Origin of the sequence: Yersinia aldovae ATCC 35236 (genome assembly GCF_000173735.1) — a bacterium.
In the GTDB taxonomy this organism is placed as follows: Bacteria; Pseudomonadota; Gammaproteobacteria; order Enterobacterales; family Enterobacteriaceae; genus Yersinia; species Yersinia aldovae.
This window is the reverse complement of record NZ_ACCB01000003.1, coordinates 57672-115342: the sequence shown is the minus strand read 5'-3', so window position 1 is coordinate 115342 and position 57671 is coordinate 57672. Positions and strand designations below refer to the sequence as shown.

Here is a 57671-nt window from a genome sequence, read left to right as displayed (position 1 = left end):
TATAATTACATTATCAATCAATTAGTTGATGTTTGCATTTTCAGAATTTGTCACATCCATTCTAATACTTTAAAAATAGATTTATTATTTATATAAAAAACTTTCCTTATGAAGTGAGAGTGATTCTTATTAAGGAGAACCTATCGAAGAAGGAGAATTTAACTTCACTGGGACTTTTTATCTTTAAGATTTTTGCCCATGACAATAATATTCATCTTAATATAATGAATAACTATATTTTCCATGAGAGGCCCCTGCTATCTCATACTCTGTTTAATTTATAACGCGCATATGAAGGAATAAAGATGGGGTGTCAGCCGCCCTCGATTTGTGATAGCCCGCGACTCTGCTATTATCAACAGATAACCCGCATTTGAATGTCATATTTTGTAGAATAATCATCTGCATAAGGCATGGATTAAGGCCACCGAGGAGAATTATGCCGAACGCACCAAGCCCCCCCCTAATACCACGGGTTGCCAGCCTTGAAACTGGCAAAAAAGCTATTTCTCACCTAACGCGTCTGAGTCATCGCATTAAAGCGTATCCGCCTATTGCCCATATTATCCGCGCAACAGACCGCTTTAATGACCGGCTGGGTAGCCAGTTTGGGGCTGCCATCACTTACTTTTCTTTTTTATCACTCATCCCGATTTTGATGGTCTCTTTTGCCGCAGTCGGGTTTGTACTAGCATCAAACCCTGACTTACTGGCGGGGTTAATTAACAAAATTGTTAATACCATCAGTGACCCGACTTTAGCCGCAACACTCAAAAATACAGTGAACACGGCAATCCAACAGCGCACCACCGTCGGGCTAACCGGCCTGGCTATCGCACTGTATTCAGGTATCAGTTGGATGGGGAATTTACGCGAGGCGATCCGTGCTCAGTCGCGCGATGTGTGGGAACGTAATCCACAAGATCAGGAGAAATTCTATTACCGCTATGCGCGCGATTTTGTTTCACTGACCGGGTTGGTCATCGCGCTGATAATTACGCTCTCATTAACCTCGATTGCAGGCGCGGCGCAGTCTGCGATTGTTAATGCTCTGGGTTTAGGTGGTATTGAATGGCTGCGCCCGGTGATGACTCTGATTGCGTTATCAATATCTATCGCAGCAAATTATCTGTTATTTTTATGGATATTCTGGATTCTACCGCGCCATAAACCGAAGAAGAAAGCATTGCTACGTGGGACACTGATTGCGGCTATCGGTTTTGAAATCATTAAGTTTATTATGACAATGATGCTACCTCGCCTTGCCAGTTCACCGTCCGGTGCGGCTTTTGGTTCGGTGATTGGCTTGATGGCTTTTTTCTACTTCTTTGCCCGTCTCACCTTATTCTGCGCCGCCTGGATTGCCACGGCACATTATACAGAAGATGAAACCTTGCCTCAGAAAGGCAGCAGCAACACGGCACAATAGCCTTAAAAGCCCTTATTGTTTACCCAATAAACCCGCCAGAACGCCTCTAAGGGTAAAAACCCATAATGATAAATAAGCATTATCGGGTTTGCCCGCCCCTCGAGTTTATCACTACACTATTGGTTCATTACGATCATGGAGGGTCATCAATGCCTCGCTCTATAAAATGCCGTAGGTACTTACTTATATTACTTGCCGTTGTTGTACTGGCTGCCTTGCTGATATATCAATTTCGCTTCAGTAATGCTGATGCACTGTGGAAAATTGTCAGTCAGCAATGTGTTCCCAATATGGAGACAAAGCACAACCCGCAACCTTGTATTGAGGTCAACACGCAAGCAGGCTTTGTGGTGTATAAAGATATCCACGGCCCGTTGCAGTATCTGCTGATGCCGACCGCAAAAATCAGCGGTATAGAAAGTTCACAGTTGATGAATATCGATAGCCCGAATTACTTCTTTGACGCCTGGCAAGCCCGCCACTTTATGGCTGATAAATATGGCGCACCGATTGAAGATGCGAATATCTCGCTGGCCATTAACTCAAAGTATGGCCGCAGTCAGGATCACTTACATATCCATATCTCCTGCCTAAAACCACAGGTAAAAGCCGCTCTCGCGACACATAACCGTGATTTCCGTCAGCAATGGCAACCACTGCCCGGCGGCTTGCTTGGACACGATTATTTGGCTCGACGCACTACAGCCGACGAACTACAGCAATCGGGGGCGTTTCGTCTGTTAGCTGATGAAGTTGCGGGAGCAAAAGAAGATATGGGCCGTTATGGCATGGTAATGACCGTATTACCTGACGGGGATTTTCTGTTACTGGCAAGTCAGGCGAGCCTGGCGAAGTTGCATCGTGCATCGGTGGAAGAGTTGCAGGATCACGATTGTAAATTGCTATATCAACCACCGACACACTAACTTATCTCCCCTTGCGACTTGAAGCCGCCGGAGCCGGTATTAACTGCGGCGCCAATGACTTTGGGTCCATTTTTATTGCTCTATTTCTTTTGCTTCATTTTTTGCAGTAACGGGGTACATTGATTCTCCGCCCCCTCACTGGGGGAGACCAACGCCAGCAATGCGGCCGCCGGTGTCAGGGCGACACCCAACACCGCGGCCACAGCACCACGGGCAATGAGTGGACCAGCTTTGACACCGGCATCCGGTTGCTTAAATGTCCCTTTTACATACAGCGGAGAGCGCAGTGTCAAAATGCGCAGCCCCTTGCTTTCCGGATCGATAGATAAATCCAGCCGCTCGGTGGCAAAATTTATATTCCCCGTGATATTGATAATGGCGCTTTCGGTATCGAGAACAAACAGACGTGGTATCGCCAATCCATTGCGCAACTGAATGTCAGCTGCCGCGCAGTTAATTTTTACCTCATCATCACCAAATAGCTTCGCCACCAGATAGTTACCGACATTTAAGCCAAGTAACTCCATCAAACTGCGGCTAATCAACCCCTGATTCAGCAGGAGCCGCAGATTGCCGTTACTGGTTGCCAGCAGTGCGGCCACCGAGTTACCCCTGGCAGTAAAGGAGGCGTCACCGTTCATTTGCCCCAGGCTTTTACGCATCGATTGCACTTGTGGCAATAGCTCTTTTAACTGTAAGCGGCGGGCATGTAGATCAATTTTGCCACTCATCGGCGTGGTATTACCATTTAGCCGCAGAGTAGCATTGAGGTTACCGCCAGCCATGCCAAAATGTAGTGGGTCGAGCAATAACTCGCCGTTATTCAGCATGATATGAGTATTTAAATCACTCAACGGCAGTGATTTATCTCGCTCAATTCGTTTGGCTGAATAAGTCACATCCGCATCCATAGCTGCCCAGCTTCGGGTATCGAATTTCTCGTTCGGCAATACCTTATTGCCCGGTTGACGGTTGCGCTCACCCCGATTGGCTTTCTCCTGATTGGAGTCTGCGCCGATCAACGGAGCCAAATCAGCAAAACGTAATTTCTCCGATAACATTTTTCCGGTTAACGTGGGCCGCGGTTGGCTGGCGGTATAGGTCAGGCTGCCGTGAATATCACTGTCACCAATTTTTCCGTTAAAGTTTTCATAGTGATAAACCGCGCCACCCGCCTGTTTAAGCCTGGCAATCAAGCGCCCGTCAGTGTTGTAAGGGGGGGTGGCGGGCAGTAACACCCCAATAAGCGGATAGAGATTATCCAAACTGGCTCCGGAAAACGTCAATTGCAGATCCAGCCCCGCCAAATTGCTGGGGTCACTTAACGTACCGGCGATAGCCACTCGGGTTGAACCAGAGCGCACATCAGCTTGTATTGGGAAGGGGATATCAGCATCATTCATTGATAGCATTCCGCCAATTTTGCCACTCCCGGTCAATGGCTGACCTTGATATTTGCCGTCAACCTTCCAACCAAAAACATAATCAGGCATAGGATTTTCAACCAAATTCGCCGTTTTCCCCTTTTTCGCATCACTACGGTTACCGGTGACTTCGGCAAACGGCAGCGGTTTACCCAACGGATCGATCACCGCGTGCAGATCTGCTTTCAGGATGGCGTCTTGCAGATTTATCTCACCGCGATCAAAAACAATGTCATTGATATTCACCGACCAAGATGAAGGGGATGAATTCTCCCCCTCCAAAGGGTGATTTGCCAGATTGAAAGTCCAGTTATTCTTGCCATTGGCCAGACGCAGCAGCTTGGCGTTAGGCTGTGTCAGCCAAATACGGGGGATGTACACCTCCCGGCCCAGTAACGCCAATAGCGCAATGCTGGCATCAACCCGTTGGAGCGTTACCATCTCCCCGGCGGGGAATGCCGCGGATTCAGATATCTCTTTGGCTGATTTATCACTGTTCGGTTTTGTATCGCTGACCAGATTAGTCGGATTGCCCAAGACTAGATTTTCTGCATGAATTTGCGGCCAGGGCACCCAGCGTCGCCAACCGGGTTCATCACCTTTACGTGTCCAGTCCACGCCTAAATTGCCGCGAATAGCAAAAGGCCGCTGCAACTCGGCAGACACTTTCTCATTGATGGTTGGCTTCAAACGGTTCCAGTCAAAGGTCATCACAAAAATCACCGCCGCTACCAGCAGCAGCACGATAAACCCACCCACACCAGCCAGCACTTTTCCGGTTTTAGTCATAATAGCTCCATGCCCATTTTAAAATAGCTAAACCCACAACCAAAACGAGTTTAAACGAGGGTTATTCGCAGTATTTTAATCGAATAATCAGTCTGGAAAATCCGTGACCGATTCATTGTGCGGATTTAGAACAGTACATTAACCATAGTCGATGCTGGTTTAGAGTCCATGATAGTGATGTTTCAAAACCACCATTAATGGCAGCAGAAATCAGTGATGCAGGCAAGCAACACGGGGAGGTAAGAGTCTATTTATCAGAAAATATTAACCACAAAACAACATGGGGAGTGCCTGTAATCTATCAAATGAGGTGGGGCGGGAAAGGTAATAACCCTGTGCGGCGGCGGCATCAGAGCGTTGAACCATTGCCCACTCTTGCGAGGTTTCTACCCCTTCAACAATCACACCTTTACTGTAGCGATCCATTAAGGTGATCAATGTGAAAAACAGTTGGTTGCCGACTTCACTTTCTTGCAGCACGATAAACAGATCTCTGGCCACTTTGATGTATTCATAGCGCCAGCTAAGAAATGAAGTGAAATTTGCTAGCCCGCTACCGAAATCATCGAGCCATAGTCGGTCAGCTTCAGCAATGCGTGCAAAAGGTGTGTCCGAAGAGGTATCCACATGCTCCAATAGTTCAAAGCGAATATATGGCATGGCATCGATAAGCCGTTTAGCCTCTATATCATCCTGCATGGCCATTAACGCCTGACCATCAATGTTGATTGAAACTAACACCGAATGATGGACAAATATCTGATGCCACTGCTTAACCATTTTCAACTGCTCCAGCACCACGTCCAGACGTGCGCGAATACTGATAGCGTTGAAATAGTCCTCCGGAGACAAGCGGGTGTCCGGTGATGAAGGGTGAAAAACAGCCGTGAGCAACTCGATCGCCAACAACACCCCAGACGTGCGATAGATAGGTTGAAAAGTGTACCGGCGCTGACATTGCCGCCAAAAGTTCTGTCCTTTAGAACGATCCATAGCGGCAAAGGATGGCGCTAGTAAACCTGATACTCTATTGGTCATCATCAGTTTAGTCGCCATGTTTTAGGGCATCAGATAGCATTGGCAATAGTTATAAATAGCAATACATATTGCCGCCCATCTGATGAGATCACTGTCGTGAACAGTTTTCCTTCTGGTGATGTTATCGACTCATGTGACCAGAACTTTATATCGCAGTACGACAGATTATTACGCCGCAGTATGATGGCACCGCACATGAGAGCCATCTATTATAGTCATAGACCTGATAATGCTATTGATATTAATGGAGACAAACATGCCTTACGTAAATATAAAAATCACTCGTGAAGGGGCAACTGCCGAGCAGAAAAAGCAGTTGATCGCGGGAGTCACCCAGTTATTGGTCGATACTTTGGGTAAAAATCCAGCCACCACGGTAGTGGTTATTGATGAAGTGGATACGGATAACTGGGGTATTGGCGGCCACAGTGTGACTGACCTACGAAAATCGTCATAGTCCTGAGCGGCTGTTGTTATGATCAAATCTGCGGGAAACTTGTCAGTTTCCCAATCTATATCATAAAAAATATAAAACGTCGTTTTAATCCTATTGACTCTGATTAAGCCAGCAGTGAGACTAGTTCTATATCATCCCCATCACTGATACATATTCATAAATAGGCCAGCTTTCCATGACCAGCAAAAATATTGCCGTTATCGGCGAATGCATGATTGAACTATCACAAAAAGGTGCCGACCTGAGCCGAGGTTTTGGCGGTGATACACTGAATACAGCGGTGTATGTGGCGCGCCAGGTGTCAAAGCAGGCCCTGAATGTACATTACGTCACGGCACTGGGTATTGATAGTTTCAGTAATGAGATGCTGGCCGCATGGCAGCAAGAGAATATCCAAACAGACCTTATTCAGCGTATGGAAGATAAATTACCGGGGTTGTACTTCATTGAGACAGATAGCACCGGTGAGCGCACCTTCTATTATTGGCGCAATGATGCCGCAGCCCGCTTCTGGCTAACCAGCCCACAGGCGGACGATATCTGCCAACGCCTGGAAAAGTTTGATTATCTGTATCTCAGTGGCATCAGCCTGGCGATTCTCGACCGTGCTTCACGCCAGCGCCTATTGAAATTGCTGCACGCCTGCCGTGCGAATGGTGGCAAAGTTATCTTCGATAACAACTATCGCCAACGCTTGTGGCAAAGCACGCAAGAGGCGCAGGAAGCCTACCGCGACATGCTGTCCTGTACCGATATCGCCTTCCTGACACTTGACGATGAAGATATGCTATGGGGCGTAACGCCGCTGGAGCAGGTCATTGACCGCACTCAGGCGCTAGGGGTTAGCGAGATTATTATCAAGCGTGGTGCCGACTCTTGTATCGTTTGGGTAAAAGATGGCTTTAAAGCGCAGCAGTATGATGTGCCTGCGGTTAAATTACCGAAGGAGAAAGTCGTCGATACCACCGCAGCAGGGGATTCCTTCAGCGCCGGTTATCTGTCCGTTCGCCTGACGGGTGGCTGCGCCGAAGACGCGGCGTTACGTGGCCACTTAACCGCCAGCACGGTAATCCAATATCGCGGCGCAATCATCCCTCTGGCGGCCATGCCGGCTGTTTGAACATTTGCGCAGCGAAGTTATTGCTACGAATAACGACACAATCATCTCAGGCGTTGCGAGCAACGTCAGTTTAGGTACGGGCAGCGCACAGTCACCGGTACGTACACATAGTACGTGGGGATGACGAGCACTGCCCAATCCTAATATGGCGAAACGCAATAACCGCCCAGGGAACCCTTTATTGCGCCGTTGTTGGTGTCATAGGTGCCGTTTCAGTTGCCAGCGTTGGCGCAACCTCTTCAGGCACAGGGCTGGACGGCGTCATAATCGCGTTATACGCATCCTGCAATGCCTTGACATTCACCTCTGGCTCGCCTTTGGGTTGCGTCAGGATTAGCGTGGTATCTTGCGATAACTGCTGCTTCAATTCCTGATTCAGTTCGGCCAACGTCAGGCCAGATAAGAATGCCTGACGCAGCTTCTGGTACTGCTCCGGTGCGATATCGACCACACCGCTTTGCTGCGAGCGCAGACGTTGGCTCATCAGGATATCGGTGTCAGTGCGCGCATAAGTGGCAAACAACTTACTCAGTTGATCGTTCTTCTGCACCATCAGCGCATCAAACTCCGCCTGACTCAGGCCATTAGTGCGTAAGTTCACCAACTCGCGGGCGACAAAGTTCATCCCCGAGGTCAGATTCTCTGTCGGCGTATTCAAGTGAATAGCACATTGAGCACGCTGATATTGCACCCGACAATCAAAACCCAGCTTCAGGTTTTTCTGATCGCCCTTTTCCAGCACTTGTTGAATATGCCAAAACAGCGCCTCACGGGCTAAATCACTGCGCCAGTAGCGGCTTAACGCTTGAGAATCTTGGATCGGGTGCCACGGGGTGTCCCACATCAACGACAACGTGTCCATTGCCGCCTGTTCGCTCATCAGGCTCACTGGCTGAGGTGGCAGTGGCGCTAACATCGCGATAGGGGCTGGTGTGGTGCGTTTCCCTTTTAGCTCAGAGAAGGTTTTACCAATTTGGGCAGAGATACTGCGGCTATCCACATTACCGACGATGTACAGCGTCATCGCATCTGGGGTATACCATTGATCATAAAACTGTTTTAGCTTCTCAACATCGACGGGGATTGCCACAGGTTGGCCCGGATCATGGCCCATCAAAGAAGAACCTTTAAGGCGATAACGCCACCAGGGTTCCTGAATGTTTTGCGGGAAAGTGGCGATAGGATCAGCCGCAGTGTTCAGCGCGGCATTAATCGTTTGCTCATTCACCGCCAACTTGCCACTGGTATCAGACAACCAGGCAAGTGCTTCTTTCATCAGGTCAGGGCGGTTATTAGGCAGGCTTAAACTGTATAACGTGAAATCATAAGACGTAATCGCCGGTGGCAATGGGCGTTCGTTATCAACCCCTTGCTGCCATAGCGACTGAAGTTGTGCGGGAGTGAAACTCGCGCTGCTCATTAATGCCAGGCGTGGCAACAAATGGGCAAACCCCACTTGCTGCGTACTTTCAGATAATGAGCCAGTACTCACGACCAGGCGTAACTCGACGCGGTCGCTTGGGCGCTGCGGCGTAGCCAGCAACTGCCATGAGAACCCGTTTTCCAGCTTACCTTGCTGCCAGGCAGGATCGGGTTGTAGTGCTTCAGCCTGCACGTTACTGCTGGCAGCGACCAACAATAACCCACCAACTATAAGACGAATTCTGGTGCCCTGCATGTGAACCCCTACTTAATAAACTATCCAATTTTAACCCTTCTTACATGAAGTTACAGCGGTGTGAGCGGCTCTCGTTACTCAGCCCATCCACGAACCTCACTTCTATGAGGCCGCTGCAACCCCAATAACGTTGGGTATAAACAATACAATCCTTACGTGAACCATGCGTGTCTTCATGCAAATTGTCACAGTGAGAGCGGAACATGGGAGTGTACCATTCTGTTAGACCTCATGCTTTTGCGGATGTCACTCATCAATGTAAAAAATAGTATTGAAACGCCAAACTGTGCAAGAAAATGGGTGGTGAGATATGATTTTTGGGGCAAAACGCAGAGGTGCTACCGGTGATAGCAAACCACCGGTAGCAAATTGGAAGGATAAATCGCCTAAAGTGACCGATTCTGAAACACCCTATCAGGAAGGATAAACCTCTTTATTCAGTTGATTAGGTGGCGTTTTATTGGACAATACAGCCTGTAATTGGTCGTTATCCAATTGTTTACACCACTTGGCGACCACGATAGTTGCAACACCATTCCCCACCAGATTGGTCAGTGCGCGCGCCTCAGACATAAAGCGGTCGATACCCAAAATCAGCGCCAGCCCAGCCAAAGGTAAATGCCCCACTGCCGATATCGTTGCCGCTAATACAATAAAACCGCTGCCTGTGACCCCTGCGGCACCTTTAGAAGAGAGCAGTAGTACCACCAGTAATGTCACCTGATGAATAACATCCATCTGCGTATTGGTCGCCTGAGCAATGAACACCGCAGCCATCGTCAAGTAAATAGATGTGCCGTCGAGGTTAAATGAGTAACCGGTTGGGATGACCAGCCCCACCACCGATTTCTTACACCCGGCTTTCTCCATTTTATCCAGCATCCGTGGCAGCACAGACTCAGAAGATGAGGTGCCCAGCACGATCAGCAGTTCTTCTTTGATATAGCGGATAAATTTGAAAATATTAAAACCGTTGAATTTAGCAATAGAGCCCAGCACTACCACCACAAACAGGATACAGGTTGCATAGAAGCAGATAATCAACTGGCCCAACTGCACCAAGCTGCCCACACCATATTTACCGATAGTAAATGCCATCGCACCGAAAGCCCCAATGGGTGCCAGGCGCATGATCATATTGATAATACCGAAGATAACGCGCGAGAAGCTTTCGATAACATTAAAGATTAGCTGACCTTTTTCACCTAAACGGTGCAGGGCAAAACCGAACAAAACCGCGAACAGTAATACTTGCAGAATATTGCCACTGGCAAATGCACCCACCACGCTACCAGGAATAATATCCAGCAGGAACGGCACTATCCCCTGTTGTGAGGCTTGTTCGGCATAAAGTGCAACCGCCTTAGCATCCAGCGTCGCCGGATCGATATTCATACCCACACCGGGTTGCACCACGTTAACGATGACCAGGCCAATCAGCAGCGCAATGGTACTCACAATCTCAAAATAGAGCAGCGCGATGGCGCCCGTGCGCCCAACCGCTTTCATACTCTCCATGCCCGCGATACCGGTTACGACGGTACAGAAAATCACGGGTGCAATAATCATTTTAATGAGTTTAACAAACCCATCACCCAGAGGTTTCATCTGAGCACCAATATCAGGGTAGAAATGCCCGAGTAGAACGCCCAGAGTAATCGCCGTTAACACCTGAAAATAAAGACTTTTAAAAATTGAAGCTTTCATAACATGTCCTTTTGGATAAATACACGGCAGCCTGTCGCATTGCTCTCTGTGTTGATTTAGTAACACTTCTTTTTTGTCCGTGCTTGCGCGGAAAATAACACCCTCATAACAATATGGAAATTATTAGTTGCGCTGGATTGTACCCTTAGCTCGAAATTAAGAACTGAAACGCTTCAAGCGAAAGTAACAACAAGGAGAACCGTCAAATCAACTGGACATTGGCCGGGAATTAACCCAAAAGGATTAATCTGTAGGAGCATGTAAAATGGAGGTACTGGCAGCAAGAAGAGATCCAGAGCCAAGGGGGTTTTAGGTGTTGAGGGGATTAATCAAACGGTTGGTAGGGTTAGGCGAAGAACAAGATATCCCCATCGAAATTGAAGGGTATTGCCAAGTTAAGTAGCATTTTTCCTAACCCAGCGAGTGAGTTTCAACAATGAGGACGGCTAACAACGCTGTAGCATCAAACGCGCGGGATCGGGATATAGCGGGTTTCAAATTCTGCACGCGATAATGGCGGAGCAAACAAGAACCCCTGACCACATTGAATATCATGCGCAAGCAGCCATTGGCGCTGCTCCTCTGTCTCAACGCCCTCTGCCATCACCCGCAGCTTCAGCACATCGGAAATTGAGCTAATAATTCGCGCCATCGCGTCATCTTCTGGCAAATGTTTCACGAAGCTTTTATCGAGTTTGATCATATCGATCGGTAAGCCTTTCAAGTGGTTGAGATAGTGCAAACTTGAATACCCCATACCAAAATCATCCAGAGCAATAGACAGGCCAAGGCTCTGTAATTCACCGAACAGCGTCAGTGCGTTATCCAGATCTGGAATACGGGCCGTCTCGGTGATCTCAAGCAACAATCGATTGGCATCAATATCATAGCGTTCGATAACACTCGTCAGATACGGCAGGAATTGATCATTTTGCATCTGCAAACCTGAGATATTTACCGCCAGTGTCAGGGTTACCCCCTGCGCCTTCCAGTCAGCCAAAATGCGGCAAGCCTCTCCCAGCACCCAATTCCCTAGCGGCACCATCATGCCACTTTGCTCTATCTGAGGGATAAACTCTGAAGGTGAGCGATAGCTACCATCGGGTTGACGCCAGCGTAGCAGAGCCTCCGCACCGATAAGCCGCTGTTCTTTCATGTCCCATTGTGACTGCAAAAACAGGGTGAAATCGCCGTTTTCAATGGCTTGTATGAGGTCATTCTCCTGCTCAAGGAGGGTCTTAAACAGCGTGCGATTGGCCAACTCAGCAACCGGAAAGCGTGCACTAACACGGCTCATGTCTGTATAAGCCTCCGCTAATAGCTGTTGATTGCGATTGTAATTATGCACCAACACTCCCAGCTCATCATCCTGATGATGGGCGGGTAAGGTGAGTTGATGCAGCAGCACCCCCTGTTGACCAATATTTTCCAGCTCTTTCGCCATCGCCCGGAGTGGGTGAATAATCAGGCGATTAATACACCAGGCGATTGATACAGATAAAACCAATGCCAGCAGTAAATATGTCGACAACATGGCCGACAGGGTACTGATAATAAACTGATACATGCGAAATGAGTCAGCACGCAAGACCAGATGCGCCAAGGGCTGTGGATTCGCCGAGACTCGCTCCAGCGAATACAACGGCACCGTTATCTCGACTGGCAAGGCGAAAATGCGTTTGGCCCAGCGAGGAACGGGGCGTTCGGTGGGAAAACTGGCGTGTAACACCTGGATTTGGTTCGGTAAAATGACATCGGCACGGCTAAGAATGCCTATCGGTAACAGGCTATTAAGGATTTTTTTAGCTTGTGGGATATCCACGCTAAGTATGGCTTCAGACAGCGGCTGGCGCACAGAATAGGCAATACTTTCCAGTTGCCTGGCGTAGTCATCTTTGCGCTGCTGCACAAAGTGGAATAACTGAAGGACGATAAAAATGCAGATGGTCACCAGTGCCACAACGGTCACCGCTGCCATTTGCTTAATCGTTAATGAACGCCTTACCCGCAAACTCGCTCTCCGCCAATTCCGACTGAATAGATTAAAATAGTTGCCACCGTGATTTGGCCACTGGTCGATTCTGTCTGAGTATACTCGATCGCTTACAGATTTTATCTTGCGATACCAAATCGGGGGGCAAGAATACCGTGGGTTTAGGTCTTTTCCTATCAGGATCGCAACATCAGAGTGCCATTTCTCACTCTGACGTTGTTTTTTTATTCAAATCATTACGGCAGAGGCTTACTTAAAATCTGAATATGGCGCGAGCGGTTGTGGCGGCATATCCAAATCACCCTGCCAACCGGCCATCGAGTAACGCAGGTAAATCAACGCATGGCTTGGGGTATAGTCTTTTGCCTGCTGGATATCAACCCCGGCTCCCAGTGTCCAATGAGAACTAAGTCTACGTTCAATCAACGCGCGCAGGGTATAACCAACCCCATTGCTGCTGTCGCCGGAATCATAAGCATATCGGTCTGGAATGGGCTGAATACTGTTGTTCAGCAAATTTTGCAGTGGATAACGCGCCTGATCACTGGTGGCAGCATGTGAAACGGAGACAGACCCTCCCAGCTCCCATGACCAGTTATCCGTCCGCTGGCGGTAGTTTACCGGAATCGCCAACGAGAGATATTGCTGCGGGCTGTAATAACCCCCCTGACCTAATGTGTAGCCACTGAGGTCTTTTTGATAGTGCCACCACATGCCATTTAGCCCGACCGTGAAGCGACGGTTATTTTCGTTGATAAGCTTGTAGTAGTAACCGGTCATAAAGCGCACTCGCTGGTTATCGGCTACATTTTGCCCCGTCAGATAATGGTAGCTTAAGTCACTCCAAACGCCGCTCGACTCACCACGGTCATAACTGGCCCCCAGACTAACGCCGTTAGCGCGCACGCCGCCCCAAGTCACATTGGTATTCGGATCTTTAGCTCCGGCAAAGGCCAGTATCGAACTGGATATTGGCCGACGAGACGCGGTGGCTGTCCAGCCAATTTTATTCCAGCTATTGCTGTAAGCTAGCCCACCGACCACATCAACGATGTCAAATCCCATCGGCGTGGTGCCGATATCGGTTTCCCAGCGCTCATTTTGCCAGCCAACGGCAACACTGGTACCCGTTGCCCGTTGGTGCATATTCGCCTGGCAGGGAATTTCAGTTCGGTAACAAGTGCCGGCTTTATAGCGGGTGTTGGCATCGAAAGTCCCGGCATCCATGTGCACGGTATCCGTGCGGAAGAAGGCGCGACCATCGGCCAGCGAAGTATCCACCTGTAGCATGGTGTTGTAGGCGCTGAGGTCAGAAACCCCTTCCGTGCCGCTAGATTGTAGGTAGTCTTGATCGAGGGTAACGCGTGTATCCTGCTGGCGATAAAGGTCAGCAGCATCTGAACGAACCCCTCGCTTCAGCCAATCATCCGTGGCCTGGTTACGGGTTAACAAAGTATAGCTGTCGTTATCCGCCGGCAGGATTGGTGTAATACCACTCGCAACCATTGCGTGTTTATAATCCTCTTGTGCCGCCACCGGCTGGCCCTGCGACTGGGCTAATCGGGCTGAATCGCGCAACAGCAGCGCATTTTCCTGCGATACCCCCCCCTTGGCCGCGGCGGGTTTTAAACGTTGGAAGATATCGGCCGCCTGCTGTGGCTCCCCCACATCACGCCAGGCATTAGCGACCCGGCGTTGGGTGTTCAGGCTAGCCCCCTCAGTAGAAAGTGGTTCAGTCTGCAAATGCTGGCGCGCTTCGCTGAGGCGACCTTCGGCAATATAGGCTTCAATCTCACCCAAACGGGCGTCGGGGTTTTGTGGCTCACGCGCCCGAACGTGTTGATAACCGGTCAGTGCTTCACTGTAATCGCCGCGCTCCAGTGCCCAATCGGCCAGCGTCAAATCAATTTGTGTGTTAGCCGGCGGTTGTTGATGCAATATCGCAATGGCACCGGCTTCATCACCGGCGGCCCGTTGCTGGCGGGCCTGTGTCAGTACTTGATCCAATTTCAGGCGCTTATCTAACTCGCGAATATTATCGTTCCACTGCGCCGTTGGTAGGGTTGCTAAATGCGCCAATGCCTGACTATCGCGGTTGGTGCTGGAAAGGTAAAGCGCGTAGGCATAAACCTGTTGTGGATCGCCGGGTTTAAGCTTTGCCAATTGGCGGAACTGAGCATCGGCCTCTGGCAAATGTTTGTCCTGCTCCAGCGCTTGTGCCAACCGGTAGGTTATCCAGACATCATCCGGTGCCATCTTTTGTGCCTGACGGTATTTCTGCGCCGCCTGATGCCACTGTTGTTGTGCCGCTAATGCCTCGGCCTGCTGTTTTAGGATATCCAGTTGCAAGCTGTTTGATGTGTCTCGCATGTTTGTCTGCTGACTGCGCGGCAGGCTATTCAGATAACTCAGCGCCTTCTGCGGTGATTCTCGCTGATAAATATTGGCCAGCCCGCGCACCGCGCTGCTGTTTGATGGCTCCAACCGTAGCGCCTGCTGATAATATTGTTCAGCACTTTTATCATCATGGCGGGCTACCGCCACATCGCCCAGACCAATGAGCGCATAGCTGTCACTGCCATCAATTTGCCGCGCTTGTTGGTATTTTTGTAGCGCCCGCGCCGTATCACCCGCTTTCAGCGCTTTATCGCCTTCATCACTTAGCAGCCAGTAACGGTTGGTTTTTATCAGGCTCGTCCATTTATCACTATTCAGCCCGTCTTTATCTGCTTTCTGCGCCTGTTCAAATAGCCGCAACGCCTGAACACGGTCACCGCTACGTGCATAAGCTAGACCCAGCGCACCCAGTAGTTCAGGATCATTGGGGGAAACAGCCAAAGCTTGTTTCAATGCAGGAATAGCGGCTGTGCCGCCGCCGCTGTCTACTTTAGCCAAGCCACTTAAACGCGCCTGATAAGCAGGATCAGCCAACATAGCCTGTTGGCTCGCCAGCGTTTTACGCGCGCTATCAGCCTGAGGGCCGGAGGAGAAAACACCGAGGAAATGGGTCAATGCCGCGACACTTTGTGGGCTAACGGCCATCGCCTTGATCGTATTCATCCATAACTCTGCGGCATCCGCATTACCCACCGGGTCAGCGGCCACTTTTTCCAGCATGGCATAGCCCTGCGCGTCTTTTTGCTGGCCGAAATATAAACGCGCCAGCGCCATGCGCAGCTGAACATTACCGGGAAATTGCTGGTCAAGTGAGGCCAATTTCTGTGTAGCAAGTGGCTCTTGCCCCGGTAAACGGGCCACCAGCCGCCAGTATTCCACGGCCAAATCCGGTGTCGGTGACTGACCTTGCAGTAGCTGATCATATTGCGCTTTGGCTTCGGCCAAACGCCCAGCCGTTGCCAGCAGACGCGCCTGCTGCAATTGCTGCCTAACGTCCGGTTTGGTCAGCGCCAACAGCATTTTCGCTTGCTGATAAGCGGCTGAATCGGGAGCCAACTGTTGCAGTTTATCTAGCTGTTTTTGCGCCTCAGCCAAATTGCCCTGCCGCAACGCCTGACGTATTCCTGCCGCGACCACGTCGGGGTTATTGGGGTCCATCATGTTCAGTCGATACAGCGATTGCTTCACTAACTCGTCTTTATTGGTCGCCTCGCCCAGACGTACCTGTTCGAGTAAAAACTGGGTAGGTGAGACTGATTCAGCCCCTTCAGCATGACAAATAAAAGCTTGCGGCAGTAATGCCAGACCTAACAGCCACTTTATTTTAATGTTGCGCATCGACCGTTCCATGAAGGTTGTAACTCACCCAGACGATTAAAACGATAACGATTCTGTGACCATCCTTGCCCAAAGAGTGTCAGAACCGCGCTGTAATAAGCATCATCACCCGGTGGTGAATCCTGCACCCGCTGTTGTTGCAGGGCAAGGGTCTGCTTATCAAACGGCATCGAGCTGCTGGCTAAAAAAGGCAGTAACGCAGCCGAAAACCCTACCGGCCCGTTACCACGGGTTTTACCGGTGTTAGTGTCAGTTTTTTCCGGTGGCAGCCCTTGTTGCTGAGTAATGGCCGCCATAGGTTGGAAGCGCTTGATCAACGCGGCTTTTTGCGGGCTATTATCGGATAACATGCCCGCCCACAAATAGCTGCGAATGGCATCGTAACTCCCCACATTCGGTTTTATCTCGTCCGGTTGCCAACCTTTGCCTTTTTGCCACACCACCCAATCCGGCGCAAAACCACGGGGGGCGGTTTCCAGCCATAGGCGCTGATTCACATCAATCATTGCTTTCCACGGCCCAGCTAAAGAAGCAAACCGCGCTAACAACTGTGGGGGCAAATAACTGGGGTTGAGCCGCCAGTAGTCGCTACCATTAAAACCCATTTTCCCCGGTAACAGCATCTTGCCAAGACCGGGGATACTGACCACTTCTTCTTTGGCAATACGCTGTAGTAACAAGGTGCCCATCGTTTGATAACGGCGGCTATCCCATAACCGCCCGGCTTCCAGCAAATTGTATGCAATCCATAAATCGGCATCCGAGGCTGAGTTAGGGTCCAGAACACCCCAGTGATGTTGCGGACTTTGCCCCCACAACCAGGCGGGCAAACTGGCAGTAAGATCACCAGCCGCCAGATTATTTTCCGTCCAGTTCAATAACCGATCAAAGGTTGGCCGGTCGTTAGCAACCAAAGCGAAAAACAATCCATAACTCTGCCCTTCAGAGGTAGTGATTTTCTGCGGGCTGCTGGGGTCAATAACCCGCCCACTGTCGCTAATGTAAGCGTGTTTGAACTGCTGCCATGCAGGCCATTCACACGCTGCCGCACTACCAAAACTGGCAAGCAGCAGCATGGTGCATACCAGTCGTTTAAACATCACGACCATCTGCATCAATCTCTCTCATCGGGCGATAACCGACGGCGGCTTATAAGGCGTAACAAGCGCCAAGCCATCATCGCAGCCAGAATCACCACTAATACTGCAACACCGGCCAGCAGCACCGGATGCGTGGATAAGGTATGCCAGATACGCTCCCACCACGGTAAATGGCCAACCTCATAGGTGTCACCAACACGCAAGCTGTTGACACCCGATTCACGAATAACCGCCACTGAGCCAAATATCGCCTCGCGTTTACCAGTATCCAACAGTGCGTTATTCAGCAGGTCATAACCGCGTGGGCTATCCGCTAACAATGCAACAATACTGCGCTGCGGGAAGTTAGGTGACTGCACACCGATGATGGCGGACATCACCCCTTCAGAACTAACGGTCGATTTGCTGTCTGCCACCCAGTCAGGCTGCGGTACTATCATGTCCGGCAAACTACTTTGACGGTTAGGCATTTTCACCCAACTTTGGGTCTGATCCATCAGCAGGTTGATTTTCTGCTCGTCGCGTAATTCCGGCGGAATAGCACCGATAATCAGCACATCCGCATCTTTGTTTTTCGCTTGTGACCAGTCATCGGTGATATTGACGCCCACCGCAGGATAACCGACCTGCGCCCCTATATTCCCCACCGTATTAAGCAGCGTCGTTACTTGTGACGGTACCGGTTTTGGCGGCATCAGAACCAGCGTTTCGGAGAGATCAGCCATGCGGCTAAATGGGAAGCCCGCATTGGCAAACGCCCGTAGATCAGGCATTTCCATAAAGTGGCGGTAACCGGAGAAGTCGATAGTCGAGTCACCGTCGATAACCGCGTAGTTCGGTGCGGTGGAGTAGGTTTCACAGCGCCCTTCGGCCCCACTGGACAGCAACGTACTGTAATCGAAATCAAAGCGTAGTTGATTCGTTGCCCCTAACTTCAGGGCCGGAATCGTCAGCTTCCGTGCCGCATCCTGCAACCCCTGTAGCAATGGCATACGCAGGATTTTGTTGTCTTCTGGCATATTCGGCGACAACGGGTAATCCTGCACAAACTGATTATTCAGGCTGATACTTAAGCGTGAACCATCCATCAAACGAGTTGAGGTATAACGATATTTCAAACGCATATCGATACCGGCACTGCGGATCAAGAACAGGTCGGGCGGCAGATTCATCGATAATGAAATCGGTGGCGGTAGCAACCCGCTGGTTTGCAATTGGTCCGGATATTGCTGCAATTCAGCAAGGGTCATTGGCCGGTCGGTACGCACCCAGTTTGGCGCGTCATAGGGCAGCCTTGGTGCCAGTTGCTCAACGCTATCCACTGTCACATTCTGCCCACGGAACAGAATATTGCCTTGAGCTATCCCTTGTGCGGCGGTAATCAAATCATTGTCATCGCGGCCCAGAACCAGCAATAGCTTCACATACGGGTTATCCGGATGGCTGATAATTTCCACCGTAGGCGCGTTCACCGCTGGATAATCTTTCAGGAAATCAGGGCGCTGCGCATTGGTGGCGAACACGACCGAATGCTGGTTGGGAAGTTGGTTATAAAACGCTGGGAAGTTCTGACCACGCCATTGCGCTTTGCCACCAAACCATGATGCCAGAATGGATGCCGCGCGCTGTTGCGCCACATCTGGCACCGCAGCAAAGACCACCGGTAACGTCAGTGGGCGGTTATCCCTGGCATCAAAGAACGGCTCAGGGAAATGCGATAAATCACTTTTCACCGGCAGCGACTGATAGCGTAGATCCAGCGAGCTGGATTTACTGATATCCAGCCACAGCGCACTGCTGCCAGGACTCTCACAAATACCGAGGTTTTGACCTACAAACACCAAACGCAGGCGGTTGAAGTCACTGATATAACGTGGGTCAATCGGCAATTGGATGCGGCTTGGCTTACCCAACTGCTCCTTGGTTATCGCGGTAACCCCCATCAGTTCGTCATTCAGGAAGATTTTTACCTGAGACTCTACCGGGGCCAGCGAGGGTGAGGGCGTAAATTCGAGGTTCAATGTCGCATGAGTGATTACCTCATCACTGCGCACCCCGAATTCAAGCTGCCCTTGCGGATTGGTGCCACGCAAAGAGAATGTCCCCGGTGGGGGAGCAATCTTCGCAAATGTGTATTCCACATCACGAACCGGCGCAGCACCCGATGCGGCAGGAGGAACAGGCGTGACCGTCGCATCAGCGGCAATGGCCGAGGCCGCCGATTGAGGCAACGGCGCTGCGGGCGTTTCAGCATAGGTAAATGGTGTCAAACCCAAAGCCAGTGCGGTAAACCAGGTTATTTTTCTCGTCATCATATCATCATCAATGTTGAGCCACTGTTTGGCCCTGGCTACTCGGAGCCTGATTTTTACCCACGCCATGCGGTACAAATGACGCGATCCAGGCAATCAGGGAAGTCAATCCTACCAATACATTTCGAATTACCGGTGGCGCATAGCTCGCCATCCGAACATACCCTCTAAAGCCCAACGCCAGCACATCACGCAAGCTTTCAATCGGTTTATCTTCGGGGAAACCATCCTGCCACAGTGCCCATGTATCGGCGCGGGCAAAAGTACACTGTATAAAATCAATATGTTGCGCTACTGTCAGTTGATGCATCCGCATCCCCACCTTGGTGCCGAAGGCGCGGGTGACTTCGCATGGGAAGGTGTACTCCTGCGCGCCCCGTTTGAGCAACAGATGTACCGCCTCACCATCTTTCAATAATCCGGCCTCACGCATTTCAATCCCTACCCCACCATCGGAATAGTCGCGCAGGGTGCAAGAAAACAAGTGGCCGTCAGCACGCGCTACGGCGGCAGGCATCGCGATTTCAACCCGGTGAGACTGACGAACCTGCTTGGCTTCGACCGCGACTGCGACGGCTCCGCCCAAAATCGTCATGTTATAAATCACCCACACCAGGCTTATCACTACCGTCATGATTTCTGTCGCCGGGCCATACCCCAACCGCCATAATCCAGCAATCAAACCGGCCAGATTGAGCAGAACCAGCGCCATATAAGGACGGGTAATTACCCAGTCCACATGTTGTTCTTCCACCAGCCCGCCTTTCGCTGTGACGTTAAATGTCCCTTTATGCGGGTTGAGCAGCGCGATGGTCGTTGGACGAGCGATATACCAGGCCAATACCGTTTCATAAATTTCACTCCAGAAGGAGTGACGGTATTTCCCTTGCAGGCGGGAGTTGGTCAGGCTGGCGTGGATCATATGCGGCAGCACATAGAGCGCGATGGCCAGTGCTGGCGCAAAAATAATGTAAGCATGTAGCAGCAGGAAGGCCAGTGGTGCCGTCAGGAAAATAAGCCGTGGGATGCCGGATAAGAAGTGCAACATGGCATTGGCATAACACAGGCGCTGAACCCATTTCAATCCTTTACCAAACAATGGGTTATCCAAGCGGAAGATCTGCACCATTCCTCGCGCCCAACGGATACGCTGGCCGATATGCGCCGACAAACTCTCCGTTGCCAGCCCAGCAGCTTGTGGAATGCGGATATAAGCAGAGGTATACCCCTTACGATGCAAACGTAACGAGGTATGGGCGTCTTCGGTCACGGTTTCCACCGCGATGCCACCCACGGCATCTAACGCGCTGCGGCGCAGTACCGCACAGGAACCACAGAAGAAGGTGGCATCCCACATGTCATTACCGTCCTGCACCAAACCATAAAACAGCGTGCCTTCGTTTGGCGTCTGGCGAAAACGCCCTAAATTACGCTCGAAGGGATCAGGGGAGAAAAAGTGATGAGGCGTTTGTATCATCCCCAGCTTCTTGTCTTTGAAGAACCAACCGAGAGTCAATTGCAGGAATGAGCGCGTTGGAACGTGGTCACAGTCGAAAATGGCGACAAACTCGCCGCTGGCCTGTTTTAACGCATTATTGATATTACCGGCTTTGGCATGTTCGTGAGTCGGGCGAGCAATGTAGTTCACCCCCACTTCAGCGGCAAATTCTCTAAACGCAGGCCGGTTGCCATCGTCCAGAATATAAATATTAATTTTGTCTTTCGGCCAATCAATACCCAGCGCGGCATAAATGGTTGGCTTAACCACACCGAGGTCTTCGTTATAAGTCGGCACCATCAAATCAATGGTTGGCCAGCTATTCATATCCTCTGGCATAGGTACTGGCTGACGATTGAGCGGCCAAATGGTCTGGAAGTAACCTAGCACCAAGACCACCCAGGCGTAGGTTTCTGCCAGTAACAACAGCAAGCCACACACCAGACTAACCGGATCATCCCAGTTTAGGGTTTCGGTATAGCGCCACCACAAATAGCGGCAGGAGACGGTCAGCGACAACACAATCAGCATCAATGTTGGCAAGCGGCCCGGCACACGCCGCACTATCATGGCTATCGCCCACAGCAGCAATACAAACACGAATTGCGCCATCATGCCAAATGGCTGCGAAATACACAGCAGGGCTAATATGCCGGTGAAAATACCCAAAATAATAAACAGGATACGGCGAGTGCGCCGCGAGAGTTGGCTGAGTTTGTCGGCGAGCTGCTGTTCCAGCCGACGGAGTTCAAAACGCTCCGGCACGCTCCCCAACCAACTGATATAACCCTGCCTTTTACTTTGCACCCAACGTTTTCCCACCGAGGGCGACTCGCGTTTCTTCTCATGGCGCGGCTCAGGGTAGGTCAGCAGCAGCCACAACCCTTGCAGCAGATAACGCAGACCATCTCCTAACCGTGGGCGATGCGGGGAGATTTGTGGAAACCAGTAAGCCCGATGTTGTATGACACTCTGCCAACTGGGAGATTCAAGACGCAGAAACAGCCAACACAACGGCAGTGCCAGTGTGGTGAGAAAAGCGGTCAGAACGGTACAACCTTGCTGCATATAGTGATGATAGCGGTGACGCATCCCCTGATAGACCGGGGCGAGGAATAACATCCGCATCAGGCGATTCATAGACCGGGTTCCGCCACATTGATCAGGCACCAGTTTGCCAGTGTTATCATTTCTTCTGCGGCCAGACTCTGCGGGCTGTACTCACCTAATGTCTGTTTGGCCGCCAACGCTTCCGCCATCGCTTCATCACGATGTATAAACGTCGGCAATAGGTTATCCAAACTCTGGAGCCAGAGTTGATGTAAATCCTGTTGCAAGCGGCTGCTGGCAGAAAATTGATTTAGCAAAAAATGGCAGCCATCGGGGAGATTTTGTTGGTGCAGGCGAATGTGACAATTCGCATCAGCATGAATCAGTACCAACACTTTATCTGCCAGCGCCAGTGCCTCACGGGTGAAATCATTATCACCCGCAGGGATATCCAATAAAATCCAGCGATGATCAGCGCTGGCTTGTAATGCAGACACATTATCGCGCCACTGGTTGGCGGTTTGTTGCAAGGCGGTATTTAGCTGTGCTGTTTCAGTGAGGGTTAATTGCCCGAACGGTAAAAAATCCAGCCCGTCGATATAACGCATTGCGCCGTGCTGCCAACCTTCACCATCAAGTTCCGCTCTGGCCCAGCCACGGGGTTGCTCAAACGGCATATTAAAATGTAGCCGCAATAGATTATCTGGTGAAAAATCAATCACCAGTACCGATTCATCTAATTGATGTAACGCCCACGCCAACGCAGCCACCACCGACGTGGTACCCATTCCCCCTCTAACCCCTTGTAACGCCATAACCGGCATAGATTATTCACTCCCTGTCGATTGCGCTAATTCTGCCAACAGCGGCCAGCGGGCCATCATTTGTGTTAATCGTTCCTGACGGACAATGTCGATATAACTTAATTTAGGTAATGAGAACGCTCGACTTAATGCTAGTAGATCATCTTGAGCTTCGAGTGAAGTTTTTGCATGAAATCGATTTATTATAGTCTTCATTTATTATCCGCCTTTGAAAAATAGGCTATGGTAATTAAGTATAGCAATTAAAAAAGTATACTTTCTCTGGCAGGACAAGTCTTAAATTAATATCAAGGCAAGAACATTGGTTAATGCTTACTGCAATGTTACAATTGTTCCCTGAATTTATCCAGCGGTTGGCCTAATAGCACTTTAACGAAAGAAGAAAAAGAATCTATGCCACGATCTTTCTCATTAGGCGTTCAAAAAATCTGGGATGAATTAGCCGTAATCCAGGCTCCCGGACTCTATTGGATCAATATTGAGCGCCAGATAGACGCCAATTTGCTTTGTCAGCAAATTATTAGAAATCAACCTGAGAAAACACGGGCAGCATTGATTTGCTCAGGGCAAAACCCTGAGAAATTACTGACAAATATCGTAGGATTCGGCCCAGCTAAATTACCGTTATTCACCCTTCCAGCCCAAAGAAAAGCCCTACAACATTTAACCAGCGATTTAATGCGTGCGTTGCGCCCGCAACAACGTTTATTCATTCTGTTGGCACCGGCCAGTTTGTGGCACACCCATACCCGTGAAGAGATGCAACAATGGCTGCAACATACGCAGCAATGGCTGGATGAGCAGCAATGTACGCTGATAGTGCTCTGTCACGGCACTGGCGTAAATAAAGTAAAAAATCAGTTAGTCAGCCAGCACCGTTATTTACAGGGGCTATCCAGCCTGCAATGGCAGCAAGATAACGCGCAGTATATTGTCTCTTGGTGGAACACTGAAAAAGGCGTGGCCGCTAACCAATCAGTGTTGCTGGAGCCAAACGAACAAGGCTGGAGTATGGCGGTTCAAGTGCAGGAAGCCCTGCCACAGTCACGCAATGACGAACATTTGTATTTGGCGGAAAGCCATGTACTGGAAGGTGCGCCGCCCCTATCAAGTCACTGGCAATTGCTTGATTCTAATGAGCTATTAGCACAGCGAGCAATAAACGCTCATGCCTCAACTGTCATTTTCGCGTTGACTCAAAGTGAGCAAATCGACGAAATGGCGCATCAAATTCATAATTTGCGCAAGCAACGCAGCAGCGCGATGAAAATTGTGGTGCGTGAAATGAATGCCAGCCTGCGTTACAGCGATGAACGTTTGTTACTGGCCTGTGGCGCTAATCTGATTGTTCCCCATGTCGCGCCACTATCACGCTTCCTGACCATGCTGGAAGGGATTCAGGGGCAGCGCTTCTCACGCCACGTACCGGAAGATATTAACTCCTTACTGGAAGCATTACGCCCGCTCCAGCGAAAGGGCTATCTGCCCCCGGCTGAATTCTGCCAGGCCGTGCTGCAACTGATGAATAACACGCTGTTGCCTGAAAATGGTAAAGGTGTGTTGGTGGCTCTGCGGGCCGTACCGGGGCTACAAGCGCGGCAAGCACTGACACTGTGCCATCTGCGTCGCTACGGTGATGTGGTCACCGTCGCCGATAATCGGCTGGTTCTATTCCTTTCAACCTGCCGCATCAACGATTTAGATACAGCACTGAGCTATATTTTCCGCTTGCCGGTCGCAGAAGCGTTCAGTAACCGGTTGGTGTGGTATCAAGATCAGGAAATCATCTCTGAAATCAATCGGATGAATACCCCAAACGCATTGCAGGCAACGGGGGATAAAAAAGCGTACACACCTGAAGTCAGCGAGCGAGAAAAGTCGGAGGTCGCCCGCCATGTGCCGGTGCCGTTGACGCTCAATACGACTCACCGCAAGGAGCCAGCTCAATGAATATCAACGATATTTGGCAAATACTGCTGCTTGGCGCAGTGATTTTCTTCCCGCTGGGTTATATGGCACGTCGCTGGTTTCCAGCATGGTGGCAGAAAAAACAGCACCTGATCTTATCCGCACGCTATTTAAAATCAGAAGGGGTCTGGTTACGTGATGGCTCCTCTTCACTGACTAAGAAATAACCATGAACGAAAAAAATAAACAGCAAGAATCGCAAAACCCTTGGCGCTACTGGCGCGGCCTTGGCGCGTGGAACGTCTATTTCCTGCTAAAATTTGCCCTATTGTGGTTTGGTTACCTCAACTTCCACCCTTTGGCCAACTTGGTGTTCCTCGCTTTTCTGCTGTTTCCGATCCCGGCGTATCGCGTCCACCGCTGGCGTCACTGGATTGCTATCCCAATAGGTATTGGCTTGCTGTACCACGATACCTGGTTGCCGGGCATCAATAGCATTATGAGCCAGGGTTCTCAGCTAACGGGTTTTAGTACGAGTTATCTGATCGAGTTATTTGACCGTTTTATTAACTGGTCTATGATCGGTACTGCCTTCGTGATTCTGGTGGGATATCTGTTTATTTCACAATGGATTAGGGTGACCGTTTTTGTTGTGGCGGCAATTATTTGGCTGAATGTCGCTACCCTCGCTGGCCCCGCATTTTCGTTATTGCCCGCAGCACAAACTACCACGGTGGCAGCACCCGCAGCAGATACAGCACAACCGGCAAGCACGGCTCCAGGCAGTAATCAGGCCGTAGCCAGTGGCCCACCGACAGATGCTAACCTAACCGCCTATCTGAACGCATTCTATGAGCAGGAGAAAACCCGTCGTACGACGTTCCCTGCGTCACTACCGGCGGATTCACAACCATTTGATTTATTGATTATTAATATTTGTTCATTGTCGTGGTCAGATATTGACGCTATCCAGTTAGACAAACACCCGCTATGGAGCAAGTTCGATATTCTGTTCAAGAACTTCAACTCCGCGACCGCCTATAGCGGCCCGGCGTCGATCCGCTTGTTACGAGCCAGCTGTGGTCAACCATCACACAAGGACCTCTATCAGCCGGAAGGTCAGCAATGCTACCTGTTTGATGACTTGGCAAAACTGGGTTTCACATCACAGCTAATGATGGATCACTCTGGTGTATTCGGTAACTACCTGAAAGACATTCAGGAAGATGGCAATATGCGTGCACCACTGATGTCACAAAAGGGCATCAGTAACCAGTTGGCCTCCTTCGATGGTGAGCCGATTTACAACGACCTGGAACTGCTGAATCACTGGCTTGAGCAGCAGAAGAAAGGCGGTGATACTCGCAGCGCAACCTTCATGAATATCATCCCGTTACATGATGGTAACCGCTTCATTGGTACCAACAAAACAGCCGATTATAGTACTCGCGCTAAAACCTTGTTTGACCAACTAGATACCTTCCTTGATGAGTTGGAGAAATCAGGTCGTAAAGTCATGGTGGTGGTGGTGCCGGAGCACGGTGCCGCGCTGGTTGGTGATAAAATGCAGATGTCAGGTCTGCGCGATATCCCAAGCCCAAGTATTACTCACATCCCAGTTGGCATTAAGCTGATTGGCATGAAAGCACCACAGCCTGCCAGCCCGGTAGTGGTCAGTGCGCCAAGCAGCTATCTGGCGATTTCTGAGCTGGTGTCACGTATGGTTGATGGCAAAGTATTTACAGCAGCCAGTGTCGATTGGCAAACCCTGACACAGGGGCTACCGGAGACTGCTCTTGTCTCAGAGAACGATAATGCCATTGTGATTCAATATCAGGGTAAACCTTATATCCGGCTGAATGGTGGGGATTGGGTCCCCTACCCTCAGTAAATATCAGTACATTTATTGTCTGTATTGTCTGAATAGTTTGGCTAAGGGTGCATCTATTGCACCCTTTTTTATATTTGTCTGAAGGTAAAATAAATGAAGCAGGATAATACTCACGCCAGGTAACAAATAATATTCTGAACTTTTTGGCCAAAAATGTGATGAAATTCACTTTACGTTAAATCTTGCAGAGTTAATCACAGATCTCATCTGGCGCGTTATTTGAATTTACTTATGTCATATTGTTTACTATTGCATAATTATTTATTAACAAGGCAATTAATATATTTATAGCTCCATAGTTGACATAATTACGTTATAACTCGAATGAAAATAGCGTTGTTCCGATATAAAAAAACGCCGGATAACCGGCGTTTGGCGTTTAAAATGCTATATCTTGCCTATAAATACGCATTAGGCTTTTTCCGCCTCATCCTGATCGACGGCAAAACACGCCACCATCTGGTCACCATATTGCTTTAATTGCGGCTGCAACTGAGTACAAGTGCCAAATGCCCGCCGACAACGTGCATTAAACGCACAACCCGGCGGTGGGTTCATTGGGCTAGGCAGTTCGCCGGTCAACTTAATACGCTCGCGGCGCATATCCGGATTCAACCGTGGCGTAGCAGATAACAATGCTTGCGTATAAGGGTGACGCGGATTATTGAAAATGGCCTCTTTGCTGCCTTTTTCAACACAACGGCCCAGATACATCACCATCACTTCATCGGCAATATGTTCAACCACTGACAGGTCATGGGAAATAAAGACATACGACAGCCCCAGCTCTTGTTGTAAATCCATCATCAGATTCAATACTTGTGCCCGCACTGATACATCCAGCGCAGAAACCGGCTCATCGGCAATCACAATATCGGGATTCAACATCAACCCACGCGCAATGGCGATACGCTGGCGCTGACCGCCAGAAAACATATGCGGATAACGGTCATAATGCTCGGTTTTCAGGCCAACTTTTGCCATCATCGCCAATGTCTTTTCGCGGCGCTCTTTGCTACTAAGTTTGGTATTGATTTGCAGCGGTTCTTCCAGGATCTGCCCCACTTTCTTACGCGGGTTCAACGAACCATAAGGGTTCTGGAACACAATCTGAATTTTCTGCCGCCGCAGCTTCTCAGCACTTTCATCTGGCTTGAGCAAATCCTGACCTTGATAGTAAAGCTCCCCACCGGTTGGGATTTCTATCATGGTCAGTAAGCGGCCGAGAGTGGATTTCCCACAACCCGATTCACCCACCACCGCCAATGTTTTGCCGCGCTCTAAAGTGAATGAAACACCGTCCAGCGCTTTAACCAGACGTTCCGGCGCAAATAACCCTTTTTTGACCGGATAGTATTTTTTTAAATCAATGGCTTGTAACAGTGGCTTGGTTGCCTGTGATTCATTTTTCATATCAGTAGGTTGACTCATAGGGTCGGCCTCCCCGCATCATCAAGCGGTGTATGGCATTTAACCTGACGCCCCGCTGGCCCCAGCAGTTCTGGCTCTTCACGGCGGCAGCGATCATTGGCATACGGGCAACGTGGGTTCAGCAAGCACCCGTCAGGACGGTCATATTTACCCGGAACCACACCCGGTAATGATGCCAACCGCGCTTTATCCTGTGCAAACTCCGGTAACGCCCGCAACAACGCCTGAGTGTATGGATGGCGTGGCGCACGGAAGATTTCCGATGCTTTACCGGTTTCCACCACCTGACCGGCGTACATCACAATAATATGATGAGCCGCCTCAGCCACCAGTGCCAGGTCATGCGTAATCAGCAACAGCGCCATATTTTCGCGCTGCTGTAATTCCAGCAGTAACTCAATAATTTGCGCCTGAATGGTCACATCCAGCGCGGTTGTTGGTTCATCAGCGATCAGCAGTTTTGGCTTACATGCAATGGCCATAGCAATCATCACGCGCTGGCTCATCCCACCGGAAAGCTGGTGCGGATACACATCCAAACGCGACGCTGGGTCAGGAATACCCACCAATGTCAGCAAATCCACAGCCCGCTGATGACGCGTTTTACGATTGCCGCCCTGATGTACCTTCAGCGCTTCCATTATCTGGAAACCGACGGTATAGCACGGGTTAAGGCTGGTCATCGGGTCTTGGAAGATCATTGCCACTTCCGCGCCCACTAATTGACGCCGCTCTTTTTCAGAAATCTTGGTCAGATCGCGGCCATTAAACTCCAGCTTATCGGCCATCACTTTTCCGGGGTAATCAATCAACCCCATGATTGCCAACGAACTGACTGATTTACCAGAGCCAGATTCACCGACAATTCCGACCACCTGACCTTGCTCAATGCTGTAACTGATACGGTCTACGGCCTTGAACGGCGCACCTTCGTCACCGAAATGCACCGACAATTTATCTACATTTAAAAGTGCCATCTCTCTCTACCTCTGTTACTGCTTGAGTTTGGGGTCGAGAGCATCACGCAGGCCGTCCCCCATCAGGTTAAACGCCAGAACCGTCAGCAGGATCGCCACACCGGGGAAGGTCACGACCCACCAGGCGCTTTGGGCAAACTGCAACACATCAGAGAGCATGGTACCCCACTCTGGTGTTGGCGGTTGTGCACCCATGCCGAGGAAGCCGAGAGCCGCCATATCCAGAATGGCGTTAGAGAAGCCGAGAGAAGCCTGCACGATCAATGGCGCAAGGCAGTTTGGCAAAATATTGATAAACATCTGGCGCATCGCACCCGCACCGGCCACTCTTGAGGCCGTGACGTAGTCGCGATTCACCTCAACCAGCACTGCGGCACGGGTTAAACGGACATAATGCGGTAAGGCGACAAAGGTGAGTGCCAATGAGGCGTTAACAATGGAAGGCCCGAATACCGCCACCAACACCAGTGCCAGCAACAGGCTTGGCAGTGCCAGCATGATATCGACAACACGCATGATGATGGCATCGACAATCCCACCAAAATAACCGGCCAGTAAACCGAAAACCACGCCCATCACCAGCGACAGAACCACCACCAGACAACCCACCAACAGCGAGAGGCGAGCACCGTACATCAGGCGGGACAAGACATCGCGGCCCACATCATCGGTGCCGAGAATGAATTTCCAGCTACCGCCTGCTTCCCAAACTGGGGGTTTTAGCAATGCATCGCGAAATTGCTCTGCCGGGCCGTGTGGGGCAAGCCAGGTAGCACCTGCGGCAATTATTAGCATAATAATGATGTAAAACAGGCCGATTACAGCCCCTTTATTGCGCTTGAAATAGTGCCAAAACTCCTGCAATGGAGTCATCGGTTTCGGCGCACTTTTTACTGTATAATCAGTAAGTTGAGACATTCTGCGCCCCTTATTTCTTGTGACGAATACGCGGGTTAACTACGCCATAGAGCACATCTACCAGCAAGTTAACTAAAATAATCATGATCGCGACCAGCAACACCCCACCCTGTACCACCGGGTAATCTCGGCGTTGCAAAGCATCCATCAACCAACGCCCTAATCCCGGCCAGGAGAAGATGGTTTCCGTCAAAATCGCTCCCGCCAGCATGGTACCAACCTGCAAACCAATCACGGTCACCACCGGCAATAAGGCATTGCGCAAGGCATGGACCACAATCACTCGCATCCGACTCAAACCTTTGGCGCGCGCGGTACGGATATAATCCTCGCCCAACACTTCCAGCATGGAGGAACGGGTCATACGCACGATAACGGCGAGAGGAATGGTGCCTAATACAATCGCTGGCAAAATCATATGCATTACGGCGTCTTTGAAGTCACCCGACTCACCCCAAATTAAGGTATCTATCAGCATAAAACCGGTCAACGGCAAGCTATCGTCGAGGAATACCGTATCACTGACACGCCCGGAGACCGGGGTCAGGTTCCATTGCACCGAAACCAGCATGATAAGCATGATGCCCCACCAGAAGATGGGCATTGAGTAACCGGTCAGGGAGATCCCAACGGCGGTGTGATCAAATATTGAACCGCGTTTGACTGCTGCCAACACACCGACCGGGATACCCACCGCGATAGCAAATAGCATCGCACAGATACCCAGCTCCAGTGTCGCTTTGAAGCGGGGAACGAACTCTTCCCAGACAGCAATACGGCTTTTCAGCGAGATGCCGAGGTCACCATGTAATACGCCATTCACATAATGGAAGTATTGTTGATAAAGAGGCTTATCCAGCCCCATTTCCGCCATGATTTGAGCATGACGCTCGGTGGAGATTCCGCGTTCCCCAGCCATGATGGTCACCGGGTCACCCGGGATCATATGAACAAAAGCAAAGGTCAGCAAAGTAATGCCGATAAACGTTGGGATAACTAACCCCAAACGTCGGAGTATGAACTGCAACATATCCCGGACTCTCTGTGTAGAATGCCAGGCCGCTCGTGGGCAACCCAGCTTATTAAACCTCCCCAATAAGCTATTTTACTTGCCATTTTGACCTAGGGCAGTGCTCAGCACCGTCACGTAGCCATGATTTACAAGGTCATGGTGTCCGCTCCAGTGCTTGCGCGCTGTCCATGCTCAAAATTTATGCGACAATAACACTTATTGGGAGAGCTTATATGGTTCACATCTGTATCTGTCTTAACCTAAATAAGAAACCGGCGAATATGCGTATTCCACACATTCACCGGTTGTCTACAAGGTTAAAATCAATCCAGGGACACGTTCTCGAAATGGTGTTTACCCAACGGATCAACCACATAACCTTTCACTTCTTTACGCACCGGCTCATACACGGTTGAGTGAGCCACAATCAGCGCTGGCGCTTGATCGTGCATCACAACCTGAGCTTGCTTGTAAAGTGCGACACGCTTGTCATGGTCAGCTTCAGCGCGTGCCGGCTGGATCACGTCTTCAAACGGCTTATAGCACCACTTGGAGTAGTTAGAACCTTGTTTGGCCGCATCACAGCTAAACAGAGTGGCGAAGAAGTTGTCTGGGTCCCCATTGTCCCCAGTCCAACCCATCATCACCGTTTCATGCTCGCCGTCTTTGGCACGCTTGAGGTATTCGCCCCACTCGTAAGTCACAATTTTGGCTTTCACGCCCACTTTCGCCCAGTCAGACTGGATCATTTCAGCCATACGACGTGCATTTGGGTTGTACGGACGCTGAACTGGCATTGCCCACAGGTCGATGGCGAAACCCTCTGGCAGGCCGGCTTCTTTCAACAGCTCTTTCGCCTTAGCCGGATCATAAGCATAATCCTTCACATCATCGTTGTAGCCCCACATAGTTGGTGGGATCAAGTTCTTGGCCGCCTGGCCAGCACCTTGATAAACCGCTTCGATAATCGCTTCTTTATTTACCGCCATCGTCAATGCCTGACGAACTTTGACATTATCCAGTGGCTTTTTCTCAACGTTGAAAGAGAGATAACCGACGTTCAGGCCCGGTTGCTCCATCAGATTGATGGTTTTGTCTTCTTTCATGCGAGCAATGTCAGCCGGGTTCGGATATGGCATAATCTGACATTCATTTTTCTGCAATTTGGCGTAACGCACTGATGCATCTGGGGTAATAGAAAAGACCAGACGATCAATTTTCGGTTTGGTGCCCCAGTAGCCATCAAAGGCTTTGTACAGGATGCGAGAATCTTTTTGATACTGTTGCAACTGGAACGGGCCGGTGCCGATAGGGTTCAAATCGACTTTTTCCGGTGTACCCGCTTTCAGCATGTTGTCAGCATATTCAGCCGAAAGAATTGACGCGAAGTCCATCGCCAGGTCAGCCAGGAATGGAGACTCTGGGCGCGCCAGTTCAAAGCGAACCGTGTTGTCGTCAACTTTAACCACGTTGGTGATCAAATCACCCATCCCCATACCCTGGAAGTATTCATAGCTGCCGCCAGACACTTTATGGTACGGATGTTTGTCATCTTTCTGACGCATGAAAGAATAAATCACATCATCGGCATTGAGATCGCGGGTCGGTTTGAAGCCTTTGTTATCCTGCCACTTCACCCCTTTACGCAGGTGGAAAGTGTAGGTTTTACCATCTTCGCTAACATCCCACTTCTCAGCCAGGCCAGGTTCAATTTCGGTAGTCCCGAGTTTGAATTCAACCAGACGGTTGTAGATAGGAACTGAACTTGCGTCATAAGTGGTGCCAGAGGTGAAAAGCTGCGGGTTGAAACCTTCCGGAGAACCCTCAGAACAATAAACCAATGTCTTTGCTTGTACACTGGCCGCTACGGTCAGTGCAATCAGCCCAATACCGAATTTCAGTATCCCTGTTTTTCCCAAGGAAATCGTCATCGCTTGTGCTCCATTATGGTGATGTGTGTTGTGTATACGGCCAGACCCTATAATTTTTTAGTCCGCGGACTGTACCGTTTTGGCCCATTGGCCGTAGGGATGTGGGATTGAGATGCCGGATAAGAACCTATCGCGACCACAATATTGGATGTGTTAAATCAGCCAAACTGCTCTCGATTACTCCCCCTGAGGGTACCAATTTGGCAACTGTTGATGGCAACGTCAATACGGTCTGAGTGGATTTATCGAGACAATGAGAAACAGCGAGCAAACATAAAAAAAACTTCCCGTTAACATTATTAGCATGAAAAATTATGCTAGCGCTGAGTTACCAGTTCAATCGACTGGCTAACTTAAATAAAGCAGTGGCAACATCCAATGACAAACAGAAAAACTTTGTTGCCAAATGATGCATATCCGTTCGGATTTTTTTGTAGTTTCGACAGAAAACAGGAGGAAATGCTGCTACGACAGCCGATAAGTGACGTGAATGCTGTCACATTCAGCCATATCCGCCAACATCTTGCGTGCCGTTAAAAAAGCGAAAACCAGATGTGGTTCCCTCCTCCAACCAAACTCTGGCAAGGCTTCATATGAAGTCGCACCAAAAGAGTGCCCATAATCTGTGCATTATGCCGGAAGAGGTATAAACAGATGACCCGCTCACCAAAAGGGGGCTGACTCAGCCGATGAGTAAAACAGGGTTGATGCGCAAATTTGCCAGAAAAAGGCGAAAAAAAACCCTGACTTGACAGTCAGGGTTCTTAAATTTGGTCGGCGAGAGAGGATTCGAACCTCCGACCCACTGGTCCCAAACCAGTTGCGCTACCAAGCTGCGCTACTCGCCGAATCGGGGCGCATCTTACTGCTACCACTCTGGGGCGTCAATCATTTTTTAACAACCCGCGAGTGACTGCTGTTAAAAGCGCCACTCACGGTTAAAACCCCATCATGTAGCCTTGAATCAAGCTCTGACTGGTTTCAACTCAGGCGACTGCGCCCGCAAGAAAGGCAGCAAGAAGAAGGCAGATAAACAGGCCGCGACCGAAATCACCACAAAGAAGCCATTCCAATGCCAAACTTCCATCACACGAGCAATAGGATAGCCAGACAACGCGGCTCCCAAGTAGGCGAACAGGCCAACAAACCCCGTCGCGGCACCTGCGGCATCCTTATGAGAGCACTCAGCGGCAGCCATACCAATCAGCATCTGTGGGCCGAAGATGAAGAAACCGATGGCAAAGAAGCAACCTGCCTGCAATACATAACTGACGCCTGGCATAATCCACAATGACGCGACAGAGAGGAAGATACCAATAGCAAAAATCAGGTTCATCGGCCCACGGTTACCACGAAACCACTTATCAGAACCCCAACCGGCCACCAGTGAACCAATAAAACCGCCCACTTCAAATAAGGAGATCGCCGAGTTAGCGGTCATCAACGAATAGCCTTTCTCTTGCGTCAGATAGAGGTTGCCCCAGTCGTTGATGGCAGTACGCACGATATAAACCAGCACATAGGACACGGCCAGCAACCAGATATATTTATTGGTTAACACATAGCGTTTCACAATTTCTTTGTTCGATAAGCCCTGGCCTTCCGATTCCTGCACCAACTCCATCGTATCATTGCGCCATTTACCCACACTTGGCAGCCCCATCGTGCTCGGCTTATCACGCAACCGCCAGCACATCAGCAAACCAATCACCACACCAATAATTCCGGGGATAATCATGCCGTAGCGCCAGCTAAAATGCAGCGAAATAAAACCAACCAACAAGGGAATTAACGCACCGCCAAAGTTATGCGACGTATTCCACATGGCCCACCAACCACCGCGCTCTGAGCGTGAATACCACGTCGTCAGGATTTTGGAACAGGGCGGCCATCCCCAGCCTTGGAAGAAAGCATTAAGTATCCATAAGGCACCAAACACCAACAGCGACGAACTCATGCCGAACAGGATATTGATAACCCCGGTCATAACCAGCCCAATCCCCATAAAGTAGCGCGGATTTGAACGGTCACTGATCATGCCGGAGATGAATTTAGAGCAGCCGTAGGTGATATAAAACAGCGTGCCTAAAATCCCGACATCCGACATGCTCAATCCCAGATCACTGAGCATGGCAGGCATAATGAAGTTGAAGCTTTTACGGGTGAAGTAAAACGCAGCGTAGCCGATATACATCGTCCACATTAATTGAATACGCCAATATTTATAAGTCGAATCAATTTGCTTTTGATCCGTCACCGGCGGCACGTTATCGTGACTTTTGAGGAAAAACCACATGTGAACCTCAGAAAATTTTACAAGTAGAGTCATCATGTTCCTCGGATACACCAAACAAATGAGAAAACACCCATAAAAAATGAGAATATTTCTTAGTTTTCATTAGCTAACAAAGAAACTGCGGGCAAGGTCACATTTAGACAGGTGCCATTATCAACACTGAGCGTAAAACTTCCGCCCAAAGCACTCACCCGTGACTGCATACCCCGCAATCCATAGCCCGGCGTTAAGCTGGCTAAATCTATGCCTTTTCCGTTATCACGGATGGTCAGAAAGATCTGCTGATTATCCTGCCGCGCGTTAATCTCAATCCGTTTCGCAGCACCATGACGATAGGCATTAGTCACCCCCTCCTGACAGATGCGGTATAAGGTGATTTTCAGTGTCTCATCCATCTGAGAATCATCGAGTTGCCAGTTAAGCACCCCGACGACCGATTGATCCTGCGGGATTAGCTCACGTATCAATGCCGCAACAGCGGCTGACAGCGGTAGGTTATTTAATGCCGCAGGCCATAACTTGGCTAAAATATCATGAACACCGTCGTAAACCCGTAACGCCAATGTCTCTATCATCTCAGCACTACCCAGAACTGGCGGTTGTGTCGTCAACCGCTTGATAATACTGGCCTGAGTACGGATAACGGTGACCGTTTGCCCTACCTCATCATGCAGCTCACGCGCAACATCACGGCGAGCATGTTCCTCGGCCACCACTAATGCTTTCGCCAGTTCACGATTCTCATTCAGCCGTATTTGCAATTGATGGTTTAACTCGCGCTGGCGCTGGATTCCAGCCCCCAGCAATAAACCCGTTAAACTTTGTGCCAATAGAGACAACAATAGATCACGATGAGAACCCGTGTGTACAGGCGCATTGATCAGCAGCACGATGCCATTAAGCAGTGTCGCTACTAAAGCCCCTTGCCAACCATAGCGGTAAGACATAAACACGATGGGAATAATCAGACAAAACGGCGCAAACAAGTGTAAATCTGTTTCAGTGACCTGATACTGCAACCAGATACTGAGTGCAAATAACAGCAAATACCAAATGATATGGCGCAAGCGGAGGTTAACCGGTTTATAAATCAGCCCCGGCTCCAGCGGCAACCAAATTTGGCGGGCCAGATAATGCCACAAAAGTAAGCAGGTTGGCGCGATGGTAAAGCCCCCTACCAGCCCCATCAATAGGGCCATTGCTCCTTTCCCTATGGCAATTTGCCAGCCCAGCGCCTGTATCAACGCTGTGATAAAAATGACCACACCTTGCATCAGTGGCCATTGCCATTCACTTTCACTCTGTTGATGGCGTAATAACCACGGAGACGCGACGACCGCGACTAACGTCGTCACCAGCAACAGGGGAATAGCAAACCACAACAGATGTAAGTAACCGAACTGATCGGTGATCAGCCACCACAGAAAGACATCACCTAGCAGGATACCAGGCCAGTATTGACGCGGACTTTGTATTAAAATCCCTACCCGCAAACCAAACGGAAACAACAAAAGCGACTGTAGGGGCAAATCAACAAACTGTGTACCAATTGACCATAAGCAGAATGCAGCCGTGGTATAAATAAAAAATAGCGCCAGCAACATGAATAAACGCTGCATCATAGATTCAATACCTGCTTAGCCAGCTCAACATTATTACTAACACCCAGCTTGGAAAATAAGTTGGCGCGATGAACATGGACGGTTTTTGGCGACAAACCCAACGATTCCGCAATATCACGCACTTCCATACCTTGTGCCAACAATACGGCAACTTCACGCTCACGGCGGGTTAAGGGATCGACTGCAATGCGCGCCAATTGTTGGGCAATTTCAGGCATCAGATACACTCCGCCACTACCAACGGTTCGGACAGCATTAACCAAGTCTTCCGGTTTACAACGTTTGGAGAGGAATCCCTTAGCTCCGCGCTCCAGCGCCATTTCGACCAACGCCGGGCTGTCATGCATCGACAGCATAATAACGCCCATTCCAGAAGGGAGGTCTTTCAGTAAATCCAGCCCGCTCTCATCAGGCATGGAGATATCACAAATACATATATTAGCCTGTAGGCTCGGTAATCCGGCGCGTGCTTGTTTTGCTGAACTAAACTCCCCCACAACTTCAATATCATCTTCCAGAGAAAGTAGCTGGGCAAAACCTGAACGCACGATGTCATGATCATCAATAAAGGCAACACGGTAAGTCATGGAAGACTCCAGCCAGTGAGGGATAAGGGCTGAAGTATACCGCAACCTAAAAAAGACGATGGGATTGGTATCAAAAATCAATCCATATCAGATTTTACTTTCAGATGTTAATTATATTGCAGGTTGAGTATTTCGGCCGGGTGCCTGACACCAATTATTTTGTGCATTAATTCCACCATCGGGTGAGGTGTAGCCTAAACAGCCGAGGATCGAGTCGAACAATTCAACCTGACGATGGGTTTTCCCCACCCGCTGCTCAGCCTGTAATTGTTCAAACGCAGTGAGGTGATCAGGTTGCGCCAAAAACTTATCCGATGCCCATACCATCAATGGCACGCGAAATTGCTCTGGTGGTGCCATTTCACGCGGGGTACCGTGGAAATGGGAGTTATCATCAATTGACTCGCCGTGGTCTGCGGCATAAAACACCAGCGCTTTCTTATCCCGCATTTGGTCAATGACATTTGCGATAAATGAATCGGTATATAACACACTGTTATCAAACGCATTCACCAACTGCTGCTTACTACAGAAATCATCCACACCCATGCATTCCGGCTGGTAACGGGCATAACTGCGAGGATAGCGTTGGGAATAGAGATAATGTGAGCCTTTAGTATGTAAAACAACCAAATGTTTACCCGCCGGATAACGCCCAAGCGACTCCTTTAACTCATCCACCAACAGCATGTCATCAACGGGTTTATCATCATTACGTTTCTCGGAAGCAATCAATTCACGAAATGAGTAATTATCAGTATTTGCATTGTTGTAGAACCACATTTCGCTCTGCATCGCGAATAACTCAGAGGTGAAACCTAATGATTTCATGACGGAAAATACATTTTGCTCTTTCAGTGTGCGTTGCGGGTTATCTTCTGTGCCGCCTTCGCGTACAAACATACAACGCAGGGAGAGCTTGGTAGAGGTATCACACGAGGTACCGCGAAATGCGACTAAATTTTTCTCTTTACTCAGGCGCGGGGTTGTATCGCGTGAATATCCGAGCAGCCCCATATGATCCCAACGCGTTGTTTCACCGATAATAAACACAACATAGGTTTCATCAATACCGGCTGGCGCGACATAAGTATGGTGTTCAGTAGGATCATACAGCGTTGCCGCGTCATACTTTTCATCGTATTGCGTGTAAGCATATAAACCCAATGCAGCCAACCAGTTAGAAGGCAAATAAGAGTGAGCAACTACACCGCCGTAACTGGGTAAATCCACGGTATTCAACTGTTCATCCGCGTGTTGTACTTTATCCAGATAGCGTAAAGGCAACCAAACCAGCCCGACCGCAACTATCATCAATAATATCGGTTTGATACGCTGTCCCGGCGTCAGGAATTGCTCCAGCAGAGTGAATCGCAGGTTATTTTTCCAGATAAGTAACAAAGGCAAGGCGCTGACCAACACCATCCAGATAACAAAATGCAGCCCAATGACTTCTTTGGAAAGGTCTGTATCTGTGGTTAACACAGAAATCACAATGCCATAGCCGATCACAACATTGAAAAAAGTCATGTAATAGCTGGCAGCGACTGAGATTAATACCAATAGGGTGGCGATAACACGATAAAACCATCGTCCACCGAGGGAGATCACTCGCATCACAAAAAAGGTAAACAGAATAATGGCCATCACTTCTGTGATAGCTGACACCACTTTTATACCTTGGACACCTTGGCTAAATGAGTCAAAACGGCGATAAAAGACAGAGATATTCAGGAAAATACCAATATAAAAGGCCAGCAACAAAGAGATACTTTGCTGCGATAAAGATTTTACTCTGTCCATAAAACGCCAGGTCTCCAAAGACACTATTCACGGCTTGAATCAATCAGACAGTAAACCCGCCTCCAGGTTCAGTGCGGGGTCAGTAACTACGCCATTGATTTTAAATGCAAGAGTTATCTGAATCACTATTTGCGTGATAATTAGCGAATCAACACAGAATCGGAGGATGAGCTATCAGATTATTTTATTTAAAAATAAGGAGATAATGACGAAAGTCGAAGAAAAAGCAAGATTGCCCACAAGAAGACTCTCGCGGGCGACTGGAGACAAGACCTATTTGATGTTCAGAGTGACATCAATATTGCCGCGAGTGGCATTGGAATACGGGCAAACAACATGGGCTTTTTTCACCAAGTCTTCTGCTATGCTGCGCTCAATACCTGGTAAGCTGATATCAAGTTGTACTTCAATACCAAAACCGGTGGGAATAGCACCAATACCGACAGTACCTTCAATATTGGCATCATCGGGTATTTTTACTTTCTCTTTTGATGCAACAAATTTCAGCGCACCAAGGAAGCAGGCAGAATAACCCGCAGCGAACAGTTGTTCCGGGTTAGTTACGGCCCCACCTGCGCCGCCCATCTCTTTCGGGACACCCAATTTCACATCCAAAACACCGTCAGAGGATGTTGCCCGGCCATCACGGCCACCGGTAGCTTTCGCTTTGGCACGGTATACGACTTTTTCGATAGACATAGCATGTTCCTTTCTGGGTTAATAGACTTAAAAAACAATCTGTTAGAAAATTCACGATAAAATCGCGCACTTTATAATAATAAGCCAGATTTAGACGTTTATCCCTCAAAAGGCAAAACCCCCAGTAAGGGGGCCTCTGAAGTGCCATTACTGCACGGGTGCGTCTATCTTATCGTCTATGCGTTGCAACATGTAGGGATAGAACGGATTCGATGAAATACGCATCAATGAATCCAAACCTACCACCAGTACTGCGCGCTCACCACGAGCGGCAAACGTGCCCAGACTGATACCATATTGGTCACGCGGCTCAGGATAACGTCCATACAATGAGTCACTCATCGGGAATGGCAGAGCAACGTGAGATAACGAGAAAATATCCGGTGGATAAATCAAGCCGGTAGGCACTGATGTCTCGTTAGTTTCCCCCGCCAAAGTCGTTAACGCCACTGTTTCATTACTTTGTGGTGAAACGTTGGTGATAACTGTTGCACTGTAATTACGTGGCGGTGGCGGTAACAAACGCGCCAACGCGGTATAAGAAGAGGTTCTCAATAATGGGCCAAAACTGACGGCACGGTTCAAATCGAACAACACCACTTCACTGCCATTCTTCGGCAGATGATTATAAAGTGCGGTGACCACAGCCCGAGTGCTGACCGTTGAATCCATAAGTGACTGGAAGGTCAGGATGGGTGGCAACTCATCCATTTTATTATTGCGCGCATCACGGGCAATTTGCTGTTGCAACACAGCGGTCAGTAAATAAGACTGGCGAGCTGCATTCACTGGGAACGAATTGTATTTGAAAGGGTTAAACTCCGGTACGATCCCCAACCAGGCCGCTTTAGCAAAGGCCGGGAAGACAGCCGGCCAACCGGCAATACCTGCAAAACGGGCAAAGCTGGTCACGCCAATCATTGGTGATACCAATATGACACGCGCAGGTTTCGCCAGTGACGGGTCATCCATTGAATCCAGCGTATATTTCATCGCCAGCGCGCCACCATTAGAGAAACCAACGACATGCAGTGGCAAATCTGCGCCGCTCAACGTTTTAGCTTCACGCACCGCCAGACGAGTTGCCGCTAACCAATCCTGCCATTCAACATCGGTCAGGGCGGCAGGAACTGTACCGTGTGCTGGCAAGCGAATCCCCACAGCAACATAACCACGCTGGCGGTAATTTTCAGCAATATGCCGCAAGCTATAAGGCGTGTCGGTCAAACCGTGCAGCAATACCACCGCACCTTTGGGTTTGCCGTCAGGTTGCAGGATATAGGAGCGGTTCCAATCATTTTTAAAATGTGGTGGATAAATTGCGCTGCCAGAATAATAACGGTTGAGAGAAACCTGAACTCTTGGCTCCAATTTCTCTGTAACATTAGTGCGAACTTCATCAAAAACGTTATTTTCCGCTTTCATATAATCCGCCCAACTGGCTTTATCAATCTCAGCAGCACGCATTTCATGAGGGACGAAGGTATGCCAAAGTTCCAGCTTCGGGCCACGTTGTGTATCGTAAATACGTATTGCCAGTAGGGTAACGGACATCACCACCAAGACCAGAACAATCCGTTTTATCCACCGTTTAATGGCTATGGTAGGCATGGGCCGTTACTCCGTAGGTATATAAATTTCCGCAATTAAGATCAGTTTATCACTGTATTGTCATGGCTGTACTTTAAATGGAAATCATTATCTGGGTATACAGTGTGGTATCAATAAAACTAATATGTGGCTATTACTGCCAAAGAAACAGCAATAAATAGCTTAATTCCCCTGTAACCCCTCTAATTTCATTAAACTGGCACTTAATTTCGCTGTGCAACCACCGCTGCCGTTGAAAGTAAATCAGGCCGCAGATCTTATTAAGAGCGGCCTGATTCAGAATGACTGTTGCTATGCTTCGCTGCTTTCTACTTTCGAAATAATACGTGGCGGTGTTTTACGCACCCAAACCCACCAGGCCAGTGTCATTAATACGACCCACGCCACCCCGACATACATGGCTATACGGGTGTCAGGGAAATACCCCAACACCGCAATAATAAAGGCCATAAAGATAATAGTCAGGATAGGTGCCACTGGCCAAAATGGTACAGGGAATGTCAGTTTGGCAATATTTTCTTTGCTCATAGAGCGGCGCATCGCCACTTGTGAGATTAGAATCATTAACCATACCCAGACCGTTGCAAAGGTCGCAATCGAGGCGATAATCAGGAATACATTTTTTGGAATCAGATAGTTCAGTACAACACCGCATAATAATGCGATTGCCATCACTAAAATAGTCATCCAAGGCACGCCATTGCGCGTCAGGCGGCTAAAACACTTCGGTGCCAATCCCTCCTGCGCCATGCCGTACATCATGCGGCCCGCACCATAAATATCGCTGTTAATCGCCGAAATAGCCGCGGTAATAACCACCAAATTTAGGATGTTAGCCGCAGAACTGATCCCTAAACTACTAAAAATCTCCACGAAAGGACTGCCATTTTGCCCAATGCTATTCCACGGATAAATTGCCATCAGGACAAACAGGGTCAATACATAAAAAAGCAGAATACGTACAGGAACGGTATTGATGGCGCGTGGTAATACTTTTTCCGGGTTCTTCGCCTCACTGGCTGTTACCCCAATGATTTCTATACCACCAAAGGCGAACATCACTACGGCGAATGATGCAATTACCCCGCTGATGCCGTTGGGCATAAACCCTTGGTGAGACCACAAGTTACTGACCCCAGTGCTTTCGTGACCGGCTCCAAAGCCGAACATCATGATGCCCAGACCAGCGGCAATCATGGCAATAATCGCCGTCACTTTTAGCAGTGATAACCAGAATTCCATTTCGCCGAAAACCTTCACTGAACATAAATTCAGCGCACCAATAAAGAAGATGATACTCAGTACCCAGACCCACTGCGGTGCATCGGGGAACCACAGCCCCATATAGATACCGAATGCCGTCACATCCGCTAGTGCCACGATGATCATTTCAAAAGTATAAGTCCAGCCGGTCAGGAAACCGGCCAACGGCCCGAGATAGCGGCTGGCATAGTGACCAAAAGAGCCAGCAACCGGATCATGCACTGCCATTTCACCCAACGCGCGCATCACCATAAATACGGCCGCACCACCAATCAAATAAGCAAGTAACACTGCTGGCCCCGCCAGACGAATAGCCTCCGCCGAACCATAAAACAGACCGGTACCAATGGCGGAACCTAACGCCATAAACCGGATATGCCGCGCGCTAAGGCCGCGTTTAAGCGTGGATGAATCATTCTTCATGGTACATTCTCGCAATTTATGCCTTTGCAGGCAGGGGTTCAGAAAGGGTGCCCCCGAATATCGGGGCCACCCATAGATCGGTATGATTTTTTGTTATTAATGGTTTTTTAGTTATTAATGGACCCGTCGTTATAACAGACTGGGTAGTAGATGTGCTGGCATTAACTCATTCATATGACGCTGGGCTATAAGCTGGCTTGCCGCTTCAATATCTGGAGCAAAGAAACGATCTTTATCGTAGTAAGCGACCTGTTTGCGTAATAGCTGGCGGGCGGGTTCCAATGTCTCTGAGGTTTTTAGCCCCTTACGCAAATCCAACCCCTGGCACGATGCCAGCCATTCAACGGCCAGAATCCCACGCACGTTCTCGGCCATTTCCCACAAACGCTTGCCAGCACGGGGAGCCATAGAAACGTGGTCCTCCTGATTGGCAGAGGTAGGGATGCTGTCAACGCTGGACGGGAATGCCAGCCCTTTATTTTCACTGGTTAACGCCGCCGCCGTGACTTGCGCAATCATAAAGCCAGAGTTAACCCCGCCGTTTTCCACCAGGAAAGGAGGTAACTGTGACATGTGTTTGTCCATCAACAGTGAGATACGGCGCTCTGACAACGAACCGATCTCTGCCAGCGCCAGCGCCAAGTTATCAGCCGCCATTGCGACCGGTTCAGCATGGAAATTCCCACCGGACAGTACATCGCCCTGTTCAGCAAAGACCAACGGGTTATCTGACACCGCATTAGATTCGATAGCCAAGACTTCCGCGGCCTGACGCATTTGGGTCAGGCAGGCACCCATGACCTGCGGCTGACAACGCAAAGAGTATGGATCTTGGACTTTGTCACAATTTCGATGAGACTCAGAGACTTCGCTGCGTTCACCGAGCAGGTGGCGATAAGTGCTGGCAGCATCAATCTGCCCGCGCTGACCTCGCACCGCATGAATACGTGCGTCAAACGGGCTACGGGAGCCTAAAGCCGCTTCCACGGTCAGGCTGCCAAAAACAGAGGCTGCGGCATAGAGATCTTCAGCTTCAAACAGGCCACGTAGTGCATAAGCCGTTGAAACCTGAGTACCATTAAGCAGTGCCAGCCCCTCTTTGGCGGCGAGGGTCAGCGGTTCTAAACCCGCTTTTGTCAGTGCCGTTCTGGCATCCAACCACTCGCCCTGATAACGCGCTTTACCTTCACCTAACAGCAGTAAACTCATATGTGCCAGTGGTGCCAAATCACCCGATGCGCCCACAGAACCTTTCAGTGGGATATGCGGATAGACTTCTGCATTGACCAGCGTGATTAATGCTTGAATAACCTCCAGGCGGATACCGGAGAAACCGCGCGCCAGGCTGTTGATTTTTAACACCATAATCAGGCGTACAATGGCATCGTCATTGGGTTCACCCACACCGGCTGCATGAGAAAGAACGATAGAGCGTTGCAGATTTTCTAAATCTTCCGTAGCAATACGGGTCGATGCCAATAGCCCAAATCCGGTGTTGATACCATACGCTGTACGATTCTCTGCCAATATCGCTTGTACACAATCCACACTTTTCTGAATGGGTTCGTAGGCGGTATCATCCAGAGAAATATGGACTGGATATTGGTATATATGTCGCAAATCCGCCAACGTCATCAGCCCAGGGTGCAGTACCATTGTTTTATTGACTGTTTTATTGACTGTTTTCATGATTTTTTACCTTGAGTTGCAGCAACCATCGGCAGGTTCAACCCCTGCTCTTGTGCACAGTTAATAGCAATATCATAACCTGCATCAGCATGGCGCATAACACCAGTAGCCGGATCGTTATGTAATACCCGAGCGATGCGTTCAGCCGCATCATCGCTACCATCACAAACCACCACCATACCTGAGTGCTGGGAGAAGCCCATCCCGACACCACCACCGTGGTGCAGAGAGACCCACGTTGCGCCACTGGCCGTATTGAGCAATGCATTGAGTAGCGGCCAGTCGGATACCGCATCAGAGCCATCCTGCATCGCTTCGGTTTCACGGTTAGGGCTGGCGACCGAACCGGAATCGAGGTGGTCGCGACCAATGACAATCGGCGCTGACAGCTCACCACTGCGAACCATTTCATTAAATGCCAAGCCTAACATCGCGCGCTGCCCTAAACCGACCCAACAAATACGTGCTGGCAAGCCTTGGAAACTGATGCGCTCACGAGCCATATCCAACCAGTGATGCAAATGCTCATCATCTGGGATTAGCTCTTTGACTTTGGCATCAGTTTTATAAATATCTTCGGCGTTACCGGAGAGCGCAGCCCAGCGGAACGGGCCAATACCACGGCAAAATAGTGGCCGAATATAAGCAGGTACGAATCCGGGGAAATCAAAAGCGTGGGTGACACCCATGTCTTGTGCCATTTGGCGAATATTATTGCCGTAATCGAAGGTTGGGATACCCATATTATGGAAAGCCAGCATCGCCTCAACATGTTCCGCCATTGATGTCTTGGCAGCATTAACCACCAGTGTAGGTTCGGTCTGCGCACGTTGGCGGTACTCTTCCCAGCTCCAACCTTTTGGCAGATAACCGTTTAGGGGATCGTGCGCACTGGTTTGGTCGGTCACCATATCCGGACGGACACCGCGACGAACCAGCTCAGGTAAGATTTCGGCAGCATTGCCGCATAATGCGATGGAAACCGCTTCACCGGCGGCAGTATATTTTTTAATCCGCGCCAGAGCGTCATCCAGACTGGTGGCTTGCTCATCCACATAGCGGGTTTTAAGACGAAAATCGATACGGCTTTGCTGGCACTCAATATTCAGCGAGCAAGCACCGGCGAGAGTGGCTGCCAACGGTTGCGCCCCCCCCATGCCGCCCAATCCCGCCGTTAGTACCCAGCGCCCTTTTAGGCTACCGCCGAAGTGCTGACGGCCTGCCTCGACGAAGGTTTCATAGGTGCCTTGCACAATGCCCTGGCTACCGATATAGATCCAACTGCCCGCGGTCATCTGGCCGTACATCGCCAGCCCTTTGGCGTCCAGTTCGTTGAAATGTTCCCAGTTAGCCCAGTGCGGAACTAAATTCGAGTTAGCAATCAATACTCTAGGGGCGTTACTGTGGGTTTTGAAGACACCGACGGGCTTACCCGACTGAATCAGTAGCGTCTCGTCGTCATTCAGATGGGTCAGGCTTTCGACAATCTTGTCATAGCATTCCCAATTACGGGCTGCACGGCCAATACCACCATAAACCACCAACTCTTTTGGATTCTCAGCCACATCGGGATCAAGGTTATTCATCAACATGCGTAACGGGGCTTCGGTCATCCAGCTTTTGGCGGTCAGTTTTGTGCCACGCGGGGCGCGAATCTCGGTATCACGGAATCTGTTTTGGGCAGTCACGGTAATTTCCTTCAACAAGTTTTTCTGGTATCAAACGACATTGCTTACCTTGTGTGTTTATTAACATATACTCGTATAGACAAGTACAATCAAGCACCAGAAAAACTGCATTAAACCCCGGTTTGCCAAGAAGATGAAAATATAAATGATCTTTATAATTAACTAGTTATATTTAATTTCGTTCTGCAACAAGAGCGGAAGAAAGGATTTTCGACGTGGATTAGCGGATAAAATCAGCATAAAATTGGTCTATTTTTGCGCACGGAGTCACATATATTTCACACTAATTTTACATTGCAATACCCGAAATGTGGGATATATCGCAGACGATCCAAGGTAATTTTACTGATTAACGATGAGTATTTACTGGCGTGGGCCATCAGGCAGAAAAAGAAGAAACAGCAATAATAAGAGAGCAATCACCGGTATTGCTCTCTTTAAATTAGCTTATCAGAAGTTGTATTTCACACCCAGCATCACACCGGTATCGCTGTAACCTTTATTCCCGATCTGCTGGCCGATATTTCCCCACAAATTCAGCCGCTTATTGAGTTGCCCTTCAACACCGAGTTTCAGTTCACCTAGATTGGCAGCACCGGCTTGATTAACGGTCACATTATCCATAACTGTACCGAAATCCTTGGTGTTGTGAATCCAGTTAGCCTCAACAAATGGCTGGAATCTCCGCTCGCTGTCTTTATCCTGGCGGCTATAACCGTGCATAAAGGCTTTCACCCCAAGGCGGGTTTGAATATTACCATCGCCAACACCAGACACGAGGGTACCGTTGTCTTCTTTATGATCATCGGCTTTCACCCCCATCCAAATAGCCTGTACTTTTGGCTGAATAAAATAGGTGCCGTGCAAACTTTCACCCACTTTAAAGGTATACCCTGTCTCAACAGACGCTGTAACACCTTTGGATTTATAACTTTCTGCGGCCAAGTCTTGCCCTTCAACCCGGTTATTAAACCAACTGTATTGCGCCCAACTGTCCAGATACAGGCCAGATTTATCGGCTTCATTAGCATACCAGGTGCCGTATAGCCCCAGGCTATAGCCGTCCACTGAGGAGCGTGCGCTATAACCCGATATGCGGGAATCTGTCCGGCTTTTACTGTTACCGTAACCGGCCATCATTCCCAGATGGAAACGGTCCATATCATTATGACTCCACTGAGCAAGATCCCCCCCAAGTTGCAGTACATAACGGTTACTCTGGGTACCCAATTGATCATAACTATCTCTGGAACGGGTATGGCCGCCTTCGTTACGCATCCACAGGCTGGTCACTTTCTGTTCACCGGTTAGTGCATCAATATATTGAGTCTCACCCAAACGGTCATGCAAACGTGTCACAAACATATTGTTCGCCGCTGCCAGATTGGCCGCATAACCACTGGCTTCGGGCCGCTCGACTTTCTGCTTCTGACCAGGAACAACCGGGTCGGTGGGATCGATTGGAACCACAGGCTCCTTGGGTTCAGTTGGCTCCGTCGGTTCCTTGGGTTCAGTTGGATCCGTCGGTTTCTTGGGTTCAGTTGGCGGTATGATCGGATCAGCAATATTGGTTAAATACCAGTGGCTGTTATCACCACCATGACTGCGGCCTACGCTATTATCCTGCCCGCGATTGAGGCTGTAATCATAAGCACCCGCAACAATACGGCCTGACTGGATAAATTCACCATCGGAGTCGCCGTTTACCCGAATCAGCTCAATACCATTGAGCGTTTCATTACCCAGACCACCGGCATTTCTCACCACAACGTAGGTGGTTCCTGAAGTATTACCGTCGATCAAGAGCTTATCAGTTTCTGAAGTATCATCATTCAGCGCGGTATTAAAATAGATATAACCGCCATCACTGTGATAATTACCGGTGACAGTCAGTGTTTTGAAGGTAGCACTATTCTCAAGATAATTAATAATGACTCCACTGGATAAATTCAGTGAGGTCAGACTTGACTCACCAGACATATTCCAAACACTGGAGCTTCCGCTCATCGCCAAATTAATGACACCATTATTACTGCTGGTGCTGCCAAGGCTTTTTGTTGTGCCATTAAAAATAGAACCATCAATAAATCTCAAATCTACTAAGCCATTTTTTTCTGCTATGATATTGCCATCAATACGAAAAACACCGGCAGTAGATTGATTATTTACCGCATTATAAGATTTTATTTCTGAACCCATTCCGGTGGCGTAAATGGCATTTGAATTACTGCCACTCACATTAATCGCCAAACCACCCAAATATTAATAATACCGCCACGGGTATTCGTGAGTAACCCCGTTTCTGCATTTAAACCATTCGCGTTATTACCGGTGGTTGTCACCGTAGTGCCACCACCTAAATTGACGACACCGCTTTTATTGGCAAAAACCGCATCTGCGGCATTGCCAGAGGTCATAATTGAACTATTTTTACCGAGAGTTACACTGGCTGAACCCGTTTGCCCAGTGTCGCCCATTTCACGGTTACCGGCATAGACACCATAACCTAAGCCATCAACCGTATTCGCGGCGGAGCCTTGCGTTGTGATATGCGCTCTATCACCCAGAGCAATATTATTATACTGCCCTGCTGTATTGGTCAGGTTGGCACGCACGCCAATCCCATACTTGGCGAGTATTTCTGCATCGCTGCCAAGAGTAATGAGGCTTGAACCGGTATTATTACCGGCATTAATACCGTCGCCGGAACTCCCTAATGCATAAATAGTGGCATTGTTGCCAATAGTAATAATGGAAGGGTTATTGGCGGGTGCTCCTGATTTTATCTGTATCGCGTCAGCCTTGTTACCGGACACACTGATGTGGAGATTATTACCAAATCGCATTTCCCCAGCTTGGTTTTTATATAAGCCGACAACCGCATTCGTCGGGCTGGAGACTAAATCAAATGTATTAGTAATTGAGTAATTATCACCATAGACACCATCCCAGAAGGTAGTGTCAGTACAAATAGTTAAATTACATCCAGCATAAATCTGGCCGGAAAACAGGCCCAGCGCCAGTGAGATGACAATCGTTATTCTTTTCTTTCCGAAGACTCTAATCGGTATATTTTTCATATTAATGTCCTGGTCAATCGGTGCAAAAATTAAAAACTAAAATGACCGACAGTTTTTAATTGCTGTCGTGAGCTTATATTTATTTTTATTAGTATTGCTTATCTACTCACCTAAAATAATTTTAGGTCTAGGTGTTAACTGAAATGTATCATGGGTCAATCAGACTTTAATGTAAGAACTCAGCACCATCACTTGTAAGAATATTCCTACAAAATAAACAAACCATAAACTATCTAATTTAAATTCAATGTATTGACTAAAAAACCTGCATTAGAAGACATAACATATATGAGGATTAGTTGATTAAGATCATTACCGTAGCGCAAAGTCAGAGCTGATTGATACCCATCCCCGTAGTCCAGATGAGCAGTATGGCTCGCGACTTATGGTTGGAATGAGGCTATGTACCTGTTCGACTCCCCCTTCTATGCTGGAAGGATGTTATCTGGTTTATGTCAATTATTATGGTGGCAAAGATGACCGTGTGCTAACCACCACTAAACTCAGCATTGTGAGTAGTGAAAAAGGTAAAATATGAGATTTTATTATTCCGATACGTAACACTGGTGAAAAGCTTCAGTTCTTGATGAAGTTGGGATGCTCAATTGGCCAGTCTTGATTTTTTACGTTGACCAACGCGATGGAGCGGTGAGGCAGACGCAACTATCCCACTGACTACACGATAAAAATGCCTCAAGCCTAAATGATAAAAGCCCCGACTGTGGTAGTCAGGGCTTTTAAGGTACTACACGTTTAAAATTAAACATTAATCAACTTAATAACTTAATACTGCTCTTAGGTACTACATATAAAGATGTACATGTTTCTACAGGAATATTCGGTGCTTATAACTAACCTTACCCTCCAATATATTAACTGAATAGTAACACTTCCCGTTTATTTCATTTAGCCATGTTAATGATAACCTTGACTAAATGAGTACATCACCCTCGCGATATATACTCTTGCTACATGGCTTTACTTTCGTCGCGACATCCTCGACTTCATACTTGTGTACACAAATCGCGAACATTACTATTAACAACAAAGCCTTAACTCATCGCGTTAACGTCCACAACATGCGATTGTAAATATTTCCTACGTGGCCTTAAAGCATCATCGCAGAAGTTCGTTTTAAAAACTCCATTGCGACTCTCACATATAAAAATACTTCGTGGCCTTTATCGCACTATTTTGAATCAGCCTACATGGACACCGGCTAAATATAACGTGTTACTCAATGCACCGGTGTTAAATTCCAATCTACGTGTTCTGTAGTGGATGTCAATACTGTTTTTAATAACATGTCTTTATTATATAGATATGCTATCTCCGGCCAATCGGCGGTATCTCTATGGGAAACCGAGGATTCTCATCCACAGAAGAAAACCAGAGAGAAGTTAGCGGCGATTTGTAAATTCAGGCGAAGCCGGTGATGTTGTAAAATGCCAAGTCAGAGACCCTATTTTTATGCCCCCAGCACAGGGTAGAAACCAGTAGACCACGGTAGATTCAGACAGACCATTCTCGTTGTAAACGTTGGATTATAAAAGGATTTATTTCCAGAGAGAGAAAGCGGGAGATAGGCTTTGGCGGAAGATCACAGGAGTCGAACCTGCCAGGGACCGCTGGCGGCCCCATCTGGATTTGAAGTCCAGCCGCCCCACCGGGGACGATGATCTTCCAGAGAAGATAGGAATGTAAGCCGGTGATTATAGCGTGTTTATTGTATGGTGCTAGCCATTCAATACAGGGGGGGTAATAAATCCCCCATCTGGATAACAGTGGAAGAGAGATTATCGGTTCAGAACTGACTAATAGCTCACTTCGCCATATTTATCGCGGTGTTCTTTCGGGGTAATGGAATAGCCTTTTTTGAACACCGAATAGAAGTATTGCAACGATGGATAACCGCACATCTGCGAGATTTCATTGATGGGCAATGAGGTCGCGGCCAGTAGATTTCGCGCACGATCGAGCTTTTCCTCATGAATGACGCCATGAATAGTCTGACCAATATCATCTTTGAAGCGCTTTTCCAGATTCGAGCGCGACATCCCAACCGCGTCTAGCACCTGTTCAACCTTAATTCCCTTACATGCATGATGGCGAATATAATGCATCGCCTGAATCACCGCCGGATCACGTAGCGAGCGGAAATCCGTTGAGCGGCGGGCCATCACTTTAACCGGTGGCACCAAAATGCGCTGTAATGGCGGAGTCTCTTGCTGTTTCTGGCGTTGGTTAAGGCGCTGATGCAGCAACTTGGCTGCCCGATAGCCCATCTGTCGCGTCCCTTGCACCACCGAAGAGAGTGCTACTCGCGATAAATAGCGAGTTAATTCTTCATTATCAATGCCAATCACACTCAATCTCTCTGGCACCGCAATATCCAGATGCTCGCACACTTGCAGCAAATGCCGCGCCCGGGCATCCGTCACAGCAACAATCCCGGTCTGGTGCGGTAAAGTCTGTACCCAATCTGCCAGACGGTTTTGGGTGTATTGCCAATTAGCCGGGGCGGTCGCCATCCCCTGATAGACCACTCCTTGATATTGTTCTGCCGCCACTAATTGGCGGAAGGCATATTCCCGCTCCTGCGCCCAACGCTTATCGCTACTGTCTGGTAAACCGTAGAATGCAAAACGGTTTAACCCCTTTTCTTTCAAATGCATAAATGCCGCTTCAACCAGCGCCGCATTATCGGTCGCAATATAATCTACTGGTGGGTATTCTTCCGGTTGATGATAAGACCCCCCCACGCCGATAATAGGAACATCCACATTCGCCAGCAATTGCTCTATCTGCCGATCATCAAAATCCGCAATAACACCATCACCCAGCCAATCTCGAATATTATCGATACGGCAGCGAAAATCCTCTTCAATAAAGATATCCCAATCGCATTGCGATGCCTGTAAATACTCACCGACACCTTCCACCACCTGCCGGTCGTACACTTTATTAGCGTTAAACAGCAAGGTTATCCGGTAGCGTTTCTCAAACATGGGAATGGCTCCTGAAGTGGGTGGAATATCAAAGCTCAATAAGCTGAAAGACCAATGCAGATGACATTGATCTCTCAGCGAAGTGATAGGATTAAACCCGGCGTTTGGTGGCAGAGTCCATCCAGACTGCCAGCAGTAAAATCGCGCCTTTCACAATGTACTGCCAGAAAGTCGGCACATCCAGCATACTCATCCCATTGTCGAGAGAAGCCATAATAAATGCCCCCATGACTGCACCCGCCACACTCCCGATCCCACCAGCCAGACTGGTGCCACCAATCACACAAGCGGCAATCGCATCCAGTTCGGCAATATTACCGGCTGAAGGTGAACCGGCCCCCAAGCGTGAGCTAAGAATCAAACCAGCCATTGCCACCATCAATCCATTGATAGCAAATACCGCCAGTTTGGTGCGTTCAACATTCACGCCAGACAGTCGAGCGGCGTCGATATTGCCGCCAATGGCATAGATCCGGCGGCCAAAAGCAGTCCGGGTGGCCATAAATATACCGGCCAGCATCAAGGCTGTCAGGATCAATACTGGTGTGGGAACACCGCGATAATCATTCAATAAATATATCGCGCCAAGAACTATTACTGCGGTAATTGATTGGCGAGTAACATCTCCTTGTGGTGCGGCAACCGGCAAACCCAAGCGAATACGGTGATTGCGTTGACGCCATTGCCAGGCCACAAACAGCATCAGGCCAATAGCTCCGATACCAAAACCCAACCCATTAGGCAGATAACTTTGGCCGATTTGCGACATCGCGTTGCTGGTCGGTGATACAGTCGTACCGTTGGTGATACCAATTAAGATACCGCGAAAAGCCAGCATTCCGGCAAGGGTGACAATAAACGAAGGCACTTTACGGTAAGCAACCCACCAACCATTCCATGCTCCCAGTACCAACCCCAAACCTAGCGTAACCACAATAGTCAGCGGCAGCGGCCAGCCAAGCCACACATCAAAAATAGCCGCCACTCCGCCAAGCAACCCCATCATCGAACCGACAGAGAGATCAATTTCCGCCGAAATAATGACAAACACCATCCCCACCGCCAAGATGCCGGTAATCGCCGTCTGACGCAGTAAGTTCGAGATATTTCTGGCGCTGAGATACGCCCCTTCGGTGGTGAAAGTAAAAAACAGCATAATAATGGCGATTGCTGCCAACATGACAAAAACTTGTAAATTAATGGATTTTAGCCGAAATAGCTGTTTTTTAGCGCCATTTTCTGACGTGTTCAGTTCAGACTGATTAGCTTGCGACATGGGTTTCACTCCTGAGTGCGGCTTCCATGACCTTTTCTTGAGTCAGGTTATGGTTAATAAGATCGGCTTTGATGCGCCCCTGATGCATGACCAACACCCGATCACTTAATCCCAAGACCTCCGGCAATTCAGAGGAAATCACAATGACCGCAATCCCCTGCTGGACCAATTGATTGATAAGTTTATATATTTCGTATTTTGCACCGATATCGATACCGCGCGTTGGCTCATCGAGGATCAAAATTTGTGGGTTCAGCAATAAACATTTAGCCAGAATCGCTTTTTGCTGATTACCACCACTAAGGCGAGCAATGGCCAGCTCTGACGATGAGGTTTTGACCTTTAACCGTGCCAGCGATTGCACAATAGTGGATTGCTCTTTGGCGGCATCCAACATACTGAAATAACTGGTAAAATCATCCAGTGCTGCCAGTGTAATATTAGCCCCAACCCCCATTACCGGTACGATGCCATCTTTTTTGCGGTCTTCTGGCACCATCGCAATACCCAGTTTCATCGCCTGCTGGCAAGTGTTGATGGCAACAGATTTACCATTGATATAGATATCTCCCTGCCAACGGCCAGGATAGACTCCAAACAGGCATTGCACCGTTTCAGTTCGGCCCGAGCCAACCAATCCGGCAATGCCTAAAATCTCACCACGTTTCAACGAGAAAGAGGCTTCATCCACCCGGCGAATATGGCGGTTGACCGGATGCCAGGCGCAGAGATTTTCCACCCGTAGAATTTCTTCGCCAATGTGGTGGGCCTCATGGGGGTAAAGCTCTTTCAGTTCGCGGCCTACCATCATGGAGATGATGTCATCTTCGCTCATACTCGCTGCTGGGCGAGTACCGATATGGCGGCCATCGCGGATCACACAGATGTGATCTGATATCGCTTTGACTTCATTCAATTTGTGCGAGATATAGATGCAGGCAATACCGTGATTACGCAGGTCACGAATAATATCCAGCAAAATAGCGGTTTCACTTTCGGTCAGTGAGGCGGTCGGTTCATCCAAAACCAGCAACCGTACTTGTTTATTCAGCGCTTTCGCAATCTCAACCAATTGTTGCTGCCCAAGGCCCAACTCGCCCACCGGGGTATTAGGGTCGACTGCCAGTTTGACCTGTGCCAACATGCGCTGACAGCGTAAGTACATGCCGTCGTAATCCATAATACCGAAACGACCCCATTCGGAACCGAGGAACATATTTTCCAGCACCGACATTTGTTTCACCAATGCCAGTTCCTGATGAATAATCGCGATGCCCTTTTGTTCTGTTTCGCGAATATTTTTGGCCTGAAGCGTTTCGCCTGAGAAAATTATTTCCCCCTGATAGGATTCTGTGGGGTAAATACCACATAACACTTTCATTAATGTGGACTTTCCGGAACCATTTTCACCGCACAAAGATAACACCTGCCCAGCTTCTAATGTCAGGCTGATATTATCCACGGCTTTAACAATGCCGAATTTTTTAGTAATGCTTTTCATTTCTAGTAGGTAGGGCACAGTTCCCTCCTTAATGCCGTTGATCTTATAGTATTACGGCCATATTAAATAACGGCCATGTCAATAACTTAATTAACTGACCGTTTATTACAGAAATCCGTCGGCATTATGCCAATCAATAAATATCTGATTTTTTGTGGAACCCATCAGTTATTATTGTGCTGTCAATATTACTTTTATCAACTTGAATCGGTGTTAATAAATAAGAAGGAACATCTTTTATACCATTATTTAATTTACTGTTCGCTTTCGGCTCCTCACCTTTACCCAGTGTTACTGCAATTTCTGCCGCATCGTTGGCTAATTTACTGATAGGTTTATATACCGTCATGGTTTGCGTACCGGCAACAATACGTTTTATTGCAGCTAAATCGGCATCCTGCCCAGAGATAGCCACTTTCCCCGCCAGCCCCTGAGCAGCTAATGCCTGAATTGCACCACCGGCGGTTGCATCGTTGGATGCCACCACAGCATCAATATTGTTATTGTTGGCAGTTAAGGCATTCTCCATGATTTTTAAGGCATTCTCTGGCAGCCAGGCATCAACCCACTGATCGCCAACAATTTTAATTTTCCCTTCTTTTATCAAAGGATTAAGCACTGTCATTTGCCCCTGGCGGAACAATTTGGCATTGTTATCGACCGGCGATCCCCCCATCAGAAAATAGTTGCCTTGTGGCACTCGTTCAACCAGACTTTTCGCCTGTAATTCACCCACTTTTTCATTATCAAATGAGATATAAAAATCAATATCAGCATTATTAATCATACGATCATAAGCTAAGACCTTTATTCCTTCTCTTTTGGCCTCAGCAATAACATTGCTTAATACCTGTCCGTTGTAAGGAATAATCACCAAAACATCAACTCCGCGATTAATCATATTCTCAATCTGCGACATTTGTGTTTCTTCATTGCCATTTGCAGATTGAACAAAAACTTTAGCGCCTAAAGACTCAGCTTTGTTAACAAAAATATCGCGGTCTTTCTGCCAGCGTTCAAGACGTAAATCATCTATCGCCATACCGATCTTAATTTCTTTACTGAATCCTGGCTGGCTGACCATTACCAGTACGGCACATGCGGAGAGTAAAATGTTCTTAAATTTCATCTTTAAGTACCTTTATTATTGTAGAAGCAGGGTAAGAGAAACGGTAAACATCAACGGCAACAGGGATTGTTGACGCTTATTTGCACATCGGCAATTACAGATTTTCATCCGCCAATTATGTTTTTTGGTTTAATGTTAATTTTATGATAACGATCATGTTTTCTTTCCCGGGAAATGCATGATTCATGCAGTAAATGTTATCCGCTCGATAAATATCCCAGAGTTTTTATAATTAAACTGTTATTTATGAGATCTACACCACAATTAATAATTCTCTGAATTTAAGTGTGAAATAACGTAATTGAGACAATTGCCGACAACTCCGAAGATAAAGGCTCATCTGCCCGGCAAAAGCGGGGCCAGCTTCCAAGGAGTATTTCATGCAATCTTATTTTGATGAATTAGAACAAGTGCGTTACGAAGGCCGCCAGAGCGTTAACCCGCTGGCATTTCATCACTACAATCCGGATGAAATTATCCTTGGTAAGCGAATGGCCGACCATCTGCGCTTTGCCGCCTGCTATTGGCATACGTTCTGCTGGGGCGGAGCCGACATGTTCGGAGCCAATGCCTTTGATCGCCCGTGGCAACACTCAGGAGATGCACTGGCGCTGGCAAAATGTAAAGCCGATGTAGCGTTTGAATTCTTCCATAAGCTGAATGTGCCTTATTATTGCTTCCACGATGTCGATGTCTCGCCAGAAGGCGCATCACTGAAAGAATATCTGAATAATTTCGCGGTAATGACCGACGTGCTGGCGGAGAAGCAAGAAAGCAGTGGCGTAAAATTATTATGGGGCACCGCGAACTGCTTTACCCATCCGCGTTATGGCGCAGGTGCAGCCACC

General features: G+C 48.8%; 39 protein-coding genes, 2 tRNA genes and 1 pseudogene (1 of these 42 only partly in view). 9 read left to right on the top strand and 33 right to left on the bottom strand.

The window, feature by feature from the left end; all coding sequences use genetic code 11:
* Nucleotides 1–439 precede the first annotated feature (439 nt).
* Both yhjD and YALDO0001_RS02590 read left to right on the top strand, forming a co-directional pair.
* A complete protein-coding gene (gene yhjD / locus YALDO0001_RS02595) occupies nt 440–1429 on the top strand; it encodes an inner membrane protein YhjD (protein WP_004699588.1) in 990 nt (329 codons plus the stop codon).
* Nucleotides 1430–1578: 149 nt separating this feature from the next.
* A complete protein-coding gene (locus tag YALDO0001_RS02590) occupies nt 1579–2355 on the top strand; it encodes a CDP-diacylglycerol diphosphatase (protein WP_042839309.1) in 777 nt (258 codons plus the stop codon).
* 80 nt (nt 2356–2435) lie between these two features.
* Here YALDO0001_RS02590 and YALDO0001_RS02585 read toward each other — a convergent pair whose 3' ends face one another.
* Together YALDO0001_RS02585 and pdeH are read right to left on the bottom strand one after the other, a co-directional pair.
* Nucleotides 2436–4568 carry an AsmA family protein gene (locus YALDO0001_RS02585; protein WP_004699586.1) on the bottom strand — a complete coding sequence of 711 codons (2133 nt, stop codon included), beginning with the start codon at nt 4566–4568 and terminating at the stop codon, nt 2436–2438.
* A 264-nt stretch (nt 4569–4832) separates the two neighbouring features.
* Complete coding sequence (gene pdeH / locus YALDO0001_RS02580; protein WP_042547436.1) at nt 4833–5624, bottom strand: cyclic-guanylate-specific phosphodiesterase; 792 nt, start codon at nt 5622–5624, stop codon at nt 4833–4835.
* 238 nt (nt 5625–5862) lie between these two features.
* Between pdeH and YALDO0001_RS02575 the strand changes: the two genes are divergently transcribed.
* Nucleotides 5863–6063 (top strand): 2-hydroxymuconate tautomerase family protein, encoded by a 201-nt coding sequence (locus YALDO0001_RS02575; RefSeq protein WP_004388926.1) that lies wholly within the window; start codon nt 5863–5865, stop codon nt 6061–6063.
* Nucleotides 6064–6238: 175 nt separating this feature from the next.
* Complete coding sequence (gene kdgK, locus YALDO0001_RS02570) at nt 6239–7183, top strand: 2-dehydro-3-deoxygluconokinase (RefSeq protein ID WP_004699584.1); 945 nt, start codon at nt 6239–6241, stop codon at nt 7181–7183.
* Nucleotides 7184–7361: 178 nt separating this feature from the next.
* On the opposite strand, the gene YALDO0001_RS02565 is transcribed toward kdgK, so the two are convergent.
* From YALDO0001_RS02565 to bcsR, 9 genes are all read right to left on the bottom strand, one after another.
* Nucleotides 7362–8861, bottom strand: a complete 1500-nt coding sequence (locus tag YALDO0001_RS02565; RefSeq protein ID WP_004699583.1) for a M16 family metallopeptidase — start codon at nt 8859–8861, stop codon at nt 7362–7364.
* Between the two features lie 414 nt (nt 8862–9275).
* Entirely contained in the window at nt 9276–10568 is a 1293-nt protein-coding gene (locus YALDO0001_RS02560; protein ID WP_004699582.1) for a dicarboxylate/amino acid:cation symporter, read from the bottom strand.
* Between the two features lie 463 nt (nt 10569–11031).
* Entirely contained in the window at nt 11032–12579 is a 1548-nt protein-coding gene (locus tag YALDO0001_RS02555) for an EAL domain-containing protein (protein ID WP_082167862.1), read from the bottom strand.
* A 231-nt stretch (nt 12580–12810) separates the two neighbouring features.
* Entirely contained in the window at nt 12811–16296 is a 3486-nt protein-coding gene (gene bcsC / locus YALDO0001_RS02550) for a cellulose synthase complex outer membrane protein BcsC (RefSeq protein ID WP_042839308.1), read from the bottom strand.
* The gene (bcsZ, locus tag YALDO0001_RS02545; RefSeq protein WP_042839322.1) at nt 16278–17405 is read right to left on the bottom strand and encodes a cellulose synthase complex periplasmic endoglucanase BcsZ; all 1128 of its coding nucleotides are present in this window, start codon (nt 17403–17405) and stop codon (nt 16278–16280) included. The genes bcsC and bcsZ overlap by 19 nt, the downstream gene beginning before the upstream one ends.
* Nucleotides 17406–17410: 5 nt before the next feature.
* Nucleotides 17411–19708, bottom strand: a complete 2298-nt coding sequence (gene bcsB, locus YALDO0001_RS02540; protein WP_042839321.1) for a cellulose biosynthesis cyclic di-GMP-binding regulatory protein BcsB — start codon at nt 19706–19708, stop codon at nt 17411–17413.
* Between the two features lie 10 nt (nt 19709–19718).
* Nucleotides 19719–22346: a UDP-forming cellulose synthase catalytic subunit gene (gene bcsA, locus YALDO0001_RS02535; protein WP_042839307.1), complete on the bottom strand. Its 2628-nt coding sequence runs from the start codon at nt 22344–22346 to the stop codon at nt 19719–19721.
* Nucleotides 22343–23080, bottom strand: a complete 738-nt coding sequence (gene bcsQ, locus YALDO0001_RS02530) for a cellulose biosynthesis protein BcsQ (RefSeq protein ID WP_004699577.1) — start codon at nt 23078–23080, stop codon at nt 22343–22345. Before bcsQ ends, bcsA begins: the two co-directional genes overlap by 4 nt.
* Nucleotides 23081–23083: 3 nt before the next feature.
* Complete coding sequence (gene bcsR, locus YALDO0001_RS02525) at nt 23084–23275, bottom strand: cellulose biosynthesis protein BcsR (RefSeq protein WP_004699576.1); 192 nt, start codon at nt 23273–23275, stop codon at nt 23084–23086.
* A 198-nt stretch (nt 23276–23473) separates the two neighbouring features.
* Here bcsR and bcsE point away from each other — a divergent pair, with 198 nt between their 5' ends.
* Genes bcsE through bcsG form a run of 3 tightly spaced genes read left to right on the top strand, consistent with a single transcriptional unit; the run spans nt 23474 to nt 26879 of the window.
* Complete coding sequence (gene bcsE, locus YALDO0001_RS02520) at nt 23474–25030, top strand: cellulose biosynthesis protein BcsE (RefSeq protein WP_004699575.1); 1557 nt, start codon at nt 23474–23476, stop codon at nt 25028–25030.
* Nucleotides 25027–25215 carry a cellulose biosynthesis protein BcsF gene (bcsF, locus tag YALDO0001_RS02515; protein WP_042547427.1) on the top strand — a complete coding sequence of 63 codons (189 nt, stop codon included), beginning with the start codon at nt 25027–25029 and terminating at the stop codon, nt 25213–25215. The genes bcsE and bcsF overlap by 4 nt, the downstream gene beginning before the upstream one ends.
* Before the next feature lie 2 nt (nt 25216–25217).
* The gene (gene bcsG / locus YALDO0001_RS02510) at nt 25218–26879 is read left to right on the top strand and encodes a cellulose biosynthesis protein BcsG (RefSeq protein WP_004699573.1); all 1662 of its coding nucleotides are present in this window, start codon (nt 25218–25220) and stop codon (nt 26877–26879) included.
* Between the two features lie 411 nt (nt 26880–27290).
* Here bcsG and dppF read toward each other — a convergent pair whose 3' ends face one another.
* The 17 genes from dppF to YALDO0001_RS21700 form a co-directional block, all read right to left on the bottom strand.
* Nucleotides 27291–28292, bottom strand: a complete 1002-nt coding sequence (gene dppF / locus YALDO0001_RS02505; protein ID WP_004699572.1) for a dipeptide ABC transporter ATP-binding subunit DppF — start codon at nt 28290–28292, stop codon at nt 27291–27293.
* A gap of 14 nt (nt 28293–28306) precedes the next feature.
* The gene (gene dppD, locus YALDO0001_RS02500; protein ID WP_004699571.1) at nt 28307–29287 is read right to left on the bottom strand and encodes a dipeptide ABC transporter ATP-binding protein; all 981 of its coding nucleotides are present in this window, start codon (nt 29285–29287) and stop codon (nt 28307–28309) included.
* Nucleotides 29288–29302: 15 nt separating this feature from the next.
* Complete coding sequence (dppC, locus tag YALDO0001_RS02495) at nt 29303–30205, bottom strand: dipeptide ABC transporter permease DppC (RefSeq protein WP_004699570.1); 903 nt, start codon at nt 30203–30205, stop codon at nt 29303–29305.
* 10 nt (nt 30206–30215) lie between these two features.
* The gene (dppB, locus tag YALDO0001_RS02490) at nt 30216–31235 is read right to left on the bottom strand and encodes a dipeptide ABC transporter permease DppB (protein WP_042839306.1); all 1020 of its coding nucleotides are present in this window, start codon (nt 31233–31235) and stop codon (nt 30216–30218) included.
* A 305-nt stretch (nt 31236–31540) separates the two neighbouring features.
* Complete coding sequence (dppA, locus tag YALDO0001_RS02485; protein ID WP_004699568.1) at nt 31541–33148, bottom strand: dipeptide ABC transporter periplasmic-binding protein DppA; 1608 nt, start codon at nt 33146–33148, stop codon at nt 31541–31543.
* Between the two features lie 771 nt (nt 33149–33919).
* Nucleotides 33920–33996, bottom strand: a tRNA-Pro gene (locus YALDO0001_RS02480).
* A 116-nt stretch (nt 33997–34112) separates the two neighbouring features.
* Nucleotides 34113–35444 (bottom strand): MFS transporter, encoded by a 1332-nt coding sequence (locus YALDO0001_RS02475; RefSeq protein WP_004699567.1) that lies wholly within the window; start codon nt 35442–35444, stop codon nt 34113–34115.
* A 92-nt stretch (nt 35445–35536) separates the two neighbouring features.
* Nucleotides 35537–37066, bottom strand: coding sequence for a signal transduction histidine-protein kinase/phosphatase UhpB (gene uhpB / locus YALDO0001_RS02470; RefSeq protein ID WP_042839305.1), 1530 nt, complete (start codon nt 37064–37066; stop codon nt 35537–35539).
* Nucleotides 37063–37653, bottom strand: coding sequence for a response regulator transcription factor UhpA (gene uhpA / locus YALDO0001_RS02465; protein ID WP_042547422.1), 591 nt, complete (start codon nt 37651–37653; stop codon nt 37063–37065). The genes uhpB and uhpA overlap by 4 nt, the downstream gene beginning before the upstream one ends.
* Before the next feature lie 111 nt (nt 37654–37764).
* Entirely contained in the window at nt 37765–39456 is a 1692-nt protein-coding gene (gene eptB / locus YALDO0001_RS02460; protein ID WP_042839304.1) for a kdo(2)-lipid A phosphoethanolamine 7''-transferase, read from the bottom strand.
* A 273-nt stretch (nt 39457–39729) separates the two neighbouring features.
* The gene (locus tag YALDO0001_RS02455) at nt 39730–40155 is read right to left on the bottom strand and encodes an organic hydroperoxide resistance protein (RefSeq protein WP_004699564.1); all 426 of its coding nucleotides are present in this window, start codon (nt 40153–40155) and stop codon (nt 39730–39732) included.
* A gap of 147 nt (nt 40156–40302) precedes the next feature.
* Nucleotides 40303–41766, bottom strand: coding sequence for an alpha/beta hydrolase (locus YALDO0001_RS02450; protein ID WP_004699563.1), 1464 nt, complete (start codon nt 41764–41766; stop codon nt 40303–40305).
* A 291-nt stretch (nt 41767–42057) separates the two neighbouring features.
* The gene (locus tag YALDO0001_RS02445; protein WP_004699562.1) at nt 42058–43452 is read right to left on the bottom strand and encodes an amino acid permease; all 1395 of its coding nucleotides are present in this window, start codon (nt 43450–43452) and stop codon (nt 42058–42060) included.
* A gap of 129 nt (nt 43453–43581) precedes the next feature.
* Nucleotides 43582–45108, bottom strand: a complete 1527-nt coding sequence (gene hutH, locus YALDO0001_RS02440; protein ID WP_004699561.1) for a histidine ammonia-lyase — start codon at nt 45106–45108, stop codon at nt 43582–43584.
* A gap of 29 nt (nt 45109–45137) precedes the next feature.
* Nucleotides 45138–46829, bottom strand: a complete 1692-nt coding sequence (gene hutU / locus YALDO0001_RS02435) for a urocanate hydratase (RefSeq protein WP_042839302.1) — start codon at nt 46827–46829, stop codon at nt 45138–45140.
* 450 nt (nt 46830–47279) lie between these two features.
* Nucleotides 47280–49067 (bottom strand): autotransporter outer membrane beta-barrel domain-containing protein, encoded by a 1788-nt coding sequence (locus tag YALDO0001_RS21705; protein ID WP_050773542.1) that lies wholly within the window; start codon nt 49065–49067, stop codon nt 47280–47282.
* The gene (locus tag YALDO0001_RS21700; protein ID WP_004699557.1) at nt 49064–49909 is read right to left on the bottom strand and encodes a hypothetical protein; all 846 of its coding nucleotides are present in this window, start codon (nt 49907–49909) and stop codon (nt 49064–49066) included. The genes YALDO0001_RS21705 and YALDO0001_RS21700 overlap by 4 nt, the downstream gene beginning before the upstream one ends.
* 1337 nt (nt 49910–51246) lie before the next feature.
* Here YALDO0001_RS21700 and YALDO0001_RS21695 point away from each other — a divergent pair.
* A pseudogene (locus YALDO0001_RS21695) lies at nt 51247–51345 on the top strand (transcriptional regulator); the annotation flags it as partial.
* A 154-nt stretch (nt 51346–51499) separates the two neighbouring features.
* Here the strand turns inward: YALDO0001_RS21695 and YALDO0001_RS21165 are convergent.
* From YALDO0001_RS21165 to xylF, 5 genes are all read right to left on the bottom strand, one after another.
* A tRNA-Sec gene (locus YALDO0001_RS21165) sits at nt 51500–51594 on the bottom strand.
* Between the two features lie 129 nt (nt 51595–51723).
* A complete protein-coding gene (gene xylR / locus YALDO0001_RS02425) occupies nt 51724–52917 on the bottom strand; it encodes a D-xylose utilization transcriptional activator XylR (RefSeq protein ID WP_042839301.1) in 1194 nt (397 codons plus the stop codon).
* A gap of 91 nt (nt 52918–53008) precedes the next feature.
* Nucleotides 53009–54193, bottom strand: a complete 1185-nt coding sequence (gene xylH / locus YALDO0001_RS02420; RefSeq protein WP_042547408.1) for a xylose ABC transporter permease XylH — start codon at nt 54191–54193, stop codon at nt 53009–53011.
* Nucleotides 54180–55712 (bottom strand): xylose ABC transporter ATP-binding protein, encoded by a 1533-nt coding sequence (locus YALDO0001_RS02415; RefSeq protein WP_042839300.1) that lies wholly within the window; start codon nt 55710–55712, stop codon nt 54180–54182. Before YALDO0001_RS02415 ends, xylH begins: the two co-directional genes overlap by 14 nt.
* A 115-nt stretch (nt 55713–55827) precedes the next feature.
* Nucleotides 55828–56823: a D-xylose ABC transporter substrate-binding protein gene (xylF, locus tag YALDO0001_RS02410; RefSeq protein ID WP_042839299.1), complete on the bottom strand. Its 996-nt coding sequence runs from the start codon at nt 56821–56823 to the stop codon at nt 55828–55830.
* A gap of 380 nt (nt 56824–57203) precedes the next feature.
* Here xylF and xylA point away from each other — a divergent pair, with 380 nt between their 5' ends.
* Nucleotides 57204–57671, top strand: partial view of a xylose isomerase gene (xylA, locus tag YALDO0001_RS02405; RefSeq protein WP_004699551.1) — the 5' end (the start) only. Its footprint extends 852 nt past the window's final position; 468 of the gene's 1320 nt are visible here — the first part of the coding sequence; its start codon is at nt 57204–57206; its stop codon lies beyond the right edge, outside the window.

Bases quoted from the DNA above. Each gene is read 5' to 3' on its own strand.
- yhjD (WP_004699588.1), top strand. From the start codon at position 440: ATGCCGAACGCACCAAGCCCCCCCCTAATACCACGGGTTGCCAGCCTT.
- YALDO0001_RS02590 (WP_042839309.1), top strand. From the start codon at position 1,579: ATGCCTCGCTCTATAAAATGCCGTAGGTACTTACTTATATTACTTGCC.
- YALDO0001_RS02585 (WP_004699586.1), bottom strand. From the start codon at position 4,568: ATGACTAAAACCGGAAAAGTGCTGGCTGGTGTGGGTGGGTTTATCGTG.
- pdeH (WP_042547436.1), bottom strand. From the start codon at position 5,624: ATGGCGACTAAACTGATGATGACCAATAGAGTATCAGGTTTACTAGCG.
- YALDO0001_RS02575 (WP_004388926.1), top strand. From the start codon at position 5,863: ATGCCTTACGTAAATATAAAAATCACTCGTGAAGGGGCAACTGCCGAG.
- kdgK (WP_004699584.1), top strand. From the start codon at position 6,239: ATGACCAGCAAAAATATTGCCGTTATCGGCGAATGCATGATTGAACTA.
- YALDO0001_RS02565 (WP_004699583.1), bottom strand. From the start codon at position 8,861: ATGCAGGGCACCAGAATTCGTCTTATAGTTGGTGGGTTATTGTTGGTC.
- YALDO0001_RS02560 (WP_004699582.1), bottom strand. From the start codon at position 10,568: ATGAAAGCTTCAATTTTTAAAAGTCTTTATTTTCAGGTGTTAACGGCG.
- bcsC (WP_042839308.1), bottom strand. From the start codon at position 16,296: ATGCGCAACATTAAAATAAAGTGGCTGTTAGGTCTGGCATTACTGCCG.
- bcsZ (WP_042839322.1), bottom strand. From the start codon at position 17,405: ATGGTCGTGATGTTTAAACGACTGGTATGCACCATGCTGCTGCTTGCC.
- bcsB (WP_042839321.1), bottom strand. From the start codon at position 19,708: ATGACGAGAAAAATAACCTGGTTTACCGCACTGGCTTTGGGTTTGACA.
- bcsA (WP_042839307.1), bottom strand. From the start codon at position 22,346: ATGAATCGCCTGATGCGGATGTTATTCCTCGCCCCGGTCTATCAGGGG.
- bcsQ (WP_004699577.1), bottom strand. From the start codon at position 23,080: ATGCCGGTTATGGCGTTACAAGGGGTTAGAGGGGGAATGGGTACCACG.
- bcsR (WP_004699576.1), bottom strand. From the start codon at position 23,275: ATGAAGACTATAATAAATCGATTTCATGCAAAAACTTCACTCGAAGCT.
- bcsE (WP_004699575.1), top strand. From the start codon at position 23,474: ATGCCACGATCTTTCTCATTAGGCGTTCAAAAAATCTGGGATGAATTA.
- bcsF (WP_042547427.1), top strand. From the start codon at position 25,027: ATGAATATCAACGATATTTGGCAAATACTGCTGCTTGGCGCAGTGATT.
- bcsG (WP_004699573.1), top strand. From the start codon at position 25,218: ATGAACGAAAAAAATAAACAGCAAGAATCGCAAAACCCTTGGCGCTAC.
- dppF (WP_004699572.1), bottom strand. From the start codon at position 28,292: ATGAAAAATGAATCACAGGCAACCAAGCCACTGTTACAAGCCATTGAT.
- dppD (WP_004699571.1), bottom strand. From the start codon at position 29,287: ATGGCACTTTTAAATGTAGATAAATTGTCGGTGCATTTCGGTGACGAA.
- dppC (WP_004699570.1), bottom strand. From the start codon at position 30,205: ATGTCTCAACTTACTGATTATACAGTAAAAAGTGCGCCGAAACCGATG.
- dppB (WP_042839306.1), bottom strand. From the start codon at position 31,235: ATGTTGCAGTTCATACTCCGACGTTTGGGGTTAGTTATCCCAACGTTT.
- dppA (WP_004699568.1), bottom strand. From the start codon at position 33,148: ATGACGATTTCCTTGGGAAAAACAGGGATACTGAAATTCGGTATTGGG.
- YALDO0001_RS02475 (WP_004699567.1), bottom strand. From the start codon at position 35,444: ATGTGGTTTTTCCTCAAAAGTCACGATAACGTGCCGCCGGTGACGGAT.
- uhpB (WP_042839305.1), bottom strand. From the start codon at position 37,066: ATGATGCAGCGTTTATTCATGTTGCTGGCGCTATTTTTTATTTATACC.
- uhpA (WP_042547422.1), bottom strand. From the start codon at position 37,653: ATGACTTACCGTGTTGCCTTTATTGATGATCATGACATCGTGCGTTCA.
- eptB (WP_042839304.1), bottom strand. From the start codon at position 39,456: ATGGACAGAGTAAAATCTTTATCGCAGCAAAGTATCTCTTTGTTGCTG.
- YALDO0001_RS02455 (WP_004699564.1), bottom strand. From the start codon at position 40,155: ATGTCTATCGAAAAAGTCGTATACCGTGCCAAAGCGAAAGCTACCGGT.
- YALDO0001_RS02450 (WP_004699563.1), bottom strand. From the start codon at position 41,766: ATGCCTACCATAGCCATTAAACGGTGGATAAAACGGATTGTTCTGGTC.
- YALDO0001_RS02445 (WP_004699562.1), bottom strand. From the start codon at position 43,452: ATGAAGAATGATTCATCCACGCTTAAACGCGGCCTTAGCGCGCGGCAT.
- hutH (WP_004699561.1), bottom strand. From the start codon at position 45,108: ATGGTACTGCACCCTGGGCTGATGACGTTGGCGGATTTGCGACATATA.
- YALDO0001_RS21700 (WP_004699557.1), bottom strand. From the start codon at position 49,909: ATGAAAAATATACCGATTAGAGTCTTCGGAAAGAAAAGAATAACGATT.
- xylR (WP_042839301.1), bottom strand. From the start codon at position 52,917: ATGTTTGAGAAACGCTACCGGATAACCTTGCTGTTTAACGCTAATAAA.
- xylH (WP_042547408.1), bottom strand. From the start codon at position 54,193: ATGTCGCAAGCTAATCAGTCTGAACTGAACACGTCAGAAAATGGCGCT.
- xylF (WP_042839299.1), bottom strand. From the start codon at position 56,823: ATGAAATTTAAGAACATTTTACTCTCCGCATGTGCCGTACTGGTAATG.